Here is a 42962-nt window from a genome sequence, read left to right on the forward strand (position 1 = left end):
GAAGTCGCCCACCGCAAAGCACATCGGCGAGGAGCCGTCGCAGCAGCCGCCGGACTGATGGAACAGCACCGGCCCGTGCCGGCTGCGCAGCGTGTCGATCAGCTGCAACGCCGGCGCTGTCGCGATCACCTGCAGGGGAGGGGTGGCTGCAGGGGGCGATGCGTCGGTCACGGGCGGTGCCATCCGGGGCCGTCAGGCGGCGAAGTCCAGCACGATGCGGCCTTCGATGGTGCCGGCGTGCATGCGCGCGAACACATCGTTGATATTCTCCAGCCGGTCGGTCGCCACCGTCGCGGCCACCTTGCCCATCGCCGCGAAGGCCAGCGATTCCTGCAGGTCCAGGCGCGTGCCGACGATGGAACCGCGCACGGTGATGCCATTGAGCACCATGCCGAAGATGTCCAGCGGGAACTGCCCCGGTGGCAGGCCGTTGAGCGACACCGTGCCGCCGCGGCGGACCATGCCGATGGCCTGCTCGAACGCTTTCGGCGATACCGCGGTGACCAGGGCGCCGTGAGCGCCGCCGATTTCCTTCTTCAGGTACGCCACCGGGTCGGTGGTCCGGGCGTTGACGGTGACGGTGGCGCCCAGGCGGCGCGCGAGCGCCAGCTTCGCGTCGTCCACGTCCACCGCCGCCACGTTCAGGCCCATCGCCTTCGCGTACTGCACGGCCATGTGGCCCAGTCCGCCGATGCCGGAAATCACCACCCAGTCGCCGGGCTGGGTGTCGGTGACCTTCAGGCCCTTGTAGACGGTCACGCCCGCGCACAGCACCGGCGCGATCTCGACGAAGCCCACGTTGTCCGGCAGGTGGCCCACGTAGCCGGCGTTGGCCAGCGCATACTCGGCGAAGCCGCCGTTGACCGAATAGCCGGTGTTCTGCTGCGTCTCGCACAGCGTCTCCCAGCCGCCCAGGCAGTGCTCGCAGTAGCCGCAGGCCGAGTACAGCCACGGCACGCCCACGCGGTCGCCTTCCTTCACGTGGCGGACGCCGGCACCGACGGCCACCACATGGCCGACGCCTTCGTGGCCGGGGATGAAGGGAGGATTGGGCTTCACCGGCCAGTCGCCCTCGGCGGCGTGCAGGTCGGTGTGGCACACGCCACAGGCTTCGATCTTGACCAGGATGTCGCCGGCCGCGGGGCGCGGCACCGGCACTTCCTCGATCACCAGCGGCTTGCCGAATTCCCGCACGACGGCGGCCTTCATGGTGCTGTCCATCTGCTGCTCCGTTAGTGGCCCGACAGGCCGCCAACCTACGTGGATGGCGCGCCGGGCACGTTGATTCCGATCAATTCCGCGCACACGCGCGGCGCCGCCCGTCGGACGGCGCCGCTTCGCAAGCGTCAGAAAAAGCCGAGCGCCTTGGGCGAATAGCTGACCAGCAGGTTCTTGGTCTGCTGGTAGTGGTCCAGCATCATCTTGTGGTTCTCGCGGCCGATGCCCGACTGCTTGTAGCCGCCGAACGCCGCATGTGCGGGATAGGCGTGGTAGCAGTTGGTCCACACGCGGCCGGCCTGGATCGCACGGCCCATGCGGTACAGGCGCGCTGCGTCGCGGCTCCACACGCCGGCACCCAGGCCGTACAGCGTGTCGTTGGCGATGGCCAGCGCCTCGGCTTCGTCCTTGAACGTGGTCACCGACACCACCGGCCCGAAGATCTCCTCCTGGAAGATGCGCATCCGGTTGTGGCCCTTGAACACGGTCGGCTTCACGTAGTACCCGCCGGCCAGGTCGCCGTCGAGCGCGTTGCGTTCGCCGCCGGCCAGTACCTCGGCGCCTTCCTGCCGGCCGATGTCGATGTAGGACAGGATCTTTTCCAGCTGCTCGCCCGAGGCCTGCGCGCCGACCATCGTGTTCGGATCCAGCGGATTGCCCTGCCTGATCGCGGCGACGCGGGCGAGCACCTTTTCCATGAAGCGGTCATAGATCGACTCCTGCACCAGTGCGCGCGAGGGGCAGGTGCACACCTCGCCCTGGTTGAAGGCGAACAGCACGAAGCCCTCCACCGCCTTGTCCAGGAAGTCGTCGTCCTCGGCCATCACGTCGGCGAAGAAGATGTTGGGCGACTTGCCGCCCAGTTCCAGCGTCACCGGGATCAGGTTCTGGCTGGCGTACTGCATGATCAGCCGGCCGGTGGTGGTTTCGCCGGTGAAGGCGATCTTGGCGATGCGCGGGCTGCTGGCCAGCGGCTTGCCCGCTTCCAGACCGAAGCCGTTGACCACGTTCAGCACGCCCGGCGGCAACAGGTCGCCGATCACTTCCAGCAGCACCAGGATCGACGCCGGCGTCTGTTCGGCCGGCTTCAGCACCACGCAGTTGCCGGCGGCCAGCGCGGGTGCCAGCTTCCAGCAGGCCATCAGCAGCGGGAAGTTCCACGGGATGATCTGGCCCACCACGCCCAGCGGCTCGTGGAAGTGGTAGGCGATGGTGTCGCCGTCGATCTCGCCGATGCTGCCTTCCTGCGTGCGGATGGCGCTGGCGAAGTAGCGGAAATGGTCCGCGCACAGCGGAATGTCGGCATTGAGCGTCTCGCGGATCGGCTTGCCGTTGTCCCAGGTCTCGGCGTGCGCCAGCAGGTCCAGGTTCTGCTCGATGCGGTCGGCGATCCTCAGCAGCACGTTGGCGCGCTCGGTGGTGGAGGCCTTGCCCCAGGCGTCCTTCGCCGCATGCGCGGCGTCCAGCGCAAGTTCGATGTCCTCCGCGTTCGAGCGCGGCACCTGGGTGAAGACCTTGCCGGTCACAGGAGTGAGGTTGTCGAAGTACTGGCCCGAGCGCGGCTCGACCCATTGCCCGCCGATGTAGTTGGCGTAGCGCCGCTTGAAGATGGCGGAAGGATCGACGGCCTGCGGGCGGGGGGTGGCGACTGCGTTCATCGGTGGCTCCGTGGAAAGATGGACCCGGTGCGGGTGCGACCCTCCGACGCAGGCCGCGTGCCAACGAGATGTGCTGCGGTGCGCCATGGCGAGAATGCCGGTGACGAAAAGGATGGCGTGCCGTGGCTGCCGCGTTGCAGCATGAGAGGGGATTGCACGGTGTCGCGGGCTGTGGTGTGTATCGGGACAGCGGGCGGTCGGGCTGTCGCAAAATGCGACACATCGCCGGCAGGGTCAGGGCGATGGCACGTGCACAGGACTTCCAGGGCGGCGACCCGATCGTCGAGGCGCGGCGCGCATTCTTCGAGGGCGGGCGCACGCCGGTGGGCCAGGTCCCCGGTGCGATCCTGCAGTCGTGGCGGCGCTGCCGCGGCCTGGGCCTGGCCGCGAATGCCCGGCCCGCGATCGAACCCATCGATGCGCCCCGCCTGCGCGCCATGCGCGAGCAGCACGAGCGACTGTGGCGGCTGGCGCGGGCGGAGGTGGAGATGCTGGCCGCCGATGCGGCCAACACCGGCAGCATCGCGATCCTCACCGATGCCGAGGGCTGGATCCTGGATGCCGAGGGCAGCGCGGCTTTTCTGGACAAGGCCGGTCGCGTGGCGTTGATGCCGGGCGCCTGCTGGAGCGAGGCCCGCGTGGGCACCAACGCCATCGGTACCGCCATCGCCGACGCCCGCGCGGTGGAAGTGCGTGGCGGCGAGCATTACGCGGCCCCGCACCGCATCCTCAACTGCGCGGCCTCGCCCATCTTCGATCCCTACGGACGCATGGTCGGCGTGCTGGACATCTCCGGCGACGCGTCGGTGGCGCAGGTGCATGCGCTGGGGCTGTCGCAGCTGGCGGTGGCGCACATAGAGCACCGCTACTTCGACGAAGGCATCGCCGATGCGGACCTGCTGCGCGTCCATAGCCGACGCGCGCTGCTGGGTACCGCGCGCGAGGGGCTGCTGGCGTTCCGCAACGGGCGCCTGATCGCCGCCAACCGCGTGGGCTTGGCGCTGTTCGGCCTGGAACGCACCGACCTGGGCCGCGCGTCGTACGACGCGCTGTTCGACGGCGCGGTCTCGCGCCTGCGCGACGACGGAGCACTGCACGACCGCAATGGGCGGGTGCTCTACGGCCACGTGGACGAACCCACGCGCGCGCGGCGGGCACGCGCGGCCACGCCGATCACCGTGTCCCCGGCGACGTCGGCCCTGGATGCGGATGCGCCGCTATTCGACGACGCGCAGGTGGCGGATCTCGAACGCGCGCGTCGCGTTCTCGATGCCGGCATCCCGGTGCTGGTGCTGGGCGAGACCGGCACGGGCAAGGAAGTGTTCTCGCGCGAGTTGCATCGCCGCTGCGCACGCGCGGGCAAGCCCTTCGTCGCGGTCAACTGCGCGGCGCTGCCGGAGGGGCTGATCGAAGCGGAACTGTTCGGTTACGAGAGCGGGGCGTTCACCGGCGCACGCAAGGAGGGCAGCACCGGGCTGTTGCGCCAGGCCGAGGGCGGCGTGCTGTTCCTCGACGAGATCGGCGACATGCCGATGGCGCTGCAGCCGCGCCTGTTGCGGGTACTTCAGGACCGCGAGCTGTCGCCGCTGGGCGGCGGCAAGCCGGTGAAGCTGGATTTCGCCCTGGTCTGCGCCACCCACCGGCATCTGGAGGATGCGGTGGCGGAGGGACGCTTCCGCGCGGACCTGTACTACCGCATCTCCCACCACATCGTCGCGCTGCCGCCGCTGCGGGCGTCGGACGGGCGCGATAAGCGGGTGCGCACGCTGTGGGCGCGGATCGGACAGGGACGTCGCCTGTCCGACGCGGCCCACGACGCCCTGGTCCGTTACGACTGGCCGGGCAACCTGCGCCAGCTGGTGGCCAGCCTGCGCACGCTGGTGGCGTTGAGCGAACCGGGCAGCGAGATCGGCGTGGACGCCTTGCCGGCCTACCTGCGCGCGCGGCTGCCGGCCGCGATGCCATCGCGGCCAGAGACGGTGGCAGCGGCGGGCGACCTGGATGCGATCACGCTGTCCAGCATGCGTGCGGCGGTGGAGGCCTGCGGCGGCAACATCGCCCAGGCGGCACGCCAGCTGGGCATCAGTCGCAGCACGCTGTACCGTCGCCTCGGCGCCGATCCACGGGCGTCCTAGCCCAGGGAATGCCGATGCCTGCGAAGAAGTCCGCCGCGCCCGCCGATGTCGACGCCTTCCTCGCCGCACTGGCGCATCCGCAGGACGCCACGCTCCAGCGACTGCGCGCCGCGATCCGCGCCACGGATCCGCGCATCGGCGAGGACATCAAGTGGAACGCACCCAGCTTCCACCTCGACGGCCGTCATTTCGCCACGATGCAGTTGAGGAGGCCGGACAGCGTGCTGCTGGTGCTGCACCTGGGCGCGGACCGGCGCGTGCTGCCGGCGGGCGCGATCGCCGATCCGACGGGATTGCTGACGTGGCTGGGCGCCGATAGGGCGACGCTGGCCTTCCGCTGTTCCGGGGACGTGGAGGTTCACGAAACGGCATTGCAGGCGCTGTTGCGCCAGTGGATGGCCCACCTCTGATCGCCGACAGGGACGAACGACACGGTCGCCGCCGCCGGGCCTGGCCGACAATGCCGTCGTACCCCGGATGGAGATGAGGATGAAACACGCATTCGCCGCCTTCCTGCTCGCCTGGCTGCCGCTGGGCGTGCAGGCGCAGGAGAGCTGCCCGGACCGTTCGGCCTACGCGCCGGCACGCGAGATCATTGCCGATCTTGGCCGCATCACCGCGCCGACCGGTGTGCAGGAGGCGTACGCGGTGGAGATCGGCGGCATCCGCCAATGGGTGAACGTGCGCGGGCAGGACCGCGACAACCCGATGGTGCTGTTCGTCCACGGCGGTCCGGCCTCGCCGATCATCCCCACGCTGTGGCAGTTCCAGCGTCCGCTGGAGGAGTACTTCACGGTCGTCAACTACGACCAGCGCGGCGCCGGCAGGACGCTGCTGCTCAACGACCGCGACGCGGTCGCCGATACCCTGCACATCCAGCGCTATGTCGACGACGCCATCGCGCTGGCCGAACACCTGCGCACGCGCTACCACAAGCGCAAGCTGGTGCTGATGGCGCACAGCTGGGGCACCGTGGTGGCGATGCACGCGGCGCTGCAGCGTCCGGACCTGTTCCATGCCTACGTGGGCATCGGCCAGGTGATCAACGTGCGGACCAACGAGCGGGTCAGCTTCGACTACGGCCTGCGTACCGCACGCGAGCAGGGCAATCTGGAGGCGGTGCGGGAGATGGAGGCGATCGCCCCGTACCCGGGCGACCAGCCGATCACCCGCGAGCGCATCGTCATCGCGCGCAAGTGGCCGCAGTTCTATGGCGGCCTGACCGCCTACCGCGACAGTTCCGACTACTTCTACCGGGGGCCGCGCCTGTCGCCGGACTACGACGATGCCGCGCGCTGTGCCATCAATGCCGGCAATGTGCTCACGCTGGGGCGCCTGCTGGACGAATTCCTGCAGGTTAATTTCGACGCGGTGCAGGCGTTCCCCATTCCGGTGGTGATGTTCATGGGCCGGCACGACTACACCACGCCCTCGGAACCCACTGCGGCCTGGCTGGCGAAGGTGCGGGCGCCCTACAAGCAGGGCGTGTGGTTCGAGCACTCCGCGCACATGATTCCGTGGGAGGAGCCGGGCAAGACATTGGTCAGCCTGCTGGAGCACGTGCGGCCGCGGGCCGTGGAGACGCCCGCGCGCTGAACGGCGCGGCGCGCGCGACCGTCAGCGCACCACGGCCAGCCGGCGCGGGGGAGGCTGTTCGCGCTGGAACAGCACCCGCTCCGGGCGATGCAGCGCGAAGCCCTGGCCGTAGTCCACGCCCAGCGAACGCAGCGCATCGCAGATCTTCGGACTGGCGACCCATTCGGCCACCACCTTCAGGCCGCGCTGGTGGCCGATCTGGGCGATGGCGCTGACGATGGTGCGGCTCATCGGATCGGTTTCCAGGTCGCGGATGAAGCTGCCATCGATCTTGATCAGGTCCACCGGCAGGTTCTTCAGGTAGCCGAAGGACGACATGCCGGCGCCGAAGTCGTCCAGCGCGATGCGGCAGCCGGCGCGGCGCAGGCGCTCGATCACGCCGACCACCTTCAGCAGGTTGCGCACGGCCACCGTCTCGGTGATCTCGAAGCACAGCCGGTGCGCCGGCACCGCGTACTCGGTGATGCGCGCCAGGATGAAGTCCGCCAGGCCCTCGTCCTCGATGCTCGCGCCGGACAGGTTGATCGCGCAGGTGCCCAGGCGCAGGCCGGTACCGTGCAGCTGGCCGAAATGCGCCAGTGCATTGCGGATCACCCAGCGATCGATGGCGGGCATCAGTCCGTAGCGCTCGGCCGCAGGCAGGAAGGCGCCGGGCAGCACCACGCCACCGTCCTCGTCGCGCAGCCGCAGCAGCAGTTCGATGCTGGTGGCGGTGTCGCTGCCATCCAGTGGCACGATCTCCTGGTAGTCCAGCAGCAGTCGGTCCTGCTCGACGGCCCAGCGCAGCCGGCCGGCCCATTCCATCTCGCCCTGGCGCCGGGTGGTCTCGTTGTCCTGGCGGTACACGTGCACGCGGTTGCGGCCGTTCTCCTTGGCCAGGTAGCAGGCGGTGTCCGCCCAGGCCAGCAGGTCCTTCAGCGTGGGCTCCTGCTGGTCCACCACCACCACGCCGATGCTGGCGCTGACGGTGTAGGTGCGGTCCTGCCAGACGAACATCAGCGCCTCGATGCACTCGCGCAGGCGTTCGGCCAGCGCGCGCGCGCCCTCGGCATCCACGTGGAAGGCCATCAGGCCGAATTCGTCGCCGCCCAGGCGCGCCAGCACGTCGCCACCGCGCAGCTGCTGCCGCATGGCCAGCGCCAGCTGCGCCAGCAGCTGGTCGCCGGCCATGTGGCCGGACACGTCGTTGATCAGCTTGAACTGGTCCAGGTCGATGTACAGCAGAGCGCAGGGATCGCACGCCACGCGGCCCTTGCGCTCGCTGAGGGCTTCCTCGACGCGACGCTCGAACTCGCGGCGGTTGCACAGCTCGGTCAGCGCGTCGTGGGTCGCCTGGTAGCTGAGGCGTTCGGTCAGCTCGCGCTGTTCGGAGATGTCCGTGGCGACCATCAGCAGGTGCGCCCGTCCCTCCATGTCGACGTGCGCGATCGAGGCGCTGGCCCAGAAGGCTTCGCCGCCGGGGCTGAGCAGCACGGCTTCCAGGTTGCCCCAGTCGTTGCCGATGGTGTCGGCGTCGCGGGCGCGGTGCTGCAGCTGCGGATCGGAGAACAGTGCCGACAGCGGCAGTCCGGTCGGGTCGCCCAGGCGCAGGCGCGCCGCTTGGTTGGCGTAGACGATGCGGCCGTCGCGCGCATCGGCCAGCAGGACCAGCGCGGGCAGCAGTTCGTTGAGGGCGCGGAAGCGCAGTTCGCTTTCGCGGTAGCGCTGGCTCATCTGTTCGCCCAGCGACTCGGCCCGTCGCCGGGTGCTGGCCAGCGACCACGCCAGCGCGGCCAGCAGCAGGCTGATGGTGCCGCCCCCGGCCAGCAGGGCCTGCAGCCGGCCCAGTTCCAGCGGTTGCGGGCGCGGCAGCATCTCGATGCGCCACTGCCGGCCGCCGATGTCCAGGCGGCGCTGCTGCATGGGGATGCCGGCGGCTGCGGGCGCGGCGGAATCGTAGAAGGGGTGCGCGCCGGCGGTGGCGTCGTAGATGCGCACGCGGAAGCCGTCCAGCACCGGGCCCGACAGGGCCGATTCCACCAACGGCTGCAGGCGGATGCCGATGGCCAGCGCGCCGATCTCGCGAGCGCGCCGCTGGTTGGGCGTGGTCGGGGTGGGGCCGTCGGAATACACCGGCAGGCGCAGGGTGACGCCCAGCGGGTTCTGTCCGCTGGGTACCGACTGCTGCAGCGCGAACGGCGCGGAAATCACCACGGTGTCGGTGTCGCGCGCGCGCAGCAGGGCGGCCAGGTTGGCCTTCTGCGTCACCATGTTGAAGCCGATCAGCGACGTGTTGGCTTTGTAGGGAGCGACGAATTCGTAGCGGTAGGACACCTGATCGGCCAGCGGCTCGCCCGCGGGCGAGCGGCGCGCGAACGCCACCGAGGTGTAGGCGGCCGGGGGCAGCGGGCTGCGCAGGCTGGCGTGGTACTGGCTGAAGCGCGCCTGGTCCATCTGGTCGTTGGCCAGGAACACGGTCTGCATGGCGCGCAGCATCAGGGCCGCCTGCTCCAGCGGCACCCGCAGGCGCGCGGCGCCCGCGTCGGCCAGTTCGCGCCGCGCTTCCTCGGCGCGTTCCTGCAGGTCGCGCCACTCGCGATGGGCCACCACCGCGGTGCTCGACAGGCCCAGCAGCAGCACGCCCGCCGCCCACGCCAGCGGCGGCATGCGCGCGCGCGGAGAGGACAGGCGCCGTGAGGGCGTGTCGCCGGCGATCGTGGAGGTGGCGTCCACCTGCGGGGAGTACTCCTGCGTGAGAGGCGATCCGCCCCGTGGGGTGGACCAATGAAGGCATGCAGGCTTCGTGCCAAGCCCGTCGGATCGAGGTGTCGTGGTGCGCCAGGCGTTTTACCGCCGCTGGAAGGGCCTCATGCGTCAGTATCGGCCCCAGGGGGTCGTTCTTGACGAGGGTTACCGTGCCGTCGACGACGCGGTAAACGCAATTACGCCAGTGGCTGGATCGGTGATGCGGTGCGCACGCGCGATCGCGGCACGATCCGTTTCGCTCGCGCGTGCGCGGGTTCGAGCGCCTCCAGCGCCCGATGCAGCAGGACCAGGTCCTGCAGGGCGCCCAACTGGTCGACCAGTTGGCTGATGAACCGCGGTGGCAGTCGCGCGGCCTTGCCACGCGGCGCCACCTGCAGCTTGCGCAAGGCCGACAGCTGCATGCGCAGGCGGCGCGACTTGCGTCGCCAGTCGTGCAGGTCGTCCACCTGGCCGCTGGCCATTGCCTTCGCCTGCGCGCGTGCCTGGCGCCGCTCCGAACGCGCCAAGGCGTGGCGCAGGTCGCCGGCTTTCAGCCGCTGCCACGGCAGTTGTCGCAGGTGCTCGGCCTGGCGGTGGGCCTGGGCCTGGCGGCGCATGAAACCGGGGTCCTCGCACAAGGCTGCGGCCAGCACCTGCTCGTGGCGCCCTGCCAGTGCCGGCAGCAGGGCCTGCCAGTTCTCCCGTTCGCCGGGGTCGGTGGCTTCGCGTGCCAGAAGGCGTGCCACATCCTGCACCACCTGCCCGTCGCGCAGGGCGGACAAGTCGCGGGTCATGGCTAGCAGTTCGTCGTCGATCGCGTCCACCGCCTCCTTGCCCAGCGCGTCGCGCACCAGCGCGAGCAGCGAGCGCAGCCGGCGCAGGCTCTTGCGCGCTTCGTGCACGCCGGTAGGGTCGTGCGGCGCGATGGCCAGCGCCGTGGCCAGTGCGCACGCCTCCTCGGCGGCGAGCAGGGCGGCACGCTCGCCCGTGCGCAGGGACGCAACACGGTGGCTCATCGGCGGGACCCACGGGGGGCAGGGCTCCAGTCTACGACTGCGGGACGCCTCCGGCGCCGGACGAGGGCGTATGAACGACGGCCGTTCGTCGGCGGCCATGGACTTGGCGGCGGACGTCGGAAAAGGTATAAATCGTTTATACGATTTTTGGAGTCGGCATGGCCAAGTCCCGCAAAGTGCGTGAAGCGGCCGGAACGGGCATGGCCGCCAGCGCCGATGACCGACCGGCGAAACTCGTGCGCGACAGTTTCACCATGCCGGCCGATGACTTCGCCCTGGTCGGTGTACTGAAGGGCCGAGCCCTGCAGGTGCAGCGGCCGGCCAAGAAAAGCGAGTTGCTGCGCGCGGGCCTGCACGCGCTAGCCGGGTTGTCGCCGCAGGCGCTCGCCCGGGCGCTGGATGCCCTGGCGCCGGTGAAGGCCGGACGCCCGAAGAAAAAATAGGCGCCGCGATCCGCGCGCGCGTGTCGTCCCGTGCGTCGCCCAGGCGCGCGGCCTTCCTTTCGTGATGTGTTGCCGATGAACGTTGCCGCCTTCCTCCATCGCCACCGCGTGGTGGCCCTGCTGTCGCTGTTGCTGCTGGCTCCGATGCTGGCGGCGTCTTCGCACGCGCCCGCCGGCGGCGACGCGGATGCGGGCCTTCACGCCGGTTATCGCGTGCAGGACCTGGACTGGTTCGACCCGGCGCGCGATCGCGCGGTGCCGGTCAAGCTGTTCTGGCCGGACGCAGCGCGTACGCGTACGCGTACCGTGCCGCTGGTGGTGTTCTCGCACGGCATCGGCAGCGCACGCGATGGCTACACCTACCTGGGGCGCTACTGGGCGCGCCATGGAATAGCCAGCCTCCACGTCCAGCATGTCGGCAGCGACCGCGCGCTGTGGGAAGGCAATCCCTTCACCCTGGTATCCCGCTTCCAGCACGCAGCGGGCGATGCCGAAGCCATCGATCGCGTCCGCGACCAGCGCTTCGCCCTGGATCGCGTGCTGGCGGGCGACTGGGGCGCGCGCATCGACCGCGCGCGCATCGTCGCCGCCGGCCATTCCTACGGCGCCAACACCACCCTGATGTCGGCCGGCGCACGTGTCGTGCGACAGGGCCGTGCGATCCAGCTGCGCGACCCGCGCATCCGCGCCGCGATTGTGATTTCCGCGCCGCCGTTCTACGGCGACGAGGACTTCCGGCCCATCCTGTCCGGCATCACCATTCCCACCCTGCACGTGACCACCGCCGACGACATCATCCGCATCCCCGGCTTCGGCTCGAGCGTGGACGATCGCCTGAAGGTGTTCGACGCCACGGGGGGTACGCGCAAGGTGCTGGCGGTCTACCGGCACGGCACCCACAACGTGTTCACCGACCATCGCTATTTCGATTCGCGCGAAGTCAGCGAGGCCGTGAAGCGGGCCACCGAATCGCTGTCGCTGGCCTTCATCGACAGCACGTTCGAGGGGTCGCCTGCCGGACTCGCGCAGTGGCGCTCAGGCCACCGCGCGCTGCTGGCGCGCTACGAGATCCGCTGATTCAGGTCGCCGACCACACGGCCAGTTCGTAGCCGTCGGGATCGGTGAACTGGAAGCGCCGTCCGCCGGGAAAGGCGAAGATCGGCTTGGTGATGCGGCCTCCGGCTTTCTCCACCTGTGCCTGGCTGTCTTCCAGCGCTGTCGAGTACAGCACGACCAGGGCGCCGCCCGGCTGCGGCGCGCCGTAGGCGAACCCTCCCGTCAGACGCCCGTCGCGGAATTCGCAGTAGTCGGGGCCGTAATCCTGGAACGTCCAGCCGAACGCGGCGCCATAGAAGGCTTTCGAGGCGGCGATGGAGGCGACGTTGAATTCGAGGTAGTCGATGCGGTGGTGTTGTTCGGCGGTGCTCATGGCGGGTTCCCGGTGAGAGAGGCCGCCAGTCTGGCGAAGTCCGAGCGGCGTGTCTTGGCGAAATCGGACAGTCAGCGCGCGACCTGCGCCACCAGTTGCGTCGGCGTCAGGCCGGTAAGGCGTCGCGTGTCGCCAGCGAGTTGGGCGGCGTCGTAATAGCCCGCGTCCAGGGCCGCTTCCATCCGCGTCGTGTCGTCGTGTCGCCGGTGCAGGAAGCGTTGCAACCGCAGGATGCGTGCCAGCAGTTTCGGTCCGTAGCCGAACGCCTCGTCGCACCGGCGCAGCAAGGTGCGCTCGGTGATGCCGAGGTCGCGCGCGAGCTGCGCGACCGAGGCGGGCTGCACGCATGAAAGTCGCGCATGCACCGCCTGCATCGCGGCGTCACGTGCCGGCGCGTCGAGCAGGATCCGATCGGCGAGCCATACCATCGCGTCGGCGTCGCGCTCCGTCATCCGGTCGGCCAGCGTCGCCAAGCGCGCGATGCCGAGATCGCGCAGGTCCACACGCTGGTCGGCAAGGACATGCAACGGAACACCCAGCCAGCGCGTTGCCGTGCCAGGCGCGAACCGTAGGCCGCTTATCCGGCGACCCGGCGCGATCCGGGCGTACTGCGCGCGGGTGTCGGGCCCGGCGATGCGCAGGCGCTCGCCATCCCACAGCAGGTCGACGCAAGCGTCGGGCAGCACGAGCGCGGGACTTGCCTCCGCTCCCTGCACGTATTCCCAACGACACAGCAGCGAGCGGCCGGGCGCGTAGGCGTGTTGTCGATAGCGGCCGCTCATCGTGGCGTGGCGTCAGCGCTCGGAATGTCCGCTCTCATCGTAATCGCGGCGCTCGAACAGGTGGGGCTGGATCAGTTCGATGAAGGCGCGCGCCTGCGGCGACAGGAACTTGCCCTTGCGCACCACCACGCCGTAGCTGCGCGAGGGGAACCACTGGCTCAGCGAACGCGCGGTCAGGCGGTCGCGGTCGCTCTCGGTCAGGCAGATGGAGGCGATGACGGAGATGCCCATGCCCATGCTGACGTACTGCTTGATGACTTCCCAGCCGCCCACCTCCAGCGCGACGGTGTAGGGCACGCGCGCCTGCTGGAACACCAGGTCCACCAGCCGGTAGGTGACCAGCCGCTTGGGCGGCAGGATCAGGCCGTAAGGAGAGAGATCCTCCAGGCGCAGGTCGCGCTTGGTCGCCAGCGGATGGTCCGGCGGCGTGATCAGCATCGGCTCGAAACGGTAGACCGGGGCGTAGCTGAGGTCGGCCGGCACGTCCAGCACCGAGCCCACTGCCAGGTCCACGGCATCCGAGCGCAGCAGATCCGTGCCATCGGCGCTGGCGGCGTTGTGCAGGGTCAGCTTCACCTCGGGGTGCTGCTGGCGGAAGTGCTCCACGATCTTCGGCAGCAGGTACAGGATGGTGGAACTGTTGGCGGCCACGTTCAGTTCGCCGGCCTCCAGTCCGCTGACCTTCTCGCGGAAGGTCGCGTCCAGCCCGTCCAGTCCCGCCACCAGCGGCTGGGCCAGTTCATACAGCACTTCGCCTTCCCGGCTGGGTGCCAGCCGGCGCCCGCTGCGCTCGAACAGGCTGACCCCCAGCTCCCGTTCCAGCGCCTGCAACTGCAGGGTGATGGCGGGTTGGCTGACGAAAAGCGCCTCCGCAGCGCGCGACACCGACCCCAGGCGCACCGTCTGGCAGAACGCCCGCAGGGGCTTGAGCCGATCGGATTTGTAGGGAAATCGCGGAGTTGGCGCTTCTTTAGAGCTCACGTTCTAACAAGATATAAGCAGAGCTTATTTAATGCATTGACAAAACTGTTTTGTCAAATAATTGAAGCGGGGAGCACTGTGCCAGTCCAGCAAGACGCCAGGAGTTCCCCATGTCCGCTACCGCTTTCGCCCTGCCGCCGCGCGACGCCCGTGCCGATCGGCCCACCCCCGGCATCGCCCTGACCACCAACCTGGTGGGGCAGGACGCCCTGCTGCCCCCCGGCGCGCTGGCGCTGCTGGTCTCGCTGCATCGTGCGATCGAGCCCGCGCGCCAGGCCCGGCTGGCCGCGCGCCGCGAGCGCCAGGCCTTCTTCGACGCCGGCGGCCTGCCCGACTTCCGCCAGGACACCCGCGCCATCCGCGAAGGCGACTGGACCGTGGCCCCGGTGCCGACGGCCCTGCAGGACCGCCGGGTGGAGATCACCGGACCGGTCGACCCGAAGATGGTCATCAACGCACTGAACTCCGGCGCGAAGGTGTTCATGGCCGATTTCGAGGATTCCACCTCGCCGACCTGGCAGAACCTGCTGACCGGCCAGCGTGCGTTGATCGGCGCCGTGCAGGGTGACTTGGCGTTCACCGCCGAGAACGGCAAGCAGTACGCGCTGAAGCCGCAGGACGAGCAGGCGGTGCTGCTGGTCCGCCCGCGCGGCTGGCACCTGGACGAGAAGCACGTGCTGATCGATGGCGCGCCGATCGCCGGCGGGCTGTTCGACATCGCGGTGTTCGCGTGGCACAACGCCCGCGCGCTGCAGGCCCGCGACCGCGGCCCGTACTTCTACCTGCCCAAGCTGCAGAGCATGGAAGAGGCTGCGCTGTGGGAAACCGCGCTGTCGCACATCGAGGCGGCGCTGGGCCTGCCGCACGGGCAGATGAAGGTCACCGTGCTGATCGAGACGCTGCCGGCAGTGTTCGAGATGCACGAGATCCTGCACGCGCTGCGCGAGCGCATCGTGGGCCTGAACTGCGGCCGCTGGGATTACATCTTTTCCTACCTGAAGACCTTCCGTCGCCACGCCGACAAGGTGCTGCCCGAGCGCGGCCAGGTGACGATGACGCAACCGTTCCTGAAAGCGTATTCGGAGCTGCTGATCCAGACCTGTCACCGCCGCGGTGCGCACGCGATGGGCGGCATGGCCGCGCAGATCCCGATCAACAACGACGAAGCCGCCAACGAACAGGCGCTGGCCCGCGTGCGCGCCGACAAGCTGCGTGAAGTCACCGCCGGCCACGACGGCACCTGGGTGGCGCATCCGGCGCTGATCCCGGTGGCGAAGGCGATCTTCGACGAGCACATGCCGCAGCCCAACCAGCGCGGGGTGCTGCGCGAGGACGTGACGGTCACCCGCGACGACCTGATCCGTCCGTCCACCGGCACCATCACCCGCGCCGGCTTCGAGGGCAACGTGGAAGTCTGCGTGCGCTACCTGGCCGCGTGGCTGGACGGCAACGGCTGCGTGCCGATCCACTGGCTGATGGAGGACGCCGCCACCGCCGAGATCTCGCGCGCCCAGATCTGGCAGTGGCTGCACACGCCCGACGTGCACCTGTGCGACGGCACCCAGATCGACTACGCCCTGCTGCAGCGCACGCTGGCCGCGTTGCCGGCGAAGCTGGGCGACCACAGCCGGCTGCCGGGTGGGGAGCGCATCTCCGAAGCCATCGCCCTGCTCGACGCCCTGAGCCGCGCCGACGAGCTGGCCGACTTCCTGACCCTGCCCGCGTACGACCGCATCGACTGACGCATCGACCGATCACCTCCACCACGACGCCCCACGACGAAAGAGAGCCCGCCATGAGCACCAAGCAACAGCAGATCGACGCCATCCAGAAGGACTGGGACAGCAACCCGCGCTGGACCGGCATCAAGCGCGACTACGCCGCCGCGGATGTCGTCCGCCTGCGCGGCAGCCTGCAGCCGGAGTACACCCTGGCCCGCCGTGGCGCGGAGAAGCTGTGGAAGCTCGTCAACGGCGAGGCGAAGAAGGGCTACGTCAACGCGTTCGGCGCGATCAGCGCCGGCCAGGCGATGCAGCAGGCCAAGGCCGGTCTGGAAGCCGTGTATCTGTCCGGCTGGCAGGTCGCCGCCGACGGCAACACGTCCGAGACCATGTACCCCGACCAGTCGCTGTACGCCTACGACTCGGTGCCGACGATGGTCCGCCGCATCAACAATACCTTCCAGCGCGCCGACGAGATCCAGTGGAAGGCCATCTGCGACGGCAAGGCGAACGAAGCCGATGCCATCGACTTCTTCCTGCCCATCGTCGCCGACGGCGAGGCCGGGTTCGGTGGCGTGCTGAACGCCTACGAGCTGATGAAGAACATGATCATCGCCGGCGCGGCGGGCGTGCACTTCGAAGACCAGCTGGCCGCGGTGAAGAAGTGCGGCCACATGGGCGGCAAGGTGCTGGTGCCCACCCAGGAGGCGGTGCAGAAGCTGCAGGCTGCGCGCCTGGCCGCCGACGTGCTGGGCGTGCCGACCATCGTGCTGGCCCGCACCGACGCCGAAGCGGCCAACCTGCTGACGTCCGACTTCGATGCCAACGACCAGCCCTTCGTCACCGGCCAGCGCACGGCGGAAGGCTTCTACCGGGTCAAGAACGGCCTGGAGCAGGCGATCAGCCGCGGTGTCGCCTATGCGCCGTACGCCGACCTGGTGTGGTGCGAGACCGGCACGCCGGACATCGGCTTCGCCCGCGAGTTCGCCCAGGCGGTGCATGCCAAGCACCCGGGTAAGCTGCTGTCGTACAACTGCTCGCCCAGCTTCAACTGGAAGAAGAACCTGGACGATGCGCAGATCGCCCGCTTCCAGGACGAGCTGTCCGCGCTGGGCTACAAGTACCAGTTCATCACCCTGGCCGGTATCCACATCAACTGGTTCAACACCTTCAAGTTCGCCCACGACTACGCGCGTGGCGAGGGCATGAAGCACTACGTCGAACAGGTGCAGGAGCCGGAATTCGCGGCACGCGAGAAGGGCTACACCTTCGTCTCGCACCAGCAGGAAGTGGGTGCGGGCTACTTCGACGACGTCACCACCGTCATCCAGGGCGGCAGCTCCAGCGTCACCGCGCTGAAGGGCTCGACCGAGGAAGAGCAGTTCTACGAAAAGGAAAAGGCGGCCTGACCGCCGCCCGCAAGGATGCAGCAAAGGAAACGCCGGCTTTCGCCGGCGTTTCTGCTTTCAACGTTGCGGGAAGAAGGCGCGCGCTTACTTCTTCACTTCCTGCGTATGCCCCTTCAGCGCCTCGGCCAGCCCGGGCACGCCATCCGCGCCGACCGGCACGCTGATGCTCGAACCGGTGAAGTCCTTGCCGATCGGTTCGGCGCGACCGCCCAGGCATTGGGCCAGGAAGCCCTCGGTCACCGCGTTGAACGCCTTGTTGTTCTCCGGCCGGGCGAAGCCGTGGCCCTCGTCGGGGAACAGCACGTAGGTCACCGGGATGTTCTTGGCCTGCATCGCCTTCACGATCTGGTCGCTCTCGGCCTGCTTCACGCGCGGGTCGTTCGCGCCCTGGCCGATCAGCAGTGGCTTCTTGATCTGGTCGGCACGGGTCAGCGGTGAGCGTTCGGTCAGCCATTTCTTGCCCGCGTCGGTGCGCGGATCGCCCATGCGCTTGGCCAGCTGCTCGAAGAAGCTGGCCCAGTACGGCGGCACCGTGCTGAGCAGGGTGTTGAGGTTGGACGGGCCCACGATGTCCACGCCGCAGGCGAACGCGTCCGGCGTGAAGGTCAGGCCGGTCAGCGTGGCATAGCCGCCATAGCTGCCGCCCATGATCGCCACCTGGTCCTGGGTGGTGACGCCCTGCTTGACCGCCCACTGCACGGCGTCGATCAGGTCGTCGTGCATCTTGCCGGCCCACTCGCCGTTGCCGGCGTTGGTGAAGTCCTTGCCGAAGCCGGTGGAGCCGCGGAAGTTGACCGACAGGACCGCGTAGCCGCGGTTGGCCAGCCACTGGTTGTAGCCGCCGTAGCCATAGGAATCGCGCGCCCATGGGCCGCCGTGGACCAGCAGCACCAGCGGCACCGGCGCATCGGCCTTGCCGTCGTTGTTCGCGTCGGCGCTGCGCGGCAGGGTCAGGTAGCTGACCAGCGTCTTGTTGTCGCGCGAAGCGATTTCCACCGGCCACTGCGGGACCAGCGGCTTGCCCTCCAGCTTCGGGCGCGCGGAAAAGAGCTTGGTCAGCGTGCCGGCGCTGCGGTCGTAGCGGTAGTAGACCAGCGGCGCCTCGGCCGCCGAGTACGCGACGATCCAGGTCTTGTCGTCCAGCGTGCGCGTGTTGACGGAGACATCGCCAGGACCGATCGCCTCCAGCTTCTCCAGGTCGGTCCGGATCGCGGGGTCGACCACCTTCCACTCATCGCGCAGGTAATCCACCGACACCGCCTGCACCTTGCCCGTTGCCGGGTCGGCCAGCGTGCCGCCGACGTCGGCGCGTGCGTCTTCCAGCACCAGCGTGCGCTTGCCGCTGGCCACGTCGATCGCGAACAGCGCTGCCGTGTTGCGGCCGCGCGAATCGGTGAAGTACAGCGTCTTGCCGTCCAGCGTCAGGCCACCGGGACTGGTGGTCAGCACGTCCTCGAACGGGATGTCGTCGAACTTCTCCCACGCCCCGTTGGCGCCGCGCCGCAGCACATCGGCGCCGCCGTCCGGGCGCGAGCGCTGCGCGTACTTGAGGGTGTAGTCGGCGTCGGCGATGTAGCCGGCGATCTGCGCGTCGTTCTTCTCCAGCAGTGTGCGGTTGCCGCTGGCCAGATCGACCTTGTAGATGTCGTGCCACTGCGCGTCGCGGTCGTTCATGCCGACCAGGATCGTGCCGGGGTGTCTCGGGCTGACGCCGGCGACCTGGGCTGTGGTCTTCGGGAACGGTGTCAGGTCCTTCGCCTGACCGGTCTTCAGGTCCACGGCATACAGATGGAAGTCCTCGTCGCCGCCGCTGTCGCGCAGGTACAGCAGCGTGTCGGGGTGGTAGGACCAGAAGTAGCTGCGGATGCCGCGCGCCTTGTCCTGGGTGACGGCCCTGGCCTGCGACGGGTTGTCGGCCGGGGCGACCCAGACATTGAGCACGCCATCGACGGCGGCGACCCAGCTCAGGTACTTGCCGTCGGGGCTGATCTGCACGTTGGCGCGTTCGGGGTTGCCGAACAGCGCGTCGCGCGCGATCAGTTCGGTGCCGGCGATGCGGTCGGCGGCGGACGGCGCGGCCTGCGCGGCGAGGGCGAGCGCGACAGTCGAGGCCAGCAGCGTGAGGCGGAATGCGGGGTGGCGCATGGGCGGACTCCAGGGTGGCGAAGTGGGAACAGCGGACAGGACGTCCGCCGGCACGAGGTGTGACCCGAGTAGACCACACCGCATCTTCCGCCGCCGTGGCCGGAGGTCATGCTGCGTTGCCGCGATCCAGGCCGCGGTAGCCCAGGGCTTCGGTCACGTGCGCGGTGGCGATGGCCTCGCTGCCGGCCAGGTCGGCGATGGTGCGGGCCACGCGCAGGATGCGATGCAGGCTGCGCGCCGAGAGCTGCAGGCGCTCCACGGCACGCTCGAGCAGGGCCTGGTCGCGTGCCTGGAGCCGGCAATGGGCCATCGTTTCCGACTGGCCCATCCGCGCATTCGGTTTGCCGCAGCGCGCCTGCTGGCGCGCGCGCGCGGCGACGACGCGGGCTTGGATGGCGGCCGTGCCTTCGCCGTCCGGCGCATCGGGCCGGAGTTCATGCGGCGGCAGTCGCGGTACGTGCACATGCAGGTCGATACGGTCCAGCAGCGGGCCCGACAGTCGGCTGCGGTAACGCCGGACCAGGTCGGGTCCGCAGCGGCAGCGACCGCTCGGGTCGCCCGCCCATCCGCATGGGCACGGATTCATGGCGGCCACGAGTTGGAAGCGGGCCGGGAATTCTGCGGTCCGCGCGGCGCGCGAGACGGTGACCGTGCCGGACTCCAGCGGCTCGCGCAGGACTTCCAGCGCGGCGCGCGACCATTCCGGCAGTTCGTCCATGAACAGCACGCCGTTGTGCGCGAGGGAAATCTCGCCGGGACGCGGCTGTGCGCCACCGCCCACCAGCGCCACCGCGCTGGCGGTGTGATGCGGCGCGCGATACGGGCGCTGGCGCCAGCGGGCCGGGTCCAGCCCACGTCCGCTGACCGAAGCGATGGCGGCGCTCTCCATGGCCTCGGCGTCGCTGGCTTCGGGCAGCAGGCCGGGCAGGCGCGAGGCCAGCAGCGTCTTCCCGCAGCCGGGGGAGCCGATCAGCAGCAGGTGGTGCCCGCCGGCGGCGGCGACTTCCAGCGCCCGCCGCGCATGCACCTGGCCGCGCACGTCGGCCATGTCGGGAACGGTGGAGGGCAGCGGCGGTGGTGCGACGGCCGCGGGCAGCGCCTTGCGCCCTTCCAGCAGCGCGCAGACTTCCAGCAGGGTCCGGCCGGTGAACGCATGCCCCTGGCGCGCCAGGGCGGCCTCGGCGCCGCTGGGCTCGGGGACGACCAGCGTGCGTCCGCTGGCCGCCACCGCCAGCGCGGCCGGCAGCACGCCGTCGACCGCGCGCAGCTCGCCGGTTAGGCTGAGTTCGCCCAGGAACTCGTAGTCCGCAAGGCTCTCCCGCCGGATCTGTCCGCTGGCCGCCAGGATGCCCAGCGCGATGGGCAGGTCGAAGCGCCCGCCATCCTTCGGCAGGTCGGCCGGCGCCAGGTTGACGGTGATGCGGCGCGTGGGAAATTCGAACTGCGCGCACAGGATGGCGGCGCGCACGCGGTCGCGGGACTCCCGCACCGCGGCTTCCGGCAGGCCGACGATCTGCGTGGACGGCAGGCCGCCGGACAGATGCACCTCCACGCGGACCGGGGGCGCGGACACGCCCGCCCGTGCCCGGCTGTTCACCAGGGCCAGACTCATGGCGGCGGGATCAGGACTGCGCGGGCTTGTCGGCCAGCTGGGTTTCCAGCGTGGCCACGGTGCGTTCGAGTGCGTCCAGCTTCTCGCGCGTGCGCAGCAGCACGGCCTGCTGCACGTCGAACTCCTCCCGCGTCACCAGGTCCAGCTTCGCCAGGCCCGCCTGCAGCGCGGACTTGAAGGTCTGCTGCAATTCTTCCTGCGAGCCGCGCAGGCCGGGCGGCACCAGCTGGCTGAGGCGGCGGGCGAGGTCGTCGATGTGGTTGAGGTCGATCATGTCTGGTCTCCGGCAGTGCATCGAGCTTGCGAGGCGTGCAGGAGGGCGCGCCATCGGGGATCGCTGCGCAGCACTGTCGGAAAAGTCCGGGCGGCGAGGTGGCCATTGAACCGCGACAAGCCCCGTGGCCGCAACCGCGGTCCATCGCGGCGCGTTATCCTGCACCCAGCATTCACGGGAGGATCCTGCATGAAAATGGTCATGGCCATCATCAAGCCGTTCAAGCTGGACGACGTGCGCGAAGCGCTGGCCGAAGCCGGGATCGCCGGCATCACCGTCACCGAGGTGAAGGGTTTCGGCCGGCAGAAGGGCCATACCGAACTCTATCGCGGCGCCGAATACGTGGTCGACTTCCTGCCGAAGGTGAAGCTGGAAGTGGCGGTGACCGAGGAGCAGGCCGAACAGGTGGTCGAAGCCATCGTGAAGGCCGCCGGCACCGGCAAGATCGGCGACGGCAAGGTGTTCGTCTACGACCTGGAGCGGGTGGTGCGCATCCGGACGGGCGAACTGGATGCGGATGCGCTCTGAAAACGGAGTCCCCGAGATGACGCAGCTCCGCGGGTTCGACGGCCGCCTGGAAAAAGCGCTTGCCTGGCTGGAGGAGTCCGGCATCCGACGCAGCACGTATGCGCCGCCGATGTTCCGTCTGCTGTGGAAGGCGGGCGTCCGGATCCCGCCACCCCACATGAATGGATTCGTCGTGAATGCCTTCGTGATGGGCGGGTTCTTCGCCACCGCCTGGGGCTTGATCATGTGGCTGGCGCTCTGGTCGTGGCAGGGCAAGCCCTTCGTCGCGGTGGTTGCCACATCGCTGAGCGCCGGCGCACTGTTCGGCCTGATCATGGCGGCCTATCTGGTCGCGCAGGCGCGCCACTACCAGGTGCCTCGCTGGTTGACGTTCACTGCGGACTGAAGCCGGAGAGGTCAAAGAAAAGCCCCGCATCGCGGGGCTTTCTTCTTCTCTGGCGGCAGGTCGCTTACTCGCCCAGCGCCTTCGCCACGAACGGCGGCGCCACCAACACGCCGGTGTGCAGGTGCGCGGTGTAGTACAGCGTGTCGAACGGCTTGGCGGCGGCATCCGCTTCGCGGAACGCAAAGTCGAAGCCGGCCTGCTTGCTGGCGAGGGTCACGCTCCACCAGCCGGTCGGGTAGCACGGCTGCGGGAACGGCAGCGTCTTGAACGACTGGAAGCCGGCCTTGCCCATCTCGGCGCGCATGTCCTTGATCAGGTCCAGCAGCGCCAGCGGCGATTCGGACTGCTGCACCAGCAGGCCGTCGGGCTTGAGCGCGCGGTAGCAGCTCTCGAAGAATGCCTTGTTGAACAGGCCTTCGGCCGGACCTACCGGATCGGTGGAGTCGACGATGACCACGTCCACGCTGCCGGGCTCGCAGTTGGCCATGTAGGCCACGCCGTCGTCGAACAGCAGCTCGGCACGCGGATCGTGGTTGGATTCGCACAGCTCGGGGAAGTACTTCTCCGCCATGCGTGTGACCTGCTCGTCGATGTCGCACTGCGTGGCCTTCTCCACGCCGGGGTGCTTCAGCACCTCGCGCAGCGTGCCGCAGTCGCCGCCACCGATGATCACCACGCGCTTGGGCGCCGCGTGGGTGAACAGTACCGGGTGGCTGATCATCTCGTGGTAGAAGAAGTTGTCGCGCGTGGTCAGCATCATCGCGCCATCGATCACCATCAGCTTGCCCCAGTCGGTGCTGTCGTAGATCTCGATCTTCTGGAACGGCGACTGCACCTCGTCCAGCTTGCCGGTCGTACGGAAACCGATGGCGGAGCCGGTGTGCGAGAAGTGTTCGATGAACCAGGTGTCGTTGGCGGTCATGGGCTGTCCTGCATGAAGGGAATGGCAACGGCGATGGGGCCTGCCGCTGCGGCGGCGCATTGTAACGGACCCATGTGACCGCAGCCTGTAGAATGCGCCTCCGTTCGCCTCCCTTGGAAAACCGCCATGTCCTGGTCCACCGACCACGCCCGCAAGACCTACTCCGTCCCGCACTGGGCCGAAGGGTATTTCGACGTGGACGCCGCCGGCCGCATTGTGGTGTCGCCCAAGGGCGCGCAGGGCCCGGTGATCCCGCTGCCGGAGGTGGTGGACGCAGCGCGCGCGCAGGGCGCCCAGCTGCCGCTGCTGGTGCGCTTCCCGGACATTCTGGGCGATCGCCTGGGCAAGCTGCAGGCCGCGTTCGCGCAGGCGCAGGCCGACTGGGAGTACAAGGGCGGCTACACGGCGGTCTATCCCATCAAGGTGAACCAGCATCGCGGCGTCGCCGGCACGCTGGCCTCGCACGCGGGCGAGGGCTTCGGTCTGGAAGCCGGCAGCAAGCCCGAGCTGATGGCCGTGCTGGCGCTGTCGCGCCCGGGCGGGCTGATCGTCTGCAACGGCTACAAGGACCGCGAATACATCCGTCTGGCGCTGATCGGCCGCAAGCTGGGCCTGCAGACCTTCATCGTCATCGAGAAGCCGTCCGAGCTGGCGCTGGTGATCGAGGAGTCGCGCGCGCTGGGCGTGAAGCCCGGTCTCGGGGTGCGCATGCGCCTGGCCACGCTGGGCGCGGGCAAGTGGCAGAACAGCGGCGGCGACAAGGCTAAGTTCGGCCTGTCCCCGCGCCAGGTGCTGGACCTGTGGAAGCAGCTGCGCGAAGCCGGCCTGCAGGACACGCTGAATCTGCTGCATTTCCACATGGGCTCGCAGATCAGCAACGTGCGCGACATCGCCAACGGTATGCGCGAGGCGACGCGCTATTTCATCGAGCTGTCGAAGCTGGGCGCGAGCATCAGCCATGTCGACGTCGGTGGCGGCCTGGGCATCGATTACGAAGGCACGCGCTCGCGCAGTTACTGCTCGATCAACTACGGCATCGGCCAGTACGCCAGCAACATCGTGCAGCCGCTGGCCGAGGCCTGCGAGCAGCACAGCCTGACGCCGCCGCGCATCGTCACCGAGTGCGGTCGCGCGATGACCGCGCACCACGCGGTGCTGGTGGTCAACGTGTCGGAAGTCGAGCAGGCGCCGGAAGGCCGCGTGCCGCCCGCGCACGACGACGAGCCGGCGGTGATCCGCCACCTGCGCGAGATCCACGGCGAGCTCGACACGCGCCCGGCAGTCGAACTGTTCCACGAAGCGCAGCACCACCACAGCGAGGGCCTGTCGCTGTACGCGCTGGGCCAGATCGACCTGGTGCACCGTGCGCGCATCGACGACCTGTTCTACGCCATCGCGCATGCCGTGCGTGCGCGCCTGAGCAGCGACGAGCGTAGCCACCGCGACCTGCTCGACGAACTCAACGAACGGCTGGTCGATAAGTATTTCGTCAACTTCAGCGTGTTCGAGTCGATTCCCGACGTGTGGGCCATCGACCAGGTGTTCCCGATCGTGCCGATCGAACGCCTCGACGAAGCGCCGGCGCGGCGCGGCATCATCGCCGACATGACCTGCGACTCGGACGGCATGGTGAAGACCTATGTCGAGAACGAGGGCCTGGATTCCTCGCTGCCGCTGCATGCCATGAAGCCCGGCGAAAGCTATCGCCTCGGGATCTTCCTGGTGGGCGCCTACCAGGAAATCCTCGGCGACATCCACAACCTGTTCGGCGACACCGACGCGGTGGAAGTCAGCGCCGATGCCGGCACCGGCTACCTGCTCACCCAGCAGCGCCGCGGCGACACCACCGACGTGATGCTGGACTACGTGGGCTACAAGCTGGAAGACCTGCGGTCCGCTTACCGTACGCGCGTGGAAGAGGCGAAGTTGCCCGCGGATGAAGCCGTGGCGCTGGCCGATGCGCTGGAAGCCGGCCTGACCGGGTACACCTACCTGTCGGACGAACCGCTGGGCTGAGGCCGGTCACCCGGCGACAGGCATGCTGCAGCAGGCCAATGCGGCCTGCAGCAGCGCGATCATCAGCCTGAGCAGCAGACACGGGCATGCGTCAGCCACGGGTGCGTCCTCCGCGGTTCGGCTTGTTCATGACGACATCTTCGATGCGTCGTGCCGCAAAAGCGCCAATTGCAGTTCCACGCGCTTGAGCTCACGCAGCATGCGGTTGGCTTCCATGTGGCTGCCCAGGAACGACTTCATGATCATCGTGAACTGGAACAGCACGATCGCCAGCACGCCCCATTGCACGGCTGCCAGGACTTCGTTGGCATGCCAGCTCCGCCATAGCGAAACACCGAAGCCCGCGAAGGCGGCGATGCCGCAGAGGTAGGCCACCCACACCACCCAACCCAGCGCTCCGCGGAACAGCCCGAACGCCTGGGAGAAATAGCCGGGTTCGCCATGCCGCGCCAACAGGTCGCGATCCTCGGCCGAGAGGGTCTGCTTGATCAGGTCATCAGTCTTGTTCATCGGTGCTTCCTTCCAGTCGCGCGCGGATCTTGCGCCGCGCATGCATCAGCCGGGTCTTGACCGTTCCCGGGGGCACGTCGAGCGCGACGGCGATCTCCGCCACGCTCAGGTCTTCCAGGTAGAAAAGTGACAGCGCCGCGCGCTGGGGCGCGGGCAGGGCCTGCATCTCCGCCCTGACGATGGCCAGCTCCGCCGTGCGTTCGCCCACCGCGTCCTGTTCGCCAGGCATCACCGCCTCAGGCTCGATCTCGACGAGGTGGGTGCGCTCGAATTGCCGTCCGCGGAGCGCGCGTGTGCAACTGCGGGTGACGATGCGAAAGGCCCAGGCCGGGAACGCCGCCACATCGTCCAGCCGGCGGAGTCCGCGCAGGATCTCGACCCAGGCTTCCTGGACCATGTCGCGCGCAAGGTCGGGATGACCCGTCAGCCGCCATGCGTGCCGCAGCAGGCGCGGCTGCCAGCGCGCGACCAGACGCACCCACGCGGGGCGATCGCCGGTGCGGGCCGCCGCGGCGAGGTACTCGTCCAGTATCCGTTCCGTGTCCCGCTGCACGCGCCTGCCCCCGTCTCCGTCTGTCGGGAATCAAGGTGCCGGATTCGAGGAAAACGGTTCAATCCGGTGGGGAGACATTGCCGAGCGACCGGCGCTGACGTCCGCCCTAGACGCCCCGATGGACCTGGAATCCCGCGAACGACTGCGTCACCGGCATGATCTCCAGCCGGTTGATGTTGAGGTGCGGCGGCAGTGTGGCGACGTAGAAGATCTGTTCGGCGATGTCGTCGGCCGTCATCGGCTGCGCCCCTGCGTAGAGCTTGTCCGACGCGGCCTGGTCGCCGTGCGTGCGGACCAGGGTGAACTCGGTTTCGGCCATGCCGGGTTCGATGTCGGTCACTCGCACGCCGGTGCCGTGCAGGTCGCTGCGCAGGCCCAGCGAGAACTGGCGAACGAACGCCTTGGTGCCGCCATACGTGTTGCCGCCCGGATACGGGTAGCTGCCGGCGATCGAGCCGATGTTGATGATGGCGCCCTTTCGCTCCACCAGCAGCGGCAGCAACCGGCGGGTGACGGTGACCAGCGCCAACACGTTGGTTTCGATCATCGTGCGCCAATCGTCCAGTGAAGCCTGCTGCGCAGGTGCCGTGCCCAGCGCCAGTCCGGCGTTGTTGACCAGCAGGTCGATGTCGCGGAAGGCCGCGGGCAACGCATCGAGGGCGGCGTCCAGGGCCGCTTCGTCGCGGATGTCGAATGCGGCGGCGTGCACCTTGTCCGCCCCGAGCTCGTCCACCAGTGCCTGCAGGCGATCGGCGCGGCGACCGGTGGCGATGACGCGCCAGCCGGCGGCCACGAAGCGGCGGACGGCAGCGGCACCGAAGCCTGACGTGGCGCCGGTGATGAGGGCGGTGCGGGTCATGGGCGATCCTGCGGAAACGGGGAAGGGTCGGGTCAGGCGGTCGCGCGCATCGTGCGCTGCGCCTGCCACTGGGCACCCAGATGGGCGCCCAGCGCCGCCGCGGCGAGTGACAACACGGCGCTGGCGGCATTCATGCGGAAGATGGCCAGGAGCGGGCGCCCGCCATCGATGGCCGGCAGCGCGATGTTCGCCAATAGCACGAACGTGGCGATCCAAAGGGCCAACGTCAGCCCCAGCGCCACCACCAGGAACCGCCGCCCGGCGATAACCCCGCCGAGCGCCATGCAGGCGGCGGTGACCAGATAGCTGATCGGCGCGAGGTAGCCCAGCGGCGTGGGCACCATCTGTTGCCAGGCGGGCGGCAGGAACCGCGATGCAAGCCAGGACGCGGCCAGCAGGGCGACGAGCACCATCACCGTGGCGAGCGTCATGCGCTGCCAGGGGCGAAGGGCGCTCACTGCGCCTTCACCGCCATCGCGGGCAGGCCGCCGCTGGCGAGCTTCTGCTTGGCTTCGGCCAGTTCGCTGGCGGTGCCGTACGGCCCCATGCGGACGCGGTAGACGGTCTTGCCGTTGATCTGCGCCGATTCCACGCGGGCGCTCAGGCCCAGCATGGCGATCTTGGCCTTGGTGGCTTCGGCATCGCCGGATGCCCCGAAGGCGCCGGCTTGCAAGATGTAGCGGGCGCCGCTGTCGGCACTGGCCACCGTGGCGGCGGGCTTGGGCGCCGGCGCCGTGTCGGGGACGCGCGGCGTTTCCGCGGCCGCGCGAGGCGTCGGCGTCTCGTCGATCGGTGCCGGCTGTGCGCTGTCGTTGCCGGCAGGCGTCGGCACGACGGTCGTCGACTGGCCGCTCAGCGCGGCGCGTGCCTTGCGGGCTTCTTCCTCGCGCGCGCTGGCGGCGAGTTCGGCATCGGACATCTGCACTTCCTTGCCGGGCAGCAGGGTGTAGAAGTCGTACTGTGTTTCCTTGGTGCCGGCCTCGTCGGGCATGGCGGCGGTGGCCGGTGCATCGCTGGCGGGCGCGTCGGGCACCACCGCTTCCACGTCGGCGCTGTCGATCGGCGCGGGCTGCGCGTCCGGATTGGGCTGCGGGCGGAAGAAGCTGTCGCCGTCCTTCTTGCCCAGGCCCGGCACGATGAAATACACCGCCAGGCCGATCAGCAGGCCCAGCACCAGCCATACCCAGGCGGGCGTGGCGTGACCGGAATTGCGGGTGGCCTGGTTCTTACCGCGTCTTGCTGCCATGTACTGCTTCTCCGCTTACATCTTCTCGGGCGCACTGACGCCCAACAGGTCCAGTCCGTTGGCCAGCGCCTGGCGGACCGCCAGGGCCAGCGCCAGGCGCGCGTCGCGTGCGGCCGCATCGTCGATCAGCACGGGCGTGCCCGCGTACCACGTGTGGAAAGCATAGGCCAACTCGCGCAGGTATTGCGCCACGAGGTGCGGCTCCAGCGCGTCGCCGGCGGCCTCCACCACTTCCGGATAGCGCGACAGTTCCACCATCAGCTGCAGCGAGGTGTCGTCGTCCAGCCGCGCCAGGTTCGCCAAACCGTTGGCCTGGTCGTAGGCGTAACCCTTCTCGCCGGCCTGCCGCAGCAGGCTGCACACGCGCGCATGCGCGTACTGCACATAGAACACCGGGTTGTCGTTGCTCTGCTGGCGGGCCAGGTCGATGTCGAAGGTCAGCTGCGAGTCGGGTTTGCGCGCGATCAGGAACCAGCGCGTCGCATCGGCGCTGGTCTCTTCGATCAGGTCGCGCAGGGTGAAGTAGCTGCCGGCGCGCTTGGACAGCTTCACTTCCTCGCCGCCGCGCATCACCGTGACCATCTGGTGCAGCACGTACTCCGGGTAGCCGGCCGGAATGCCTTCGCCCAGCGCCTGTAGGCCGGCCTTCACGCGGGCCAGCGAACCGTGGTGGTCGGCGCCCAGTTCGGTGATCGCGCGCTCGTAGCCGCGCTGCCACTTGCTGAGGTGATAGGCTACATCCGGCACGAAGTAGGTGTAGGTACCGTCGGACTTGCGCATCACGCGGTCCTTGTCGTCGCCGAAGTCGGTGGACTTCAGCCACAGCGCGCCGCCTTCCTCGTAGGTGTGGCCGGAAGCCACCAGCTTGCGCACGGTTTCCTCGACCTTGTGGTCGGCATACAGCGAGCTTTCCAGGAAGTAGCGGTCGAACGACACGCCGAACGCGGCCAGGTCCAGGTTCTGCTCGCGGCGCAGATAGGCCACGGCGAAACGGCGGATGGCGTCCAGGTCCTGTGGATCCTTCGCGCCGGTGACCACGTGGCCTTCGACCTCGACCGAGTCGCCGTTGAGGTAAGCCTGCGCCACGTCGGCGATGTAGTCGCCGCGGTAGCCGTCTTCCGGCCAGCCCTCGCTGTCCGGTGTCAGGCCCAGGGCGCGGGCCTGGGTGGACTTGGCCAGGTTGTCGATCTGCACGCCGGCATCGTTGTAGTAGAACTCACGCTTCGCATCCCAGCCGTTGGCTGCCAGCACGCGCGCGATGCAGTCGCCGATCGCGCCGGCGCGGCCATGGCCCACGTGCAGCGGGCCGGTCGGGTTGGCGGAGACGTATTCCACGCCCACCGTGCGGCCCGCGCCGCGTTCGTTGCGGCCGTAGGCGGTGCCCTGCGCCAGCGCGGTGGCGACTTCGCGCTGGTAGGCGCCGGGGCTGAGGTGGAAATTGATGAAGCCCGGGCCCGCGATCTCCACCTTGGCCACGTCGTCGCTGGCCGGCAGTGCGGCGACCAGCGCGGTGGCGATGGCGCGCGGATTGCTGCGCGCGGCCTTGGCCAGCTGCATGGCGGCATTGGTGGCGAAGTCGCCGTGTTCGCGGGTCTTGGGGCGCTCGACCACGAAATCCGGCGTGGCGGTGTCGGCCGGCAGGGTGCCGGCGGAGCGCAGGGCATCGATGCCCTGGGCGATCAAGGCGCGGAGGGAAGCTTTCACGGGAGACCGTCGTGTTGCGTGGGAACCGCCTATTCTAGGTTTTCCCGGCCCCCGAGTGGGCTCGTCGCGGTTCAGGTGGGGCGGTGGTCCTGCCCGTTCAGACCCAGCCGCGCGCGGCCATCGACTGCGGCGGCCCGTCGCCGACGACGAAGTGGTCCAGCAGGCGCACATCGACCAGCGCGAGCGCCTGCTTCAGGCGCTGGGTGACGGCGCGGTCGGCAGCGGACGGTTCTGCGCAGCCGGAGGGATGGTTGTGCCCCACGATCAGGGCCGTGGCGTTGATGGCCAACGCGCGGCGCGCGACCTCGCGCGGATGCACTTCGGCGCTGTCCACCGAGCCTTGGAACAGTTCCTCGAACCCCAGCACGCGGTGGCGGGTGTCGAGGAACAGGGCGGCGAACACTTCCTGCCGCCGTCCCCGCAGCCGCTGCGCGAAATAGCGGCCGGCGGCCTCCGGGTCGCTGATGGCGTCGCCGCGCTCCAGCGAGGCGTGCAGCAGGCGGTTGCCCAGTTCCAGCGCCCCGGCCAGGGCGCACGCGCGGGCCGGGCCCAGGCCGGGCAGCGTGGTCAGTTCGGACGGCGGGCGTTCCAGCAGGGCACGCAGCGGGCCATGCTGGGCGAGCAGTTCGCGCGCCGTGGCGACGGCGTCGCGCCCGTGCAGGCCCGAGCCCAGGAAGATCGCCAGCAGTTCGGCGTCGCTGAGGCTGCCGGCACCCCGCGCCAGCAGCTTTTCGCGGGGACGTTCTTCGTGGGGCCAGTCGCGGATGTGCATGGGCGCACTGTCGCGAATGCTTGAGTCGGACCGCATCGGGCGGCAACGGCCGTTCGGGTAAGCTAATCGCCTGTATCGACGTAGGAATGGGCCGACGTGACGGGATCGGACAAGACACAGGGCCTGGCGGGGCGTCGCCTGCTGCTGTGCGTGGGGGGCGGGATTGCCGCCTACAAGGCGCTTGAACTGGTGCGCCGCCTGCGCGATGCGGGCGCGCAGGTGCAGGTCGCCATGACCGCCGGGGCGCAGCAGTTCGTCACGCCGCTGAGCTTCCAGGCGCTGTCCGGACACCCCACCCGCACGTCCCTGTGGGACAGCGCGGCCGAGCAGGCGATGGGCCATATCGAACTGGCGCGCTGGGCGGACCAGGTGATCGTCGCGCCCGCCACCGCCGACCTGATGGCGCGCCTGGCGCATGGGCTGGCCGACGACCTGGTCACCACGTTGTGCCTGGCGACCACCGCGCCGGTCATGATCGCGCCGGCGATGAACCACCGCATGTGGGAACACCCCGCCACCCAGGGCAACCTGGCCACGCTGCGTGGTCGTGGCGTGCGGGTGGTGGGGCCGAACGACGGGCCGTTGGCCGAGGGCGAATCCGGTCCCGGCCGGCTCGCCGAGCCAGGCGAGATCGTGGCCGCACTGGCCAACCACGCCGACGATGCCCCGTCGGTGCCGCAGGACCTCGCCGGATTGAAGGTGGTGGTCAGCGCGGGCCCCACCTACGAGGACCTGGACCCGGTCCGCTACCTGGGCAACCGCAGCAGCGGCAAGATGGGCTTCGCTGTCGCCGCCAGCGCTGCAAAGCGTGGCGCGGCGGTCACCCTGGTCGCCGGCCCCGTGCACCTGCCCACGCCGGCGGGCGTGACCCGCGTGGATGTGCGTTCCGCCGCGCAGATGCACCAGGCCGTGTTCGCCGCCCTGCCGGCCGACGTCTACATCGGCGCCGCGGCCGTGGCCGACTACACCCCGCGTGTGCCGGCCGCCGACAAGATCAAGAAATCCAGCGAATCGCTGGCGCTGGACCTGGTGCGCACCCCGGACATCCTGGCCGAGGTCGCGGCGCAGACGCAGGCGCTCAAGCTGGTGGTCGGCTTCGCCGCCGAGACCAATAACGTGGCCGAGTACGCGCGCAAGAAGCTGGAAGCCAAGCGGCTGGACATGATCGTGGCCAACCGCGTGGGCATCGCCGATGGCGGGTTCGAGAGCGACCGGAACGCGATGACGGCCTACTGGAAGGAAGGCGAGCGCAGCTTCGCCTCCGCGCCCAAGACGCAGCTGGCGGACGAACTGATCGACCTGATCGTGGAGCGACTGAACGCATGAGCGCATCCCGCGCGGTGGAAGTGAAGCTGCTGGACCCCCGCTTCGGCGACGAATGGCCGCTGCCGGCCTACGCCACCGAAGCCAGCGCCGGCATGGACCTGCGCGCGGCGCTGGATGCGCCGCTGGTGCTGGAACCGGGTGACGCCGCGCTGGTGCCCAGCGGCATCGCCCTGCACTTGGGCGATCCGCAGCTGTGCGCCGTGGTGCTGCCCCGCTCGGGGCTGGGCCATCGGCACGGCATCGTGCTGGGCAACGGCACCGGCCTGATCGACGCCGACTACCAGGGGCCGCTCCTGATCAGCGTCTGGAACCGCGGGCACGAGGCCTTCACCATCCAGCCGGGCGACCGCATCGCCCAGGTCATGGTGCTGCCGGTCGTGCGCGTGAGCCTGCAGGTGGTGGATACTTTCGCCGACAGCGCACGGGGGACGGGTGGTTTCGGCCACACCGGCGTGCGGTGACAGGGGACAAGCCGATGAACACGACGAACGACAAGCGTCCGCGGATGCCCGTGGGCGATACGCGGCGCGCGCTGCCGCTGCTGGCGGTGCTGTTGCTGCTGCTGGCCGGCCTGCTGGCCTGGAGCGGGGTGCGGCAATGGCGCGATGCGGCCCTGCTCGACGACATGCAGCGCGCCCGCGACGCGGCGGCTTCGGCGGTGGAGAGCGCCTACCGCGCCCAGACCGGACAGCTGGCCCAGCGCCTGGCGTCGGCACCGGTGAAGGCCGCATTGGACCGCAACGACAGCGCCGCCGCTGTCGCGGCGCTGCGCGAGGGATGGACGGGCGTCGAGCAGGTCGAGATCCATGACGGCGCGCTGGAGTCGGCCTATGCCGACGCGGCGGCCTTCGGCTTCAGCAAGCTCGCGCTGCTCGAGGCGGGCATGCAGGGCGAGGCGGTGGCGGCCCGGGTGGTCAAGGATGGCAAGACCACGGCCTTCGGCCTGGCGGCGGCCGTTCCGCAGGGCGTGGTGTACGTACGCCTGCCGCTGGCGCAATTGACCGGCGGATTCGACGGCGTGGCCATGCCCGCGGGCGGCTACCTGGCGCTGCGGCAGGGTGCGTTCAGCGTGCGCGAGCGTGGCAACGCCGGCCTGCAGGACGGCGCCGAGCGCATGGCGCACACGGTTGGCAAGACCGGCCTGCGCGTGGCCACCGCCGTGCCGGACAGCGAACCGGGCCCGCTGGGCCTGGGTGCGATTCCCGCGCTGGTGGCCGCCGGCCTGCTGGCGGCGCTGGCCGCACTGGCGCTGCTGGTGGCGCGGGGCGGCATCCGCCTGCCCCGCATCGGAAAGAAAGGCGCCCTCATGGACGAAACCGACGGGCCCACCCTGGGCGAAGCGCTGCTGCGCGAACCACCGCCGATGCCGGCCGCCCGCGAGGCGCGCGCGCAGGAAGAGGGAGGCCCTCCCGACCGCAGTGCGGTCGAGGTCGACCCGGGCATCTTCCGCGCTTACGACATTCGCGGCATCGTCGGAAAGACGCTGAACATCGAGGTGGCCGAGCTGATCGGCCTGGCGATCGGCTCGGTAATGCGCGACGAGGACCTGGCCGACATCGTGGTCGGGCGCGACGGGCGTCTGTCCGGTCCCGATCTGGTCGGCGGGCTGATCAGCGGCCTGCGCAAGGCCGGTCGCAACGTCATCGACATCGGCCTGGCGCCCACGCCGGTCGCGTACTTCGCCGCCTACCACCTGCGTACCGGCAGCAGCGTGGCGGTGACCGGCAGCCACAACCCGCCGGACTACAACGGGTTCAAGATCGTGGTCGGCGGCCAGACGCTGTCCGGCGATGCGATCACCGACCTGTACGAACGCATCCGCGACAACCGGCTGCACGTCGCCAACGTGCCCGGCGACCTGCAGCAGCGCGACGTGTCGGCCGACTACATCCAGCGCATCGCCGACGACGTGCAGCTGGAGCGGCCGCTGAAGGTGGTGGTGGACGCCGGCAACGGCGTGGCCGGCGACATCGCGCCGCAGCTGCTGGAGGCGATCGGCGCCGACGTCATCCCGCTGTACTGCGAAGTCGATGGCACCTTCCCCAACCACCACCCCGACCCCAGCGAGCCGCACAACCTCGAGGACCTGATCCAGACGGTCAAGCGCTTCGACGCCGACATCGGCCTGGCCTTCGACGGCGACGGCGACCGGCTGGGCGTGGTGACCAGGGAAGGCGAGGTGATCTTCCCCGACCGCCTGCTGATGCTGTTCGCGGCCGACGTGCTGGAGCGCAATCCCGGCGCGCTGATCATCTACGACGTGAAGTGCACCGGAAAGCTGCAGGGCTGGGTGCTGCGCCACGGCGGCACGCCGATGATGTGGAAGACCGGGCACTCGCTGATCAAGGCGAAGATGCGCGAGAGCGGCGCCGAACTGGCCGGCGAGATGAGCGGGCACTTCTTCTTCCAGGAGCGCTGGTACGGGTTCGACGACGGCCTCTATTCGGCCGCCCGCCTGCTGGAGATCCTCGCCAACCGGGCCGAGACGCCGTCCGAGGTGCTGGCGGCCCTGCCCGACGGCGTGTCCACGCCGGAGATCAAGGTGGATGTGCCGGACGGTACGCCCCACGAGATCGTGGCGCGGTTCGTCGAGGGCGCCAGCTTCGAAGGCGCACGCCTGTCCACGATCGATGGCCTGCGCGCGGACTGGGACGATGGCTGGGGCCTGGTGCGCGCTTCCAACACCACGCCGATCCTGGTGCTGCGCTTCGAGGCGGACAACACGGCGGCACTGGAGCGCATCAAGGACGAGTTCCGCGCGCGCCTGCAGGCGCTGGCACCGGAGCTGACGATGACGTTCTGAGGCCACCGCCGGAACGGGAAGCCGACGACGCCGGGCATGCCCGGCGTCGTCGTATCCAGGGACCCGGCATCGCGCCGGTCCGGAAGTGGATCAGCGGCGGGCGGGTGCCTGCGCGTCGGTGGACGCATCGGCCGGGGCGGTGGCGGCGGCTTCGGCCTGCTCCGCGGTGACGCCCTTCATCGCGCGGAAGCGCTGCAGGGTGTCGGCGATCTCCACGTCCAGCTCGGCACGCTGGCTTTCGAAGCTCTGCTGCAGACGGCGGGTACGCACCAGTTCGGCGTGGCGCTGGTGGATCGCGGCGGCCATCTCGGCGGTGACCGGCTTGCCGGCCAGCTCGCGGTCCCCGGCGGTCTGCAGCAGGCTGATCAGGCCTTCGCGCAGGCTGACCGCGTTGTAGCGCGCGGTCTGCACGTTGTTGTCGACGATGGCGGTGCGTTCGTTGAACACGCGGCGCAGGTCGTCCTCGCTGCGGTAAGAAAGCAGCATGGCCGCATCGGTGCGTCGACGCGTCTCTGCGGCGGCCGCATCCATCTGCCGCTGCTGTGCCTCGACGGCGGCCTGGGCACGCTCCTCGGCGGTCAGGGCGCGCTCCACGCCACCCGTGCGCAGGCCGCTGCTGGCGCTGATCTCGTCGCGCGCGGCATTCACGGCGTCGGCGGGCAGGGCGTCGCTGCAGACGCGCTGGCCCTTCTCCTGCCAGCAGAACAGTTTCTTGGCGCCGGCGGCGCCCTTGTCCTGCGCCAGCGCGCAGGGCATCGCCACCAGCGCAGCGGTGGCCAGCAGGATGGATGTGCGGACAGTCATGGCAGCCCCCTGCTGCATCAGTCCTGGGTCGCGCTGCCGTAGCGGGCCCGGTAGGCCAGCAGGTCGTCGCGATGGCGGACAAGGTCGGCGCTTTCGCCGGCAAATGCAAGCAGGTCGTGCAGGTTGGCCACGGCCACCACGGGGACGCCGGTTTCCTCGGCGACGGATTGCGCCGCCGAACGGCGCGGCGCGGCCGCGCCCGGTTCGCCCAGCACTTCCTGGCGGTCGAGCGCGACGACGATCCCGGCCGGGGTGCCGCCACCGGCGCGGATCAGGCCCAGCGCCTCGCGGATCGCGGTACCGGCGGTGATCACGTCGTCGACGACCAGCACGCGCCGGTCTTCCAGTGGCGCGCCGATCAGCAGACCGCCCTCGCCATGGTCCTTGGCTTCCTTGCGGTTGAAGGCCACGGGCAGGTCGCGCCCGCGGCGGGCGAACTCGCAGGCCAGTGCCGTCGCCAGCGGGATGCCCTTGTAGGCCGGGCCGAACAGCAGGTCGAACTGCAGGCCGGTCTCTTCGATCGCGTCGGCATAGCAGGCGGCCAGGCCGGCCAGGAGCGTGCCGCTGTCGAAGCGGCCGGCGTTGAAGAAGTAGGGACTCTGCCGGCCCGATTTCAGCGTGAACTGGCCGAAGCGCAGGGCCTGCGCGTGCAGGGCGAGCTGGAGGAAACGGGCGCGATGGTCGGTCATGGCGGCAGGGACTGAACAGGACGGGGGACAGGATAACCGCCGCGGCCTGCGCGCCGCGCGGTCCGGGCGCCGGTTCGGGTACGCTTGCCCGGTTTCCGACGAACGACGTATCCATGCGCATCATCAGCTTCAACGCCAACGGCCTGCGCTCGGCGGCCACCAAGGGATTCTTCGACTGGTTCGCCGCGCAGGACGCCGACGTGCTGTGCGTGCAGGAGACCAAGGCGCAGGAACACCAGCTGGCCGGCCCCGAGTTCCTGCCCGCCGGCTACAAGGCCTGGTTCCGCGACGCGAGCACCAAGAAGGGTTACAGCGGGGTGGCGATCTACGCCAAGCGCGAGCCGGACGAGATCCGCACCGCGCTGGGCTGGCCCGATTTCGACGAGGAAGGGCGCTATATCGAAGCGCGCTTCGGCGACCTGAGCGTGGTCTCGTTCTACATCCCGTCCGGCTCGTCGGGCGAGGAGCGCCAGGGCTTCAAGTTCAAGGTCATGGAGTGGCTTGCACCGGTGCTGGACGAGTGGCGCCGCAGCGGCCGTCACTATGTGCTGTGCGGCGACTGGAACATCGTGCGCAGCCGGCTGGACATCAAAAACTGGACCAGCAACCAGAAGAACTCCGGCTGCCTGCCGCCCGAGCGCGACTGGTTGAACGCGATGTGCGTGGACGACGGCGGCTGGGTCGATGCCTACCGCGTGCTGCACCCAGAGGGCCAGGACTACACCTGGTGGAGCAATCGCGGTGCCGCGCGCGCCAACAACGTGGGGTGGCGGATCGACTACCAGTTCGTCACCCCGTCGCTGCGTGATCGCCTGAAGGCCTGTTCGATCTACCGCGAGCAGCGCTTTTCCGACCATGCACCCTTCACGGTGGACTACGCCTGATGACGATCTCCAGCGATCGCCCGTCCAAACCCTCGGTCTGGCGCGCGTTCGCGCAGCCGTCGGCGTGGACGATGTTCTTCTTCGGCTTCGCCTCGGGCATGCCGTTCCTGCTGGTGGCCGGCACGCTGGCGTACTGGTTGACCGAGAACGGGCTGGAACTGAAGAACATCACCCTGATCGCGAGTGCCGGCCTGAGCTACACGCTGAAGTTCCTGTGGGCGCCGCTGGTGGATCGCTGGCGTCTGCCGCTCATCGGGCGGTTGGGTCAGCGGCGCGGCTGGCTGTTGTTCGCGCTGGCCGTGGTCATCGTGGGTCTTCTGCTGATGGCGCATCTGACCCCCGGCCGGCTGGCGCCTTTCGTCTGGGTCACCCTGATGACGGCGTTCGCCGGCGCCACCCTGGACATCGCGGTGGATGCCTACCGCATCGAGATCGCGCCGCAGGAATCGCAGGGCGCGCTGCTGGCCACTTACTCGCTGGGCTACCGCATCGCGCTGATCATCACCGGTGCGCTGGCGCTGATGCTGGCCGATCAGGTGTCATGGCCGCTGGTCTACCAAGCCATGGCAGTCGTCATGCTGGTGCCGGTGGTGGCGGTCCTGCTGTCGCGCGAACCGGATGTGGTGCGGATACGGATGACCACGTGGGGCGAGGGCTTGCGGGAAGGCGTCGTGGAGCCCTTCGTCGATTTCTTCCGCCGCTTCGGTGCCGCGCTGGCCATCGCCCTGTTCGCCTTCATCCTGCTGGCGAAGATTTCCGACCAGTCGCTGGGCGGCGGCATCATGGCGCCGTTCTACCTCAGCCAGGGGTTCACCAAGACCGAGATCGGCGCGGTCTCGAAGATCTGGGGCGTCTGGGTGGGCCTGGTCGGCGTGTTCATCGCCGGCATCGCCGTCGCGCGCTGGGGCGTCAAGTGGCCGCTGCTGGCGGGCATCGTGCTGGGGGCGATCAGCAACCTGCTGTACGTGTGGCTGATCGGCGCCGACGGCGACGTGTGGAAGCTCACGCTGGTGATCTCCGGCGAGAACCTCGCGCAGGGCTTCCAGGGCACCACGCTGGTGGCGTTCCTGTCGGCGCTGGTCAACCAGCGCTTCACCGCCACCCAGTACGCGCTGTTCTCGTCGCTGGTGATGCTGCCGGGCAAGCTGCTGGGCGCGGTGTCGGGCGGCATCGTGGAGCAGACGGGGTACGGGGTGTACTTCTGGATCACCGCCCTGGTGGCGATCCCGGCGGTCGCGCTGTTCTTCTGGCTGGCACCGCGCATCCGGTTCGGCGGCGACCACGAGCCGGCAAGCGGCATCGACCGGTCGGTGGGCGGCGCACCGGACTGAGCGCGTGCGCTAAAGTCCGACCAAGGGGCATGCAGGGGACGGGGCAATGACCGACATCGTGCTGAAGGACGTGGATCCGATCCTCGCCGAGCGCATCCGCCGCGTCTCTCAGGCGCGGGGATGGCCGATCCACGACACCATCTTCAACCTGCTGGAGCAGGGCCTGTTCGTCTGCGAAGCCGAAGTGCGCGGCGGCTTCGACGATCGTGAAGTCAACGTGCTGGCCGAAGCCATCAGCGCCCTGAAGGACGTGCCGCCCGGCAAGGGCTTCTAGGCGGGGAACACCGTGCCCAGGATGCGGCGCCCCGAGGCGCCGGTGACGGCCGGCAGATTGCCGGGGCGGCCCGCCAGCGTTTCGCGGGCCAGCCACGCGAAGCCCATCGCTTCCACGTAGTCCGGTTCCAGGCCATGCATCGCGGTCGACTCCACGATGGCCTGCGGCAGGTAGGCGGCCAGTCGCGCCATCAGCGCCGCATTCCGCACGCCACCCCCGCAGACCAGCACCCGGCGGGTGTCCGGCTGGGTCATCTGCAGCGCGTCGGCGACCGTGCGTGCGGTCAGGTCCAGCAGGGTCGCCTGCACGTCGGCGGGCGACAGGGCCGTCTCCCCCATGCGTGCCTGCAGCCACTCCAGGTGGAAATGCTCGCGCCCGGTGCTCTTGGGCGGCGGCTGCGCGAACCAGGGGTCCGCCAGCAGGCGCGCCAGCAGCGCCGCGTCGACCTGTCCGCTGGCCGCGAAGGCGCCGTCGGCATCGTACGCACGACCGGTGTGGCGCTCGCACCAGGCATCCATCAGCGCATTCGCCGGGCCCGTGTCGAACCCGCGGACCTCCCCGCCGACCGGCAGCAGGGTGAAATTGGCGATGCCGCCCAGGTTGAGTACCGCCCGGTCTTCCTGCGGCGAGCCCAGCAGCGCGGCGTGGAAGGCGGGCATCAGCGGTGCGCCCTGGCCGCCGGCGGCCACGTCGCGGCGGCGGAAATCGGCCACCGTGTCGATACCGCTGCGTTCGGCGATGACATTGCCGTCGCCCAGCTGCCAGGTGAAGGGAGGATCGGCCTGCGGACGGTGGCGGATGGTCTGGCCGTGCGAGCCGATCGCCCGCACGCGACCCCGCGGTATGCCGGCGTCCTGCAGCAGCGCCAGGGCCGTGTCGGCGAAGGCCAGCGCCACCGTCGCATCCAGCGCACCGAGTGCATCCAGCGACACGGTGTCCGCGCCCTGGCCCAGGGCGACCAGCCGGGTACGCGTCGCCTCGTCCCACGCGAACGTGCGGCCATGCACCAGCTGGCAGCGGAGCGCACGCCCCTCGCCCTCGAACCGGACCAGCGCGGCATCGATGCCATCGGCGCTGGTGCCGGACATCAGGCCCAGGTAGAGCGCGGAGGCGGGGGCGTCGGTGGCGTCGGTCATGCGGGAGGGTCGGGCAAAGAAAAAGGCGGGACAGTGTCCCGCCTTTTCGGATATCCCGCCATGTGCGGCCGGGTCAGCCCTTGCCGTTCTTCTTGGCCGGGGCAGGCTTGGCGGACGCCACGGCCGTGGCGGGCTTCGCCGCATCTTCGGCGGGGCCGACATCGGCGTAGATGATGTCCTCGACGGTGCGGATGCGCGCCAGCGCATTCGAGGTGTAGGTGCGGAACGACGCCAGCTGCGCCCCGGACAGCGGCTCGGGTGGCGGCATCGTCACCGACAGCGGGTTGCGGTGCACGCCGTTGATGCGGAATTCGTAGTGCAGGTGGGGGCCGGTGGACAGGCCCGTCGTGCCGACGTAGCCGATCACGGTGCCCTGCGCCACGCGCTGGCCCTGCTTGATCTTGCCCAGCCGCGACATGTGCGCGTACAGCGTGGTGTGGCCGCGGCCATGGTCGAGGATCACGGTGCGGCCGTAGCCGCCCTGCCAGCCGGCGAACTGCACGCGCCCGTCGCCTGCCGCCATGATCGGCGTGCCCGTCGACGCCGCGTAGTCCACGCCCTTGTGCATGCGCATGGTGCCCAGCACGGGATGACGCCGCGCGCCGAACTTGGAACTCATGCGCGCATAGGCGATGGGCATGCGGATGAAGTTCTTCTTCAGCGGCCGGCCGGCAGCGGTGAAGTACTCCGGCTTGCCGCCAGGACGGGTGAACCGGAAGCCGGAGTACAGCTTGCCGTCGACGGTGAAGGTGGCCGCCTGCACCGGTCCCGTGCTGATCAGTTCGCCCTCGCGCCAGGTCTGCTCGACCACCACGCTGAAGCGATCGTCCGGTCCCAGGTCGGAGTTGAAGTCGATGTCGTACTTGAAGATCTCGTCGGTCATCGAGTTGATGTTCGCCGACGTCAGCCCCGCCTTGCGCGCCGACCGGTTCAGCGAACGTCCCACCTTGCCGCTCAGCACGACGGTGCGGGTGGTGGTTTCGCGCGCGATGACCCGCTCGGTGATCTTGTCGGTGCCCACCACCAGTTCCACGCGGTGGCTGGGGTCGCGGTCGTAGCGCAGCGTGCGCAGGCTGCCGGTGACGGGCAGGTCGAAGGCGATCTCGGTGCCCGGCTTCAGGCGCGTCAGCGCCTTCTTCGCATCGCTGTTCTCCAGGATGCGGTGCAGCGTGGCGGCGGGAATGCCCAGCTCCTCGAAGATCGCCCCCATGGTCTGGCCCGGCTTCACGCGGACCACCTGCCAGCTGTCGCCGGCGGTACCGGCCTGGCGCGCGGCGGACAGTTCGGGTAGTTCGAGCAGCAGGGTGTTGCGGGGCTGGGAGACGGGTGCCTGGATGGCGCTGGAGAAGCCCGGCACGATGGTGGCCATCAACACGCCGATGGTGGTGAACAGACTGGCGTGGATCCAGTGGCGGCGCGTCCAGCGGCCTTCCGGCAGATGCCGCTTCACGGCGGTCTCCCGAAGCACGCCAAGGCGCTCGCGGAACTGTTGCTTGCGGCTGTTGCCGCCCCCATGACTCTGCATCAAGGTTGCACCCCGGGGCCAAGGCAAAGCCCCAATCGGCGTACCATAGACACGCGAAGACTTCGCGTCAAACCATTGAGTCAAATGGTTTTTTTGATTGGTATCACTATTTACCTTCTTTTAACGGTAACTTCACCTCACTGACTTGCCCTTCACGGGCGCCCCTGACTGGAACTGTTCCCCGTGTCCTCCGCTGAAGCTCTTGCCCTGATCGGCCGCGGTGCCGATGAAATCCTCAAGCCCGAAGAACTGGAGGCGCGCCTGAAGCTCGGTCGCCCGTTGCGCGTGAAGGCGGGGTTCGACCCGACGGCGCCCGATCTTCATCTGGGCCATACCGTGCTGCTCAACAAGATGCGGCAGTTCCAGGACCTGGGGCACCAAGTGATCTTCCTGATCGGCGATTTCACCGGGATGATCGGCGACCCCACCGGCAAGAACGTCACCCGCAAGCCGCTGACCCGCGAGGACGTGCTGGCCAATGCCCGCACCTACGAGGACCAGGTCTTCAAGGTGCTGGATCGCGAAAGGACGGAGGTCCGCTTCAACTCCGAATGGTTCGGCAGGATGGGCGCAGCGGACATGATCCGCCTCGCCGGCCAGCACACCGTGGCCCGCATGCTGGAGCGCGACGACTTCGCCAAGCGCTATGCCGCCCAGCAGTCCATCGCCATCCATGAGTTCCTGTACCCGCTGGTGCAAGGGTACGACTCCGTGGCGCTGCAGGCGGATATCGAACTCGGCGGCACCGACCAGAAGTTCAACCTGCTGATGGGCCGGGGACTCCAGGAGCACCACGGCCAGGCGCCGCAGATCGTGCTGACCATGCCGCTGCTGGAAGGGCTGGATGGCGTCAACAAGATGTCCAAGTCGCTGGGCAACTACATCGGCGTCAGCGAGCCGGCCATCGACATCGTCACCAAGACCATGAAGATCGGCGACGACCTGATGTGGCGCTGGATCGAGCTGTTGAGCTTCGAGATCGGCGTGACCGAAGCGGCCGCACTCCGGCAGTCGGTCGCCGACGGCGGGCTGAATCCGCGCGACGTCAAGCTGCGCCTGGCGCGCGAACTGGCGGTTCGCTTCCATGGTGCCGCCGATGCCGAAAAGGCGATCGCCGGCTGGCATGCCGTGGTCACGGGGCAGGGAGACACCTCGCTGCTGGAGCTGAAGGAGGTGAGCGTGCCGGCAGAGGGGATCCGCATCGCGGCGCTGCTGACGATGGCCGGCATCACGCCCAGCAACTCCGAAGCCAACCGCAAGCTCAAGGAGCGGGCGGTCAAGGTGGAAGGGGAAGTGGTCGAAGACGCCGGCCTTCAGCTGATGCCGGGTTTCGAGGGCGTCCTGCAGGTAGGCAAGCGCAATTTCGCGCGCGTCCATCTGGTAGCGGGCTGAGCAGGCCATCGCTGCCTGAAGGCCGGTCAGCGGGACGTGAAAAATTCCGTCCGCACCCCTTCCCAAAGCTGACAGAACCCGCCATACTTTCCCTCCCCCGACGCACGGGGCCTTGCCGGACCGGCAGGGCGCCAGAAGAAGGGAAACGAATCGCCAACAA

40 protein-coding genes (1 of these 40 running past the window's edge) are annotated in these 42962 nt (G+C 69.2%); 17 read left to right on the forward strand and 23 right to left on the reverse strand.

Annotated features, from left to right (window positions below):
- The 3 genes from IAE60_RS04850 to adh all read right to left on the reverse strand — a co-directional run.
- Positions 1-171: the 5' end (the start) of a DUF779 domain-containing protein gene (locus tag IAE60_RS04850; protein WP_244966659.1), read on the reverse strand. It extends 228 nt beyond the left edge of the window; the window shows 171 of its 399 coding nt (coding positions 1-171); it begins with the start codon at positions 169-171; the stop codon falls past the left edge of the window.
- A 21-nt stretch (positions 172-192) separates the two neighbouring features.
- Entirely contained in the window at positions 193-1221 is a 1029-nt protein-coding gene (gene adhP, locus IAE60_RS04855; protein ID WP_162110804.1) for an alcohol dehydrogenase AdhP, read from the reverse strand.
- Positions 1222-1346: 125 nt separating this feature from the next.
- The gene (gene adh / locus IAE60_RS04860) at positions 1347-2876 is read right to left on the reverse strand and encodes an aldehyde dehydrogenase (RefSeq protein ID WP_187574079.1); all 1530 of its coding nucleotides are present in this window, start codon (positions 2874-2876) and stop codon (positions 1347-1349) included.
- Between the two features lie 242 nt (positions 2877-3118).
- Between adh and IAE60_RS04865 the strand changes: the two genes are divergently transcribed.
- The 3 genes from IAE60_RS04865 to IAE60_RS04875 all read left to right on the forward strand — a co-directional run bounded on the left by IAE60_RS04865 (position 3119) and on the right by IAE60_RS04875 (position 6607).
- Positions 3119-5011, forward strand: a complete 1893-nt coding sequence (locus IAE60_RS04865) for a sigma-54-dependent Fis family transcriptional regulator (RefSeq protein WP_187574080.1) — start codon at positions 3119-3121, stop codon at positions 5009-5011.
- Between the two features lie 14 nt (positions 5012-5025).
- Positions 5026-5421 (forward strand): DUF1801 domain-containing protein, encoded by a 396-nt coding sequence (locus tag IAE60_RS04870; protein ID WP_187574081.1) that lies wholly within the window; start codon positions 5026-5028, stop codon positions 5419-5421.
- 79 nt (positions 5422-5500) lie between these two features.
- Positions 5501-6607 carry an alpha/beta hydrolase gene (locus IAE60_RS04875; RefSeq protein ID WP_187574082.1) on the forward strand — a complete coding sequence of 369 codons (1107 nt, stop codon included), beginning with the start codon at positions 5501-5503 and terminating at the stop codon, positions 6605-6607.
- Between the two features lie 21 nt (positions 6608-6628).
- Here IAE60_RS04875 and IAE60_RS04880 read toward each other — a convergent pair whose 3' ends face one another.
- Positions 6629-9319, reverse strand: coding sequence for a bifunctional diguanylate cyclase/phosphodiesterase (locus IAE60_RS04880; RefSeq protein WP_244966660.1), 2691 nt, complete (start codon positions 9317-9319; stop codon positions 6629-6631).
- 209 nt (positions 9320-9528) lie between these two features.
- On the reverse strand, positions 9529-10347 hold the full coding sequence (locus IAE60_RS04885; RefSeq protein ID WP_187574083.1) for a CHAD domain-containing protein: 819 nt from the start codon (positions 10345-10347) through the stop codon (positions 9529-9531).
- A gap of 158 nt (positions 10348-10505) precedes the next feature.
- Here IAE60_RS04885 and IAE60_RS04890 point away from each other — a divergent pair, with 158 nt between their 5' ends.
- Entirely contained in the window at positions 10506-10790 is a 285-nt protein-coding gene (locus tag IAE60_RS04890; RefSeq protein WP_187574084.1) for a hypothetical protein, read from the forward strand.
- 75 nt (positions 10791-10865) lie between these two features.
- Positions 10866-11867: an alpha/beta hydrolase family protein gene (locus IAE60_RS04895; RefSeq protein WP_187574085.1), complete on the forward strand. Its 1002-nt coding sequence runs from the start codon at positions 10866-10868 to the stop codon at positions 11865-11867.
- Between the two features lies 1 nt (position 11868).
- Here the strand turns inward: IAE60_RS04895 and IAE60_RS04900 are convergent, their stop codons facing one another.
- From IAE60_RS04900 to IAE60_RS04910, 3 genes are all read right to left on the reverse strand, one after another.
- The gene (locus IAE60_RS04900) at positions 11869-12219 is read right to left on the reverse strand and encodes a VOC family protein (protein ID WP_187574086.1); all 351 of its coding nucleotides are present in this window, start codon (positions 12217-12219) and stop codon (positions 11869-11871) included.
- 71 nt (positions 12220-12290) lie between these two features.
- Entirely contained in the window at positions 12291-13001 is a 711-nt protein-coding gene (locus IAE60_RS04905; protein ID WP_187574087.1) for a helix-turn-helix domain-containing protein, read from the reverse strand.
- Between the two features lie 12 nt (positions 13002-13013).
- Positions 13014-13982 carry a LysR family transcriptional regulator gene (locus IAE60_RS04910; RefSeq protein ID WP_185894894.1) on the reverse strand — a complete coding sequence of 323 codons (969 nt, stop codon included), beginning with the start codon at positions 13980-13982 and terminating at the stop codon, positions 13014-13016.
- A gap of 110 nt (positions 13983-14092) precedes the next feature.
- Between IAE60_RS04910 and aceB the strand changes: the two genes are divergently transcribed.
- On the forward strand, positions 14093-15724 hold the full coding sequence (aceB, locus tag IAE60_RS04915) for a malate synthase A (protein ID WP_187574088.1): 1632 nt from the start codon (positions 14093-14095) through the stop codon (positions 15722-15724).
- Between the two features lie 53 nt (positions 15725-15777).
- A complete protein-coding gene (gene aceA / locus IAE60_RS04920; protein WP_185894896.1) occupies positions 15778-17112 on the forward strand; it encodes an isocitrate lyase in 1335 nt (444 codons plus the stop codon).
- Between the two features lie 84 nt (positions 17113-17196).
- On the opposite strand, the gene IAE60_RS04925 is transcribed toward aceA, so the two are convergent.
- The 3 genes from IAE60_RS04925 to ubiK all read right to left on the reverse strand — a co-directional run bounded on the left by IAE60_RS04925 (position 17197) and on the right by ubiK (position 21143).
- A complete protein-coding gene (locus IAE60_RS04925) occupies positions 17197-19257 on the reverse strand; it encodes an alpha/beta hydrolase family protein (RefSeq protein WP_187574089.1) in 2061 nt (686 codons plus the stop codon).
- A 106-nt stretch (positions 19258-19363) separates the two neighbouring features.
- The gene (locus IAE60_RS04930; RefSeq protein ID WP_162110817.1) at positions 19364-20869 is read right to left on the reverse strand and encodes a YifB family Mg chelatase-like AAA ATPase; all 1506 of its coding nucleotides are present in this window, start codon (positions 20867-20869) and stop codon (positions 19364-19366) included.
- Between the two features lie 10 nt (positions 20870-20879).
- Positions 20880-21143, reverse strand: a complete 264-nt coding sequence (ubiK, locus tag IAE60_RS04935; protein ID WP_187574090.1) for a ubiquinone biosynthesis accessory factor UbiK — start codon at positions 21141-21143, stop codon at positions 20880-20882.
- A 189-nt stretch (positions 21144-21332) separates the two neighbouring features.
- On the opposite strand from ubiK, the gene IAE60_RS04940 reads away from it, so the two are divergent.
- Both IAE60_RS04940 and IAE60_RS04945 read left to right on the forward strand, forming a co-directional pair.
- Positions 21333-21671, forward strand: a complete 339-nt coding sequence (locus tag IAE60_RS04940) for a P-II family nitrogen regulator (RefSeq protein WP_162110819.1) — start codon at positions 21333-21335, stop codon at positions 21669-21671.
- 16 nt (positions 21672-21687) lie between these two features.
- Positions 21688-22056 (forward strand): DUF6404 family protein, encoded by a 369-nt coding sequence (locus IAE60_RS04945; RefSeq protein ID WP_187574091.1) that lies wholly within the window; start codon positions 21688-21690, stop codon positions 22054-22056.
- 64 nt (positions 22057-22120) lie between these two features.
- Here IAE60_RS04945 and speE read toward each other — a convergent pair whose 3' ends face one another.
- Entirely contained in the window at positions 22121-22978 is an 858-nt protein-coding gene (gene speE / locus IAE60_RS04950; RefSeq protein ID WP_162110821.1) for a polyamine aminopropyltransferase, read from the reverse strand.
- A 126-nt stretch (positions 22979-23104) separates the two neighbouring features.
- Between speE and speA the strand changes: the two genes are divergently transcribed.
- Positions 23105-24994 carry an arginine decarboxylase gene (gene speA, locus IAE60_RS04955; RefSeq protein ID WP_187574092.1) on the forward strand — a complete coding sequence of 630 codons (1890 nt, stop codon included), beginning with the start codon at positions 23105-23107 and terminating at the stop codon, positions 24992-24994.
- A 126-nt stretch (positions 24995-25120) separates the two neighbouring features.
- Here speA and IAE60_RS04960 read toward each other — a convergent pair whose 3' ends face one another.
- The 7 genes from IAE60_RS04960 to radC form a co-directional block, all read right to left on the reverse strand.
- Positions 25121-25504, reverse strand: coding sequence for a DUF6768 family protein (locus tag IAE60_RS04960; RefSeq protein ID WP_187574093.1), 384 nt, complete (start codon positions 25502-25504; stop codon positions 25121-25123).
- The gene (locus tag IAE60_RS04965) at positions 25491-26057 is read right to left on the reverse strand and encodes an RNA polymerase sigma factor (RefSeq protein ID WP_187574094.1); all 567 of its coding nucleotides are present in this window, start codon (positions 26055-26057) and stop codon (positions 25491-25493) included. Before IAE60_RS04965 ends, IAE60_RS04960 begins: the two co-directional genes overlap by 14 nt.
- A 106-nt stretch (positions 26058-26163) precedes the next feature.
- Positions 26164-26916 carry an SDR family NAD(P)-dependent oxidoreductase gene (locus IAE60_RS04970; protein ID WP_187574095.1) on the reverse strand — a complete coding sequence of 251 codons (753 nt, stop codon included), beginning with the start codon at positions 26914-26916 and terminating at the stop codon, positions 26164-26166.
- Positions 26917-26948: 32 nt separating this feature from the next.
- Positions 26949-27374, reverse strand: a complete 426-nt coding sequence (locus tag IAE60_RS04975; protein WP_187574096.1) for a hypothetical protein — start codon at positions 27372-27374, stop codon at positions 26949-26951.
- Positions 27371-28162 (reverse strand): SPOR domain-containing protein, encoded by a 792-nt coding sequence (locus IAE60_RS04980; protein WP_187574097.1) that lies wholly within the window; start codon positions 28160-28162, stop codon positions 27371-27373. Before IAE60_RS04980 ends, IAE60_RS04975 begins: the two co-directional genes overlap by 4 nt.
- Positions 28163-28177: 15 nt before the next feature.
- Positions 28178-29866 carry an arginine--tRNA ligase gene (argS, locus tag IAE60_RS04985; RefSeq protein WP_187574098.1) on the reverse strand — a complete coding sequence of 563 codons (1689 nt, stop codon included), beginning with the start codon at positions 29864-29866 and terminating at the stop codon, positions 28178-28180.
- A 97-nt stretch (positions 29867-29963) separates the two neighbouring features.
- Positions 29964-30638 (reverse strand): RadC family protein, encoded by a 675-nt coding sequence (radC, locus tag IAE60_RS04990; RefSeq protein WP_187574099.1) that lies wholly within the window; start codon positions 30636-30638, stop codon positions 29964-29966.
- 96 nt (positions 30639-30734) lie between these two features.
- On the opposite strand from radC, the gene coaBC reads away from it, so the two are divergent.
- The 3 genes from coaBC to IAE60_RS05005 are packed head-to-tail and all read left to right on the forward strand — an operon-like array spanning position 30735 to position 34767.
- The gene (coaBC, locus tag IAE60_RS04995) at positions 30735-31964 is read left to right on the forward strand and encodes a bifunctional phosphopantothenoylcysteine decarboxylase/phosphopantothenate--cysteine ligase CoaBC (protein ID WP_185894952.1); all 1230 of its coding nucleotides are present in this window, start codon (positions 30735-30737) and stop codon (positions 31962-31964) included.
- Positions 31961-32425 carry a dUTP diphosphatase gene (dut, locus tag IAE60_RS05000; protein ID WP_162110876.1) on the forward strand — a complete coding sequence of 155 codons (465 nt, stop codon included), beginning with the start codon at positions 31961-31963 and terminating at the stop codon, positions 32423-32425. The genes coaBC and dut overlap by 4 nt, the downstream gene beginning before the upstream one ends.
- 14 nt (positions 32426-32439) lie before the next feature.
- A complete protein-coding gene (locus IAE60_RS05005; protein WP_187574100.1) occupies positions 32440-34767 on the forward strand; it encodes a phosphomannomutase/phosphoglucomutase in 2328 nt (775 codons plus the stop codon).
- A 90-nt stretch (positions 34768-34857) separates the two neighbouring features.
- Here IAE60_RS05005 and IAE60_RS05010 read toward each other — a convergent pair whose 3' ends face one another.
- The gene (locus IAE60_RS05010; RefSeq protein WP_244966661.1) at positions 34858-35571 is read right to left on the reverse strand and encodes a hypothetical protein; all 714 of its coding nucleotides are present in this window, start codon (positions 35569-35571) and stop codon (positions 34858-34860) included.
- Positions 35572-35588: 17 nt separating this feature from the next.
- Entirely contained in the window at positions 35589-36260 is a 672-nt protein-coding gene (gene pyrE, locus IAE60_RS05015) for an orotate phosphoribosyltransferase (RefSeq protein WP_187574101.1), read from the reverse strand.
- A gap of 113 nt (positions 36261-36373) precedes the next feature.
- Between pyrE and IAE60_RS05020 the strand changes: the two genes are divergently transcribed.
- From IAE60_RS05020 to IAE60_RS05030, 3 genes are read left to right on the forward strand one after another with little or no spacing between them, the layout of a single operon-like run.
- Complete coding sequence (locus IAE60_RS05020; RefSeq protein ID WP_187574102.1) at positions 36374-37144, forward strand: exodeoxyribonuclease III; 771 nt, start codon at positions 36374-36376, stop codon at positions 37142-37144.
- The gene (locus IAE60_RS05025) at positions 37144-38475 is read left to right on the forward strand and encodes an AmpG family muropeptide MFS transporter (protein ID WP_425504456.1); all 1332 of its coding nucleotides are present in this window, start codon (positions 37144-37146) and stop codon (positions 38473-38475) included. The genes IAE60_RS05020 and IAE60_RS05025 overlap by 1 nt, the downstream gene beginning before the upstream one ends.
- 46 nt (positions 38476-38521) lie before the next feature.
- The gene (locus IAE60_RS05030; protein ID WP_162110872.1) at positions 38522-38749 is read left to right on the forward strand and encodes a hypothetical protein; all 228 of its coding nucleotides are present in this window, start codon (positions 38522-38524) and stop codon (positions 38747-38749) included.
- Here the strand turns inward: IAE60_RS05030 and IAE60_RS05035 are convergent.
- Together IAE60_RS05035 and IAE60_RS05040 are read right to left on the reverse strand one after the other, a co-directional pair.
- Positions 38746-39885: an anhydro-N-acetylmuramic acid kinase gene (locus IAE60_RS05035; RefSeq protein WP_187574103.1), complete on the reverse strand. Its 1140-nt coding sequence runs from the start codon at positions 39883-39885 to the stop codon at positions 38746-38748. The genes IAE60_RS05030 and IAE60_RS05035 overlap by 4 nt on opposite strands.
- Before the next feature lie 73 nt (positions 39886-39958).
- The gene (locus IAE60_RS05040) at positions 39959-41410 is read right to left on the reverse strand and encodes a M23 family metallopeptidase (protein ID WP_187574104.1); all 1452 of its coding nucleotides are present in this window, start codon (positions 41408-41410) and stop codon (positions 39959-39961) included.
- Between the two features lie 183 nt (positions 41411-41593).
- Here IAE60_RS05040 and tyrS point away from each other — a divergent pair, with 183 nt between their 5' ends.
- Complete coding sequence (gene tyrS / locus IAE60_RS05045; protein ID WP_187574105.1) at positions 41594-42802, forward strand: tyrosine--tRNA ligase; 1209 nt, start codon at positions 41594-41596, stop codon at positions 42800-42802.
- Positions 42803-42962 lie beyond the last annotated feature (160 nt).

This window comes from Pseudoxanthomonas mexicana (assembly GCF_014397415.1).
Classification (GTDB): Bacteria; Pseudomonadota; Gammaproteobacteria; order Xanthomonadales; family Xanthomonadaceae; genus Pseudoxanthomonas_A; species Pseudoxanthomonas_A mexicana.

Excerpts from the sequence above, each read along its gene's own strand:
- adh (WP_187574079.1), bottom strand. The coding sequence starts at position 2,876 with ATGAACGCAGTCGCCACCCCCCGCCCGCAGGCCGTCGATCCTTCCGCC.
- radC (WP_187574099.1), bottom strand. The coding sequence starts at position 30,638 with ATGCACATCCGCGACTGGCCCCACGAAGAACGTCCCCGCGAAAAGCTG.
- pyrE (WP_187574101.1), bottom strand. The coding sequence starts at position 36,260 with ATGACCGACCATCGCGCCCGTTTCCTCCAGCTCGCCCTGCACGCGCAG.
- IAE60_RS05020 (WP_187574102.1), top strand. The coding sequence starts at position 36,374 with ATGCGCATCATCAGCTTCAACGCCAACGGCCTGCGCTCGGCGGCCACC.
- IAE60_RS04870 (WP_187574081.1), top strand. The coding sequence starts at position 5,026 with ATGCCTGCGAAGAAGTCCGCCGCGCCCGCCGATGTCGACGCCTTCCTC.
- IAE60_RS04940 (WP_162110819.1), top strand. The coding sequence starts at position 21,333 with ATGAAAATGGTCATGGCCATCATCAAGCCGTTCAAGCTGGACGACGTG.
- IAE60_RS05035 (WP_187574103.1), bottom strand. The coding sequence starts at position 39,885 with ATGACCGACGCCACCGACGCCCCCGCCTCCGCGCTCTACCTGGGCCTG.
- IAE60_RS04875 (WP_187574082.1), top strand. The coding sequence starts at position 5,501 with ATGAAACACGCATTCGCCGCCTTCCTGCTCGCCTGGCTGCCGCTGGGC.
- IAE60_RS04900 (WP_187574086.1), bottom strand. The coding sequence starts at position 12,219 with ATGAGCACCGCCGAACAACACCACCGCATCGACTACCTCGAATTCAAC.
- IAE60_RS04945 (WP_187574091.1), top strand. The coding sequence starts at position 21,688 with ATGACGCAGCTCCGCGGGTTCGACGGCCGCCTGGAAAAAGCGCTTGCC.
- speA (WP_187574092.1), top strand. The coding sequence starts at position 23,105 with ATGTCCTGGTCCACCGACCACGCCCGCAAGACCTACTCCGTCCCGCAC.
- IAE60_RS05025 (WP_425504456.1), top strand. The coding sequence starts at position 37,144 with ATGACGATCTCCAGCGATCGCCCGTCCAAACCCTCGGTCTGGCGCGCG.
- IAE60_RS04885 (WP_187574083.1), bottom strand. The coding sequence starts at position 10,347 with ATGAGCCACCGTGTTGCGTCCCTGCGCACGGGCGAGCGTGCCGCCCTG.
- IAE60_RS04890 (WP_187574084.1), top strand. The coding sequence starts at position 10,506 with ATGGCCAAGTCCCGCAAAGTGCGTGAAGCGGCCGGAACGGGCATGGCC.
- IAE60_RS05005 (WP_187574100.1), top strand. The coding sequence starts at position 32,440 with ATGAACACGACGAACGACAAGCGTCCGCGGATGCCCGTGGGCGATACG.
- IAE60_RS04865 (WP_187574080.1), top strand. The coding sequence starts at position 3,119 with ATGGCACGTGCACAGGACTTCCAGGGCGGCGACCCGATCGTCGAGGCG.
- IAE60_RS04970 (WP_187574095.1), bottom strand. The coding sequence starts at position 26,916 with ATGACCCGCACCGCCCTCATCACCGGCGCCACGTCAGGCTTCGGTGCC.
- IAE60_RS04960 (WP_187574093.1), bottom strand. The coding sequence starts at position 25,504 with ATGAACAAGACTGATGACCTGATCAAGCAGACCCTCTCGGCCGAGGAT.
- IAE60_RS04895 (WP_187574085.1), top strand. The coding sequence starts at position 10,866 with ATGAACGTTGCCGCCTTCCTCCATCGCCACCGCGTGGTGGCCCTGCTG.
- IAE60_RS05040 (WP_187574104.1), bottom strand. The coding sequence starts at position 41,410 with ATGCAGAGTCATGGGGGCGGCAACAGCCGCAAGCAACAGTTCCGCGAG.
- ubiK (WP_187574090.1), bottom strand. The coding sequence starts at position 21,143 with ATGATCGACCTCAACCACATCGACGACCTCGCCCGCCGCCTCAGCCAG.
- aceA (WP_185894896.1), top strand. The coding sequence starts at position 15,778 with ATGAGCACCAAGCAACAGCAGATCGACGCCATCCAGAAGGACTGGGAC.
- adhP (WP_162110804.1), bottom strand. The coding sequence starts at position 1,221 with ATGGACAGCACCATGAAGGCCGCCGTCGTGCGGGAATTCGGCAAGCCG.
- IAE60_RS05010 (WP_244966661.1), bottom strand. The coding sequence starts at position 35,571 with ATGACTGTCCGCACATCCATCCTGCTGGCCACCGCTGCGCTGGTGGCG.
- IAE60_RS04925 (WP_187574089.1), bottom strand. The coding sequence starts at position 19,257 with ATGCGCCACCCCGCATTCCGCCTCACGCTGCTGGCCTCGACTGTCGCG.
- aceB (WP_187574088.1), top strand. The coding sequence starts at position 14,093 with ATGTCCGCTACCGCTTTCGCCCTGCCGCCGCGCGACGCCCGTGCCGAT.
- speE (WP_162110821.1), bottom strand. The coding sequence starts at position 22,978 with ATGACCGCCAACGACACCTGGTTCATCGAACACTTCTCGCACACCGGC.
- IAE60_RS05030 (WP_162110872.1), top strand. The coding sequence starts at position 38,522 with ATGACCGACATCGTGCTGAAGGACGTGGATCCGATCCTCGCCGAGCGC.
- IAE60_RS04905 (WP_187574087.1), bottom strand. The coding sequence starts at position 13,001 with ATGAGCGGCCGCTATCGACAACACGCCTACGCGCCCGGCCGCTCGCTG.
- dut (WP_162110876.1), top strand. The coding sequence starts at position 31,961 with ATGAGCGCATCCCGCGCGGTGGAAGTGAAGCTGCTGGACCCCCGCTTC.
- IAE60_RS04980 (WP_187574097.1), bottom strand. The coding sequence starts at position 28,162 with ATGGCAGCAAGACGCGGTAAGAACCAGGCCACCCGCAATTCCGGTCAC.
- IAE60_RS04930 (WP_162110817.1), bottom strand. The coding sequence starts at position 20,869 with ATGAGTCTGGCCCTGGTGAACAGCCGGGCACGGGCGGGCGTGTCCGCG.